The organism is Frankiales bacterium, from assembly GCA_016125335.1.
Classification (GTDB): domain Bacteria; phylum Actinomycetota; class Actinomycetes; order S36-B12; family CAIYMF01; genus Longivirga.
In genome coordinates this window covers 57,672-114,626 of record WGLY01000006.1, presented here as the reverse complement: position 1 = coordinate 114,626, position 56,955 = coordinate 57,672, and the positions used below count along the sequence as shown (strand labels likewise).

Annotated in this window: 52 protein-coding genes, 1 tRNA gene and 1 pseudogene (2 of these 54 running past the window's edge); 41 read left to right on the top strand and 13 right to left on the bottom strand. The window is 71.7% G+C overall.

Annotated elements, in window-relative coordinates; all coding sequences use genetic code 11:
- The 8 genes from GC157_04050 to GC157_04015 all read left to right on the top strand — a co-directional run.
- Positions 1-134, top strand: partial view of an ATP-binding protein gene (locus GC157_04050; protein ID MBI1376641.1) — the 3' portion only. 244 nt of this gene lie to the left of the window's left edge; 134 of the gene's 378 nt are visible here — the last part of the coding sequence; its start codon lies off the left edge, out of view; it ends in the stop codon at positions 132-134.
- 268 nt (positions 135-402) lie between these two features.
- The gene (locus GC157_04045; GenBank protein MBI1376640.1) at positions 403-2,823 is read left to right on the top strand and encodes a sodium-translocating pyrophosphatase; all 2,421 of its coding nucleotides are present in this window, start codon (positions 403-405) and stop codon (positions 2,821-2,823) included.
- A 123-nt stretch (positions 2,824-2,946) separates the two neighbouring features.
- Positions 2,947-4,437 (top strand): methyltransferase, encoded by a 1,491-nt coding sequence (locus GC157_04040; protein ID MBI1376639.1) that lies wholly within the window; start codon positions 2,947-2,949, stop codon positions 4,435-4,437.
- 234 nt (positions 4,438-4,671) lie between these two features.
- On the top strand, positions 4,672-7,455 hold the full coding sequence (gene topA, locus GC157_04035; protein MBI1376638.1) for a type I DNA topoisomerase: 2,784 nt from the start codon (positions 4,672-4,674) through the stop codon (positions 7,453-7,455).
- Positions 7,456-7,507: 52 nt separating this feature from the next.
- A complete protein-coding gene (locus tag GC157_04030; protein ID MBI1376637.1) occupies positions 7,508-8,143 on the top strand; it encodes a hypothetical protein in 636 nt (211 codons plus the stop codon).
- A gap of 79 nt (positions 8,144-8,222) precedes the next feature.
- On the top strand, positions 8,223-8,861 hold the full coding sequence (locus GC157_04025; GenBank protein ID MBI1376636.1) for a dTMP kinase: 639 nt from the start codon (positions 8,223-8,225) through the stop codon (positions 8,859-8,861).
- A complete protein-coding gene (locus tag GC157_04020) occupies positions 8,858-10,045 on the top strand; it encodes a DNA polymerase III subunit delta' (GenBank protein MBI1376635.1) in 1,188 nt (395 codons plus the stop codon). Before GC157_04025 ends, GC157_04020 begins: the two co-directional genes overlap by 4 nt.
- Positions 10,042-10,719: a hypothetical protein gene (locus GC157_04015; protein ID MBI1376634.1), complete on the top strand. Its 678-nt coding sequence runs from the start codon at positions 10,042-10,044 to the stop codon at positions 10,717-10,719. Before GC157_04020 ends, GC157_04015 begins: the two co-directional genes overlap by 4 nt.
- Positions 10,720-10,818: 99 nt before the next feature.
- Here GC157_04015 and GC157_04010 read toward each other — a convergent pair whose 3' ends face one another.
- Together GC157_04010 and GC157_04005 are read right to left on the bottom strand one after the other, a co-directional pair.
- On the bottom strand, positions 10,819-11,124 hold the full coding sequence (locus GC157_04010) for a hypothetical protein (GenBank protein MBI1376633.1): 306 nt from the start codon (positions 11,122-11,124) through the stop codon (positions 10,819-10,821).
- Between the two features lie 51 nt (positions 11,125-11,175).
- Positions 11,176-14,400 (bottom strand): methylmalonyl-CoA mutase, encoded by a 3,225-nt coding sequence (locus tag GC157_04005; GenBank protein ID MBI1376632.1) that lies wholly within the window; start codon positions 14,398-14,400, stop codon positions 11,176-11,178.
- 247 nt (positions 14,401-14,647) lie between these two features.
- On the opposite strand from GC157_04005, the pseudogene GC157_04000 reads away from it, so the two are divergent.
- From GC157_04000 to GC157_03965, 8 genes and pseudogenes are all read left to right on the top strand, one after another.
- A pseudogene (locus GC157_04000) lies at positions 14,648-14,740 on the top strand (type II toxin-antitoxin system PemK/MazF family toxin).
- A gap of 644 nt (positions 14,741-15,384) precedes the next feature.
- Positions 15,385-16,239 carry an alpha/beta fold hydrolase gene (locus GC157_03995; protein ID MBI1376631.1) on the top strand — a complete coding sequence of 285 codons (855 nt, stop codon included), beginning with the start codon at positions 15,385-15,387 and terminating at the stop codon, positions 16,237-16,239.
- 3 nt (positions 16,240-16,242) lie between these two features.
- Positions 16,243-17,091, top strand: coding sequence for a hypothetical protein (locus tag GC157_03990; GenBank protein ID MBI1376630.1), 849 nt, complete (start codon positions 16,243-16,245; stop codon positions 17,089-17,091).
- Positions 17,092-17,197: 106 nt separating this feature from the next.
- A complete protein-coding gene (locus GC157_03985) occupies positions 17,198-18,829 on the top strand; it encodes an alpha/beta fold hydrolase (GenBank protein ID MBI1376629.1) in 1,632 nt (543 codons plus the stop codon).
- Between the two features lie 80 nt (positions 18,830-18,909).
- Positions 18,910-18,986 (top strand) — tRNA-Thr (locus GC157_03980).
- 127 nt (positions 18,987-19,113) lie between these two features.
- Positions 19,114-19,830: a hypothetical protein gene (locus GC157_03975; protein MBI1376628.1), complete on the top strand. Its 717-nt coding sequence runs from the start codon at positions 19,114-19,116 to the stop codon at positions 19,828-19,830.
- 16 nt (positions 19,831-19,846) lie between these two features.
- Positions 19,847-21,145, top strand: a complete 1,299-nt coding sequence (locus GC157_03970; GenBank protein MBI1376627.1) for a sensor histidine kinase — start codon at positions 19,847-19,849, stop codon at positions 21,143-21,145.
- On the top strand, positions 21,142-21,834 hold the full coding sequence (locus tag GC157_03965) for a response regulator (GenBank protein ID MBI1376626.1): 693 nt from the start codon (positions 21,142-21,144) through the stop codon (positions 21,832-21,834). The genes GC157_03970 and GC157_03965 overlap by 4 nt, the downstream gene beginning before the upstream one ends.
- 71 nt (positions 21,835-21,905) lie before the next feature.
- Here the strand turns inward: GC157_03965 and GC157_03960 are convergent, their stop codons facing one another.
- Positions 21,906-22,184 (bottom strand): hypothetical protein, encoded by a 279-nt coding sequence (locus GC157_03960; GenBank protein MBI1376625.1) that lies wholly within the window; start codon positions 22,182-22,184, stop codon positions 21,906-21,908.
- 319 nt (positions 22,185-22,503) lie between these two features.
- Between GC157_03960 and GC157_03955 the strand changes: the two genes are divergently transcribed.
- The 7 genes from GC157_03955 to GC157_03925 all read left to right on the top strand — a co-directional run bounded on the left by GC157_03955 (position 22,504) and on the right by GC157_03925 (position 29,825).
- Complete coding sequence (locus tag GC157_03955; GenBank protein MBI1376624.1) at positions 22,504-23,820, top strand: alkane 1-monooxygenase; 1,317 nt, start codon at positions 22,504-22,506, stop codon at positions 23,818-23,820.
- Entirely contained in the window at positions 23,736-24,374 is a 639-nt protein-coding gene (locus GC157_03950) for a TetR family transcriptional regulator (protein MBI1376623.1), read from the top strand. The genes GC157_03955 and GC157_03950 overlap by 85 nt, the downstream gene beginning before the upstream one ends.
- A 783-nt stretch (positions 24,375-25,157) precedes the next feature.
- Positions 25,158-26,360, top strand: coding sequence for an ABC transporter substrate-binding protein (locus GC157_03945; GenBank protein ID MBI1376622.1), 1,203 nt, complete (start codon positions 25,158-25,160; stop codon positions 26,358-26,360).
- 157 nt (positions 26,361-26,517) lie between these two features.
- The gene (locus tag GC157_03940) at positions 26,518-27,408 is read left to right on the top strand and encodes a branched-chain amino acid ABC transporter permease (protein ID MBI1376621.1); all 891 of its coding nucleotides are present in this window, start codon (positions 26,518-26,520) and stop codon (positions 27,406-27,408) included.
- The gene (locus tag GC157_03935) at positions 27,405-28,337 is read left to right on the top strand and encodes a branched-chain amino acid ABC transporter permease (protein ID MBI1376620.1); all 933 of its coding nucleotides are present in this window, start codon (positions 27,405-27,407) and stop codon (positions 28,335-28,337) included. Before GC157_03940 ends, GC157_03935 begins: the two co-directional genes overlap by 4 nt.
- 2 nt (positions 28,338-28,339) lie before the next feature.
- Complete coding sequence (locus tag GC157_03930) at positions 28,340-29,113, top strand: ATP-binding cassette domain-containing protein (protein MBI1376619.1); 774 nt, start codon at positions 28,340-28,342, stop codon at positions 29,111-29,113.
- Positions 29,106-29,825, top strand: coding sequence for an ATP-binding cassette domain-containing protein (locus tag GC157_03925; GenBank protein ID MBI1376618.1), 720 nt, complete (start codon positions 29,106-29,108; stop codon positions 29,823-29,825). Before GC157_03930 ends, GC157_03925 begins: the two co-directional genes overlap by 8 nt.
- Before the next feature lie 43 nt (positions 29,826-29,868).
- On the opposite strand, the gene GC157_03920 is transcribed toward GC157_03925, so the two are convergent.
- Both GC157_03920 and GC157_03915 read right to left on the bottom strand, forming a co-directional pair.
- Positions 29,869-30,609 (bottom strand): glucose 1-dehydrogenase, encoded by a 741-nt coding sequence (locus GC157_03920; GenBank protein ID MBI1376617.1) that lies wholly within the window; start codon positions 30,607-30,609, stop codon positions 29,869-29,871.
- A 147-nt stretch (positions 30,610-30,756) separates the two neighbouring features.
- Positions 30,757-31,461, bottom strand: a complete 705-nt coding sequence (locus tag GC157_03915; protein MBI1376616.1) for an FCD domain-containing protein — start codon at positions 31,459-31,461, stop codon at positions 30,757-30,759.
- 230 nt (positions 31,462-31,691) lie between these two features.
- Between GC157_03915 and GC157_03910 the strand changes: the two genes are divergently transcribed.
- Entirely contained in the window at positions 31,692-32,456 is a 765-nt protein-coding gene (locus tag GC157_03910; GenBank protein ID MBI1376615.1) for an enoyl-CoA hydratase/isomerase family protein, read from the top strand.
- 46 nt (positions 32,457-32,502) lie between these two features.
- Here GC157_03910 and GC157_03905 read toward each other — a convergent pair whose 3' ends face one another.
- Genes GC157_03905 through GC157_03895 form a run of 3 tightly spaced genes read right to left on the bottom strand, consistent with a single transcriptional unit; the run spans position 32,503 to position 35,223 of the window.
- Positions 32,503-33,267, bottom strand: a complete 765-nt coding sequence (locus tag GC157_03905; GenBank protein MBI1376614.1) for a crotonase/enoyl-CoA hydratase family protein — start codon at positions 33,265-33,267, stop codon at positions 32,503-32,505.
- Positions 33,264-34,028 carry an SDR family NAD(P)-dependent oxidoreductase gene (locus tag GC157_03900; protein MBI1376613.1) on the bottom strand — a complete coding sequence of 255 codons (765 nt, stop codon included), beginning with the start codon at positions 34,026-34,028 and terminating at the stop codon, positions 33,264-33,266. The genes GC157_03905 and GC157_03900 overlap by 4 nt, the downstream gene beginning before the upstream one ends.
- A gap of 10 nt (positions 34,029-34,038) precedes the next feature.
- A complete protein-coding gene (locus GC157_03895; protein ID MBI1376612.1) occupies positions 34,039-35,223 on the bottom strand; it encodes an acetyl-CoA C-acyltransferase in 1,185 nt (394 codons plus the stop codon).
- A gap of 119 nt (positions 35,224-35,342) precedes the next feature.
- Between GC157_03895 and GC157_03890 the strand changes: the two genes are divergently transcribed.
- Positions 35,343-35,852: a hypothetical protein gene (locus GC157_03890; GenBank protein MBI1376611.1), complete on the top strand. Its 510-nt coding sequence runs from the start codon at positions 35,343-35,345 to the stop codon at positions 35,850-35,852.
- Positions 35,853-35,912: 60 nt separating this feature from the next.
- Here GC157_03890 and GC157_03885 read toward each other — a convergent pair whose 3' ends face one another.
- Positions 35,913-36,491, bottom strand: coding sequence for a nuclear transport factor 2 family protein (locus tag GC157_03885; protein MBI1376610.1), 579 nt, complete (start codon positions 36,489-36,491; stop codon positions 35,913-35,915).
- Positions 36,492-36,641: 150 nt separating this feature from the next.
- Here GC157_03885 and GC157_03880 point away from each other — a divergent pair, with 150 nt between their 5' ends.
- The 7 genes from GC157_03880 to GC157_03850 all read left to right on the top strand — a co-directional run bounded on the left by GC157_03880 (position 36,642) and on the right by GC157_03850 (position 44,667).
- Positions 36,642-37,661, top strand: coding sequence for an LLM class flavin-dependent oxidoreductase (locus GC157_03880; GenBank protein MBI1376609.1), 1,020 nt, complete (start codon positions 36,642-36,644; stop codon positions 37,659-37,661).
- A gap of 83 nt (positions 37,662-37,744) precedes the next feature.
- Positions 37,745-39,388, top strand: coding sequence for an AMP-binding protein (locus GC157_03875; protein MBI1376608.1), 1,644 nt, complete (start codon positions 37,745-37,747; stop codon positions 39,386-39,388).
- Positions 39,389-39,423: 35 nt separating this feature from the next.
- Positions 39,424-40,590 carry an acyl-CoA dehydrogenase gene (locus GC157_03870; GenBank protein MBI1376607.1) on the top strand — a complete coding sequence of 389 codons (1,167 nt, stop codon included), beginning with the start codon at positions 39,424-39,426 and terminating at the stop codon, positions 40,588-40,590.
- Complete coding sequence (locus GC157_03865) at positions 40,590-41,480, top strand: CoA ester lyase (GenBank protein ID MBI1376606.1); 891 nt, start codon at positions 40,590-40,592, stop codon at positions 41,478-41,480. Before GC157_03870 ends, GC157_03865 begins: the two co-directional genes overlap by 1 nt.
- Entirely contained in the window at positions 41,477-41,950 is a 474-nt protein-coding gene (locus GC157_03860; GenBank protein MBI1376605.1) for a MaoC family dehydratase, read from the top strand. The genes GC157_03865 and GC157_03860 overlap by 4 nt, the downstream gene beginning before the upstream one ends.
- 1 nt (position 41,951) lies before the next feature.
- Positions 41,952-43,430, top strand: a complete 1,479-nt coding sequence (locus tag GC157_03855; protein ID MBI1376604.1) for an aldehyde dehydrogenase family protein — start codon at positions 41,952-41,954, stop codon at positions 43,428-43,430.
- A gap of 64 nt (positions 43,431-43,494) precedes the next feature.
- Entirely contained in the window at positions 43,495-44,667 is a 1,173-nt protein-coding gene (locus tag GC157_03850) for a CoA transferase (protein MBI1376603.1), read from the top strand.
- On the opposite strand, the gene GC157_03845 is transcribed toward GC157_03850, so the two are convergent.
- Positions 44,642-45,406, bottom strand: coding sequence for a glucose 1-dehydrogenase (locus GC157_03845; protein MBI1376602.1), 765 nt, complete (start codon positions 45,404-45,406; stop codon positions 44,642-44,644). The genes GC157_03850 and GC157_03845 overlap by 26 nt on opposite strands.
- A gap of 146 nt (positions 45,407-45,552) precedes the next feature.
- Between GC157_03845 and GC157_03840 the strand changes: the two genes are divergently transcribed.
- The 3 genes from GC157_03840 to GC157_03830 are packed head-to-tail and all read left to right on the top strand — an operon-like array spanning position 45,553 to position 48,675.
- Positions 45,553-46,707 carry an acyl-CoA dehydrogenase gene (locus GC157_03840; protein MBI1376601.1) on the top strand — a complete coding sequence of 385 codons (1,155 nt, stop codon included), beginning with the start codon at positions 45,553-45,555 and terminating at the stop codon, positions 46,705-46,707.
- 16 nt (positions 46,708-46,723) lie between these two features.
- Positions 46,724-47,893, top strand: coding sequence for an acyl-CoA dehydrogenase (locus GC157_03835; GenBank protein MBI1376600.1), 1,170 nt, complete (start codon positions 46,724-46,726; stop codon positions 47,891-47,893).
- Positions 47,890-48,675 (top strand): amidohydrolase family protein, encoded by a 786-nt coding sequence (locus GC157_03830; protein MBI1376599.1) that lies wholly within the window; start codon positions 47,890-47,892, stop codon positions 48,673-48,675. The genes GC157_03835 and GC157_03830 overlap by 4 nt, the downstream gene beginning before the upstream one ends.
- Before the next feature lie 106 nt (positions 48,676-48,781).
- Here the strand turns inward: GC157_03830 and GC157_03825 are convergent, their stop codons facing one another.
- Positions 48,782-48,979, bottom strand: a complete 198-nt coding sequence (locus GC157_03825; GenBank protein MBI1376598.1) for a ferredoxin — start codon at positions 48,977-48,979, stop codon at positions 48,782-48,784.
- Positions 48,980-49,131: 152 nt separating this feature from the next.
- On the opposite strand from GC157_03825, the gene GC157_03820 reads away from it, so the two are divergent.
- A complete protein-coding gene (locus GC157_03820) occupies positions 49,132-50,373 on the top strand; it encodes a cytochrome P450 (GenBank protein ID MBI1376597.1) in 1,242 nt (413 codons plus the stop codon).
- 12 nt (positions 50,374-50,385) lie between these two features.
- The gene (locus tag GC157_03815; GenBank protein ID MBI1376596.1) at positions 50,386-51,624 is read left to right on the top strand and encodes an NAD(P)/FAD-dependent oxidoreductase; all 1,239 of its coding nucleotides are present in this window, start codon (positions 50,386-50,388) and stop codon (positions 51,622-51,624) included.
- 62 nt (positions 51,625-51,686) lie between these two features.
- On the opposite strand, the gene GC157_03810 is transcribed toward GC157_03815, so the two are convergent.
- Complete coding sequence (locus GC157_03810) at positions 51,687-52,451, bottom strand: SDR family oxidoreductase (protein ID MBI1376595.1); 765 nt, start codon at positions 52,449-52,451, stop codon at positions 51,687-51,689.
- Between the two features lie 293 nt (positions 52,452-52,744).
- On the opposite strand from GC157_03810, the gene GC157_03805 reads away from it, so the two are divergent.
- A complete protein-coding gene (locus GC157_03805; protein ID MBI1376594.1) occupies positions 52,745-53,410 on the top strand; it encodes a fasciclin domain-containing protein in 666 nt (221 codons plus the stop codon).
- A gap of 79 nt (positions 53,411-53,489) precedes the next feature.
- Here the strand turns inward: GC157_03805 and GC157_03800 are convergent, their stop codons facing one another.
- Positions 53,490-54,284 carry an enoyl-CoA hydratase gene (locus GC157_03800; GenBank protein MBI1376593.1) on the bottom strand — a complete coding sequence of 265 codons (795 nt, stop codon included), beginning with the start codon at positions 54,282-54,284 and terminating at the stop codon, positions 53,490-53,492.
- Between the two features lie 322 nt (positions 54,285-54,606).
- On the opposite strand from GC157_03800, the gene GC157_03795 reads away from it, so the two are divergent.
- From GC157_03795 to GC157_03785, 3 genes are all read left to right on the top strand, one after another.
- Complete coding sequence (locus GC157_03795; protein ID MBI1376592.1) at positions 54,607-55,074, top strand: hypothetical protein; 468 nt, start codon at positions 54,607-54,609, stop codon at positions 55,072-55,074.
- Positions 55,075-55,144: 70 nt separating this feature from the next.
- Entirely contained in the window at positions 55,145-55,795 is a 651-nt protein-coding gene (locus GC157_03790; GenBank protein MBI1376591.1) for a cyclic nucleotide-binding domain-containing protein, read from the top strand.
- Positions 55,796-56,095: 300 nt separating this feature from the next.
- Positions 56,096-56,955: the 5' portion of a phospholipase gene (locus GC157_03785; GenBank protein ID MBI1376590.1), read on the top strand. 538 nt of this gene lie beyond the right edge of the window; only the first 860 of its 1,398 coding nucleotides appear in the window; its start codon is at positions 56,096-56,098; its stop codon lies beyond the right edge, outside the window.

Sequence of the window (56,955 nt, the reverse complement as noted above, 5' to 3'; positions counted from 1 at the left end):
TCCTGGGTGCGGCGGAGGCCGGCGAGGGCGACGACGACGACGTCGCGCTCGCGCTCGTGCGCGCTGTGGTGCCGGAGGTGGACCGCGGCGACGGCGGCACCGCCCTGCGCTGGCCCGTCCCCGACCCCGCCTGACCCGACCGACCCCGTCGTTACTGCCGCAATGCGCGGAAACCGGCGCCGGCTCCGGTCATCCGGGCAGTAACGACGACGGGGTCGGGCGCAGGGTTCGGATGACAGCGGTTGCACGGGCTCGCGGGCCGGCGGGTGTGACCGATCCCGCACCGGTCGCCGGGGGTGCGGCGGTGGTCCAGGTCACATCCCTGCGTAGACTCCGGCGCACTCGAGGGTCCGGATCCGTGTGTCGTCGCGGCGGACCCCCTTCCGTACGCAAGGAGCATGGATGTCCCGGTCGTTGAGCGCCGCCCTGGGCGAGGTCACCCTTGCGGGCGGCAACTACACCCTGGTCGCCATCGTGGGTGTGGTCGCCGTCGCCGCCCTCGCCGTCGCATGGGCACTCGCCCGCGAGGTCCTCGCGGCCAGCGAGGGCACCGACAACATGAGGTCGATCGCCGCCGCCGTGCAGGAGGGTGCGGCTGCCTATCTCTCGCGCCAGTTCCGCACCCTGGCCATCTTCGCCGCCGTCGTCTTCTTCCTGCTGTTCGCGCTGCCCGCGGACACCACGTCGGAGAAGATCGGCCGCTCGATCTTCTTCCTCGTCGGCGCCGTGTTCTCCGGCATCACCGGCTACATGGGCATGTGGCTCGCCGTGCGCGGCAACGTGCGCGTGGCCGCGGCCGCCAACGAGGACGGCGGCGAGCAGTCGGCGATGCGGATCGCGTTCCGCACCGGCGGCGTCGCGGGCATGTTCACCGTCGGCCTCGGCCTGCTCGGTGCCGTGCTCGTGGTGCTCATCTACAAGGCGGACGCGCCCACGGTGCTCGAGGGCTTCGGCTTCGGTGCCGCGCTGCTCGCGATGTTCATGCGTGTCGGCGGCGGCATCTTCACCAAGGCGGCCGACGTCGGCGCCGACCTCGTCGGCAAGGTCGAGCAGGGCATCCCCGAGGACGACCCGCGCAACGCCGCCACCATCGCCGACAACGTGGGCGACAACGTCGGCGACTGCGCCGGCATGGCGGCCGACCTGTTCGAGTCCTACGCCGTCACGCTCGTCGCGGCGCTCATCCTCGGCAAGGCCAGCTTCGGCAACCTCGGCCTCGTCTACCCGCTGCTCGTGCCGGCCATCGGCGTCATCACCGCGGTGATCGGCATCTTCGCGGTCTCGCCGCGCAGCGGCGACCGCTCGGGCATGTCGGCGATCAACCGCGGCTTCTTCATCTCCGCCGTCGTCTCGGCCGTGCTCGTCGCGGTGATGACCTTCCTGCTCCTGCCCGACCGCGTCGTCAAGCTCGACGGCGTCGTGGGCGACTCGCTCGGCCTGGTGCACATCGACACCTTCAACCCGCGGATCCTCGCCATCGGCTCGGTGCTCATCGGCATCGTGCTCGCGGCCGCGATCCAGCAGCTCACCGGCTACTTCACCGAGACCAACCGCAAGCCGGTCGACGACGTCGCCAAGAGCTCGCTCACCGGCCCGGCCACGGTGATCCTGTCCGGCATCTCGGTGGGTCTCGAGTCGGCGGTGTACTCCGCGCTGCTCATCGGCGCCGCGGTGTTCGCCGCCTCGCTGCTCGGCGGCGGCTCGGTGGTGATGGCGCTGTTCGCGATCGCGCTGGCCGGCACCGGCCTGCTCACCACGGTGGGCGTCATCGTCTCGATGGACACCTTCGGCCCGGTCTCGGACAACGCGCAGGGCATCGCGGAGATGTCCGGCGACATCAGCCCCGAGGGCGCGCGGGTGCTCACCAACCTCGACGCCGTCGGCAACACCACCAAGGCGATCACCAAGGGCATCGCGATCGCGACGGCGGTGCTCGCCGCCACCGCGCTGTTCGGCGCCTTCCGCGACACCGTGGTGTCGGCGACGAAGGCGGCCCTGCTCAACCCGGGCAGCGTCGTGGTGCCCGACCCGGTCGACCAGGCGCAGTACAGCGCCGTCCTCGACGTCGCGAACCCGCGCAACCTCGTCGGGCTCATGCTCGGCGCGGCCGTGGTGTTCATGTTCTCGGGCCTGGCCATCAACGCGGTCTCCCGCGCGGCGGGTGCGGTCATCTTCGAGGTGCGTCGCCAGTTCCGCGAGCACCCCGGGATCATGGACTTCACCGAGAAGCCCGAGTACGGCAAGGTCGTCGACATCGTCACCCGCGACTCGCTGCGCGAGCTCATCACGCCGGGTCTGCTGGCCGTGCTGATGCCCATCGCGGTCGGGTTCGGCCTCGGCGTCGGCGCCCTCGGCGCCTACCTCGCGGGCACCATCGCCACCGGTGTGCTCATGGCGGTCTACCTGGCCAACTCCGGCGGCGCCTGGGACAACGCGAAGAAGTTCGTCGAGGACGGGCACTTCGGCGGCAAGGGCTCCGAGGCGCACGCGGCCACGGTCATCGGCGACACCGTCGGCGACCCGTTCAAGGACACCGCAGGCCCGGCGATCAACCCGCTGCTCAAGGTGATGAACCTCGTCGCGCTGCTCATCGCCCCCGCGGTCGTGAGCATCTACCTCGCGGGCAACCAGTGGGTCGCGGTGCTCATCGCGCTCGCCGCGTTCCTCGTGGTCGCGGCGTCGGTCGTCATCGCCAAGGCCCGGCCGATCGCCGTCGGCGAGGACACCGCCGCGGAGATGGCGCTCGAGGAGGCCGAGGCGGAGGCCGGTGTCGCCCACCACGTGCCGGCCGACCCGGCGCCGGGCGAGCACGACGAGGCCTAGGCGCCACCGCGGGGACTCCCCGCACCAGCACGACACCCGATGCGGGCCCGGAGCACTCTCCGGGCCCGCATCGGCGTCCGGGCTCGGCGATGATCGGGTGACGGCCCGGATGGGGAGGCAGGCATGAGCGGGGACGGCGTCGACCGCGGCGCGGCCGCACGGGTGCGCGAGGTGCTCCTCGACGCCGGGTTCACCGCGGACGGCGTGCTGTCCGCGCTGGGCGCCTCGGCGTACGCCGCGCTGGGCCGGGGCGAGCCCGTGCCGGCCCGCCGGGCGCTGGCCGACCGGCACGACGCCACGGCCGCGCTGGTGCGGCTGTTCGTGCTCGGCGAGCTGCTGCCGCGCGACGAGGCCGTGCGCCGGCTGCCCGTGGACGACCTCGTCGCGCTCGGCCTCGTCGGCGGCGCCGGCGAGGTGCGCGCGCTGGTGGACGTGCGGCCCTACGGGGAGCCCGACACCGACTGGTACGTCGTGAGCGACCACGGCCCGGACTCCGCCGGCCGCGGAGAGAACGAGGTCGCGGCCGACCACGTGCTCGGCGTCGGCGGCGCGTCGCTGACCCTCGCGCGCATCACGCCCCGCGGGTCGGTGGGCCGTGCGCTCGACCTCGGCACCGGCTGCGGCGTGCAGGCGCTGCACCTCGGCCGGCACGCCGGCGAGGTGGTGGCCACCGACCGCAACCGCCGCGCCCTGCGGCTGGCCGCCGTGACCGCGGCGCTGTCGGGCCAGGAGTGGGACCTGCGCGAGGGCTCGCTGTTCGAGCCGGTCGGGTCCGAGACCTTCGACCTCGTGGTGAGCAACCCGCCCTTCGTCATCTCCCCGGGGCTGCGCTACACCTACCGCGACGGCGGGATGCACGCCGACGACCTCGGCCGCCTGCTGGTGCAGCAGGCGCCGGCGCGCCTGGCCGAGGGCGGCACCGCGGTGGTGCTGGCGAACTGGCTGCACGTGCGCGGCGAGGACTGGCGCGAGCGCGTGGCCGGGTGGGTGGCCGGCACCGGCTGCGACGCCTGGGTGGCCCAGCGCGAGGTGCAGGACCCGGCCGAGTACGTCGGCCTGTGGCTGCGCGACGCCGGCGGCGCCGCGGACGCCGAGCACGACCGCCGCTACGGCGAGTGGCTCGACGCGTTCCGCGACATGGACGCCGAGGGCGTGGGGTTCGGGTGGGTGGTGCTGCACCGCGGCGGCACCCACGGCGTCACCGGCCCGCGGGTGGAGGACGTGTCGTCGGCGCCGCGGCTGCCGCGGGGCGACGAGGTCGCCGCCCTCGTGGCCGCCCGGGCGGGCTGGTCGTCCTACGACGCCTTCGCCCTGCTGGACGCCTGCCCGCGCCGGGCCCCCGGGCTCGTGCTGCGCGAGGAGGACCGGGCCGACGCCGACGGCCGCCTGGTGCCGATGCCCACGGTGCTCGGCCGCGCCGACGGCTGGCGCCCCGACGCCCTGGCCGACCAGGTCACCGGCCACCTCGTGCGCTCCTTCGACGGGCGCACCCCGCTCACCGAGGCGGTCGACCTGGCCGCGGCGGCGCACGGCCTCGACCCCGACGACGTGCTGCCCGGGGCGCTCGCGACCGTCCGCGCCCTGGTCGAGGAGGGCCTGCTGCTGCTCGGGTGAGCGTCCGCAGCCCGGAGCCGGGCCCGGGCCGCCGGAGCCGGCGTCCTGACCTGCGGGGACACCGGTGACCGGACGCCGCGCGACACGCCGTACCGTGGGCCCGGGTTTGACAGGAGCCGGGGTGCGGTGGTGACACTCCGCCCGTCCGGCACCGTCCTCGCGGTGTCCCGGACGGCCGGGCGCCGCCCGGGCCGGCCGGACCGGACCGCCACGACGTACGACGACAGGAGAAGCGTGCCCGCGAAGGCCAAGGCCACCGCCGCCGACGGCGAGGGCGGCGCTGCCACGAACGGCAGCGCCGCGGGCGGTCGCACGCTCGTGATCGTCGAGTCGCCCGCGAAGGCGAAGACCATCCAGGGCTACCTCGGCCCCGGCTACGAGGTCGAGGCGTCGGTGGGCCACATCCGCGACCTGCCCAAGCGCGCGGCCGACATCCCGCCCAAGTACAAGGGCGCGTCCTGGTCGCGGCTCGGCGTCGACGTCGACAACGGCTACTCGGCGCTCTACGTCGTCGACGCCGACAAGAAGACCAAGGTCGCCGAGCTGAAGAAGAAGCTCGCGGAGTCCGACACCCTGCTGCTCGCCACGGACGAGGACCGCGAGGGCGAGGCCATCGCGTGGCACCTGCTCGAGGTGCTCTCGCCCAAGGTGCCCGTGCGGCGCATGGTGTTCCACGAGATCACCAAGGACGCGATCCAGCGCGCGGTCAACGAGACCCGCGACCTCGACCAGGACCTCGTCGACGCGCAGGAGACCCGGCGCATCCTCGACCGGCTCTACGGCTACGAGGTCTCGCCGGTGCTGTGGAAGAAGGTCATGACCGGCCTGTCCGCGGGCCGGGTGCAGTCGGTGGCCACGCGTCTGGTCGTCGACCGGGAGCGCGAGCGCATCGCGTTCCGCAGCGCGTCCTATTGGGACATCGAGGGCCTGTTCGACCCGGGTGCGTTCAACGCGCGGCTCGTCGCCGTCGACGGACGCCGCGTCGCCACCGGCAAGGACTTCGACGACCGCGGCACCCTCCAGAGGGCCGACGCCGCGCACCTCACGGAGGAGTCGGCCACCTCGCTCGCCGCGTCGCTGGCCGACATCCCGTTCACGGTCCGCTCGGTCGAGGACAAGCCCTACCGCCGCTCGCCGGCGGCGCCGTTCATGACCTCCACGCTCCAGCAGGAGGCCAGCCGCAAGCTGCGCTGGGGCGCGCAGCGCACGATGCGCGTGGCGCAGGGCCTCTACGAGCGCGGCTTCATCACCTACATGCGCACCGACTCCACCACGCTGTCGGAGTCGGCCGTCTCCGCCGCCCGGGCGCAGGCCGCGCAGCTCTACGGCAGCGACCACGTCGCCGAGGTGCCGCGCCGCTACGACCGCAAGGTGAAGAACGCGCAGGAGGCGCACGAGGCCGTGCGCCCCGCGGGCGATCGCTTCCGCACGCCGGCCGAGGTCGCCGGCGAGCTGCGCGGCGACGACTTCGCCCTCTACGACCTCATCTGGAAGCGCACGGTCGCCTCGCAGATGGCCGACGCCCGCGGCATGACGGCCACCATCCGGCTCGGTGCCGTGGCCCGCGACGGCCGCGACGCCGAGTTCTCCGTCAGCGGCACGGTCATCACCTTCCGCGGGTTCCTCGCGGCCTACGAGGAGTCCGTCGACGACGACGCCGACCGCGGCGACGACGCCGAGCGCCGGCTGCCGCCGCTCGCGGTGGGCGACACCGTCACCGCCGTGCGCCTCGACCCGGAGGGCCACGCCACCAACCCGCCGGCCCGCTACACCGAGGCCTCGCTGGTGAAGGCGCTGGAGGAGCGCGGCATCGGCCGGCCCTCCACCTACGCCTCGATCATGGGCACGATCGTCGACCGCGGCTACGTCGTGAAGCGCGGCAGCGCCCTGGTGCCCTCGTTCCTGGCGTTCGCGGTGGTGCGCCTCATGGAGGAGCACTTCAGCACGCTGGTCGACTACGACTTCACCGCGCGGCTCGAGGAGGTGCTCGACACCGTCGCGTCGGGGCAGCTCGACCGTGTCGGCGTGCTCGACCGCTTCTACCGCGGCGACCCCGAGCGCGACTTCGCCGGGCTGCACCCGCTGGTCAACGACCTCGGCGAGATCGACGCCCGGCAGATCTCCTCGTTCCCCATCGAGGGGTCGGACGCCGTGCTGCGCGTGGGCCGCTACGGCGCCTACGTCGAGCGCGGCGACCACCGCGCCAACGTGCCCGCCGACCTCGCGCCCGACGAGCTCACCGCCGAGAAGGCCGACGAGCTGCTCTCCGCGCCGTCGGGCGACCACCCGCTCGGCGTCGACCCGGACACCGGCCTCGAGGTGGTGGCGAAGACCGGCCGCTACGGCCCCTACGTCACCGAGGTGCTGCCCGAGGGTGCGCCGAAGTCGGCGAAGCCGCGCACCGCGTCGCTGTTCTCGGACATGGCGATCGACACCATCGACCTCGCCACGGCGCTGCGGCTGCTGTCGCTGCCGCGCGAGGTCGGCGTCGACCCGGCCGACGGCGTGGTGATCACGGCGCAGAACGGCCGCTACGGCCCGTACCTGACCAAGGACAAGGACTCCCGCTCGCTGCCGAGCGAGGACGCGATCTTCACCGTGACGCTCGACGAGGCGCTGGCCCTGTTCGCCCAGCCCAAGCAGCGCCGCGGGCAGGCCGCGCCCAAGCCCGGCGTGGTGGTCGGCGTCGACCCGTCCACCGGCCGTGAGGTGCAGCTCAAGGAGGGCCGGTTCGGGCCTTACGTGACCGACGGCGAGACCAACGCCTCGCTGCGCCGGGCCGACGACCCCGAGACCATCTCCATCGAGCGGGCGTCGGACCTGCTGGCCGAGCGCCGGGCCAAGGAGCCGGCGCCGAAGAAGCGCGCGGCGGGCAAGACCGCCGCGAAGCGGACCACGAAGAAGGCCCCCGCGAAGAAGGCCGCGAAGAAGGCGCCGGCGAAGAAGGCGGCGAGCAAGCCCACGGGCGCCGCCACCATGACCGCCGAGTCCGGCGACCCGTCCTCGTCCGGGTCCTAGCGGCCGCGGCACACGGGGGAGCGAGATGGCGATGCCACGGACGACCGGAGCCGTGCTGTCGGCTGCCCTCCTGCTGACGCTGCTCACCGGCTGCGCCTCGTCGTCGCCGGCACCGGTCGTCGCCACCGGGAGCGGGCAGCCGGCCGCGGCCAGCTCGTCCGCCGCCGCCTCGACGTCCTCCGCGTCGCCGGTCTCTTCCGCCCCGGCGTCGCCGGCCTCCGCCTCGGCCCCGACCTTCCCGCCGCCGGTGGTCCTGCCGCAGTCCGTCCTCGCGCGGATCCCCGGCGTGGTCTACCGCCGCGAGGGCGGCTCGGACGCCGAGACGCTGGCGAAGTTCCTCGCGGCAGCCGGTCCCGGCAGCGAGCCGGACAAGTACCTCGAGGGGCTGATCCTGCGGTCGGTCGAGTACCAGGGCCGGGTGGTCGGCGGCGTCGAGTTCATCCGGTTCCGCCAGGTGCCGGACCGGACCGGGTCCGACGCCGTGGTGCACCAGGTGATGGCGGACTTCGCGCAGGCGGAGCCCACCGCCGCCACCGTCGGCTCGCAGCACGTGTGGCAGGTCGACCGGGCCCGGGGCAGCTCTGTGGGCGCCGTGGCGTGGATGCGCGGCACCGATCTCGTGCTGGTGTTCGCGGGCAGCCTCAGCGACGCCCGCTGGCTCGCCGCCGCCTACCTCAAGGCCGCGTGACCCGGGTCGGCGGGCGGGTCGCGTCCGTCCCGCGCGCGACGACGCCGCCCCCGTGGGCGCGGCGTCGTAGGGTCGTCGCGTGAACGCCCACCCCGGAGTCCTCGTCGCGTTCGAGGGCGGCGACGGCGCGGGCAAGTCCACCCAGGCACGGCTGCTCGCCGACGCCCTCAGGGCCGCCGGCCACGAGGTGGTGCTCACCCGTGAGCCGGGCGGGACCCCGGCCGCCGAGGCGATGCGCCACGTCGTCCTCACGCCCGAGCACGAGGGCCTCGATTCGCGCGCGGAGGCGCTGCTCTACGCCGCGTCGCGGGCCGAGCACGTCGCTCGGCTCGTGCGGCCGGCGCTCGAGCGCGGCGCCGTCGTGGTGACCGACCGCTACCTCGACTCCTCCGTCGCCTACCAGGGGGTGGCCCGGGGCCTCGGGCGCGACGTCGTGGCCGAGCTCAACCTCTGGGCCACCGGCGGACTGCTGCCGGACCTCACCGTCGTCCTCGACGTCGAGGCCGGCGCCGGGCTCGCCCGCGTGGCCGACCCCAACCGCCTCGAGGGCGAGCCGGAGTCGTTCCACGCCGTCGCGGTCCAGGCCTTCCGCGACCTCGCGGCCGCCGACCCGGGTCGCTACCTCGTCGTGCCGGCCTCGGGCGGGCGCGAGGAGATCGCCGCCGCAGTGCTCGCGCGCGTCGAGAAGCTGCTCGCCGACCGCGGGACGGCGCCGTGAGCGACGACGTCTTCGCCGACCTCGTCGGCCAGGAGCACGCGGTCGCGCAGCTGCGTGCCGCCGCGGCCGAGGCTCCGCAGGCGCGTGCGGGGCTCCAGTCGAGCGCGATGACCCACGCCTGGTTGATCACCGGGCCGCCCGGCAGCGGCCGCAGCACGGCGGCGCTGGCCTTCGCGGCGGCGCTGGTGTGCCCCGAGGGCGGCTGCGGGCACTGCGACGAGTGCAGCGCCGTCCGCCACTCCGCGCATGCCGACGTCGAGCACGTCGTCCCCGAGTCGGTCACCTACACGGTGCAGGAGACCCGCGAGCTGGTGCGCCGCTCGGCGCTCTCGCCCACGCGCGCCCCCTGGCACGTGTTCGTGCTCGAGGACGCCGACCGGCTCAACGCCGAGAGCGCCAACGCCCTGCTCAAGAGCATCGAGGAGCCCACGCCGGGCACGGTGTGGATCCTCTGCGCGCCGAGCACCGAGGACGTGCTGCCCACGATCCGCTCGCGCTGCCGCCACCTGGTGCTCGCGACCCCCACCACGGCGGAGGTCGCGCAGGTGCTCGTGCGCGCGCTCGGCGTCGAGCCGGCGATGGCCTCGTTCGCGGCCCGGGCGGCGCAGGGCCACATCGGGCGCGCGCGGGCGCTGGCCACCGACGAGGCCTCGCGCCTGCGGCGCCAGGACGTGCTGCGCATCCCCTCGCTCGTGCAGGACCTCGGGTCGTGCCTGGCGCTGGCAGCCGACCTGGTCGGCACCGTGAACGACGACGTCGCCGCATTGTGCGACCCGCTCGACGCGCGCGAGATGGCGGCGCTGCGGGCGGCGTACGGCGAAGGCGCCGAGGGGCGCGGCATCGGCACGGTGGAGCGGCGGGCCAAGGGGGCGGTGAAGGAGCTCGAGGACCGGCAGAAGCGGCGCCGGCGGCGGGTCACGCGCGACCAGCTCGACCGCGCCCTGGTCGACCTCCAGGCGTTCTACCGCGACGTGCTCGTGCTCCAGCTGGGCGCGGCGTCGGACCTCGTCAACGACGAGATGCGCCCGCAGCTGCAGCGCCTGGCCGCCGAGGGCTCCGCCGAGGACACGCTGCGCCGCGTCGACGCCCTCGAGCGCACCCGCCACCTGCTCGAGGCCAACGTCGCGCCGCTGCTGGCGTTCGAGGCGCTCACCGTGAGCCTCAAGGACCCGACCCTCGCATGAGCGCCGCGGGCACCACGCTCTACCTCGGCGGTGGCGGCAGCGCCGACGACGAGCGCGCGCTGTGGTCGGAGTTCGTCGAGCCCGGCGCCCGCATCGTCCTGTGGCCCTTCGCCGTGCCGAGGTCCGGCCACGACCGCGTGCGGCTCTGGCTCGCCCAGAGCCTCGAGCCCTGGGACGGCGTGCGCCTGTCGACCTGGACCGACCTCGCCGAGCGCCGTCCCGCCGAGCTGGCCGACGTCGACGTGCTCTTCGTCGCCGGCGGCAACACCTTCGACCTGCTCGACCACGTCCAGCGCACCGGCTGGCTGGCGCCGACCCGCGAGCACGTCCTCGCGGGCGGCGCGTACTACGGCGGCAGCGCCGGCGCCGTGCTGGCCGGCGCCGACATCGACGTCGCGTCCTTCGCCGACCCCAACGACGCCGGTGTCACCGACACCCGCGGGCTCGACCTGCTCGGCGGCGCGATCGTCCGGCCGCACGCCACCCCGCACGACATCGACGAGTGCGCCTCGTGGTCCGCGCGAACGGGACGCCCGGTGCTGGCGCTGCCCGAGCGCGGCGGCCTCGTCGTGCGCGACGGCGTCGGCCGCAGCGTCGGACCCGACGACGCCTACGCCGTCACCGGCGACGGCCTGCTCATGCTTCCGCCCGACGCCACCGTCGACCTCCGCTGATCGGCGCTCGGGGCAGCGCAGCGAAGCATGCGCGGTGGTCGCAGGCAGGTCAGCAGGTGAACGGGTGCCCCGCCGCCCCGGCAGGCGAGGTCCCCGTGACTAGCTGCCCTGCTCGACGTGGAGCTGGATCAGCCAGACGATCGTGACCAGCCAGGGGATCGACGCGAAGCCGAGCATCGCCCAGGCGAACCGACGCGGCCAGCGACCGGGCGTGGTCCGGGTCACCACGAGCACCGCGAGCACGCTCGACACGATCGCCGGCGGGATACCGACGGGCGTCAGGAGCCCCGACGACATCAGCATCCCGAACGGAGTGAGAAGCATGCAGAGGACCGCGAGCACGACGGTGATCCAGCCGCGTCGACGCACCGCGTCCGGGGTCCGGTCGACGACGGCCTGAGGCACGGCGACATGCTGCCGGGGACGCGGCCCGCCCGGCAATGCCTGAGGACGGTGTCAGACCGTACGGCGGAACTGGCCGCCGACGTCGAACAGGGCCTGGGTGATCTGGCCGAGCGAGCAGACGCGCACGGCCTCCAGCAGCGCGCCGAAGAGGTTCCCGCCGGAGACGGCCGCCTCCTGGAGCGCCGCGAGGGCGGCCGGGGCCTCGCCGCGGTGGCGCTCGTGGAAGGCGTGCAGCCGGTCGAGCTGCGACTGCTTCTCGTGCTCCGTCGCGCGGGCCAGCTCGAGCGGTCGCCCACCGCTGTCGTCGCGCTGGGGGGCGAGGAACGTGTTGACGCCGACGATCGGCAGCGAGCCGTCGTGCTTGCGGTGCTCGTAGAGCATCGACTCGTCCTGGATCTTGCCGCGCTGGTAGCCGGTCTCCATGGCCCCGAGCACCCCGCCTCGGTCGGCGATGCGGTCGAACTCGGCGAGCACGGCCTCCTCGACGAGGTCGGTCAGCTGGTCGACGATGTAGGACCCCTGGAGCGGGTTCTCGTTCTGCGAGAGCCCCCACTCCTTGTCGATGATCATCTGGATCGCGAGTGCTCGGCGGACCGACGCCGCCGACGGCGTCGTCACCGCCTCGTCGTAGGCGTTGGTGTGCAGGGAGTTCGCGTTGTCGTAGAGCGCGCACAGCGCCTGGAGCGTCGTGCGGATGTCGTTGAAGTCCATCTCCTGGGCGTGCAGCGACCGGCCCGAGGTCTGCACGTGGTACTTGAGCTTCTGCGCGCGCTCCGAGGCGCCGTACCGCTCGCGCATGGCGACGGCCCAGATCCTGCGGGCCACGCGACCCAGCACCGTGTACTCGGCGTCCATCCCGTTGGAGAAGAAGAACGACAGGTTCGGGGCGAAGTCGTCCACGTCCATGCCGCGGGCGAGGTAGGACTCGACGTAGGTGAAGCCGTTGGCCAGCGTGAACGCGAGCTGGCTGATGGGGTTCGCCCCGGCCTCGGCGATGTGGTAGCCGGAGATGCTCACCGAGTAGAAGTTGCGGACGTCGTGGTCGATGAACCACTGCTGGATGTCGGCCATCGCGCGCAGCGAGAACTCGGTGGAGAAGATGCAGGTGTTCTGGCCCTGGTCCTCCTTGAGGATGTCGGCCTGCACCGTGCCGCGCACGGTCGACACCGTGCGCGCCGCGATCGCCTCGCGCTCCGCGTCGTCGGGCTCGCGGCCCTCCTCCTCGCGGAGCCGGTCCAGCTGCTGGTCGATCGCGGCGTTGAAGAACATCGCGAGGATCGTGGGCGCAGGGCCGTTGATCGTCATCGACACCGAGGTGGTGGGGGCGCACAGGTCGAAGCCGGCGTAGAGGTCGCGCATGTCGTCGAGCGTCGCGACCGACACACCGGAGGTGCCGACCTTGCCGTAGACGTCGGGCTGCGGCGAGGGGTCGCGGCCGTAGAGGGTCACCGAGTCGAACGCCGTCGAGAGCCGCGTGGCCGGCTGGCCCTCGGCCAGCAGGTGGAAGCGCCGGTTGGTGCGCGCCGGGTCCCCCTCGCCGGCGAACATGCGCGCCGGCGCCTCGCCCTCGCGCTTGAACGGGAACACGCCCGCGGTGAACGGGAAGTAGCCGGGCAGGTTCTCCGAGCGCAGGAAGCGCAGCAGCGTCGCGTCGTCGTCGTCCGGGGGCAGCGCCACGCGCGGCACGTGGGTGCCGGACAGGGTCACGCGGGTGAGCGGCGTGGTGATCTCCCGGCCGCGCACGACGTACACCTGGTGGTCGCCGGTGTACGACGCCTTCACCGAGGGCCAGGACGCGAGGGCGTCGCGCGACTCCCGCGGCAGGTCCTGCTGCGCCTGGTCGAGCAGCCGCTCGACGGCCGCGGCCGCCGCCGGCTCGCCCTCGTCGGCGAGCAGCCCGCGCGTGGCCGAGAGCTGCTGCACCTTGCGGGCCGACGACGCGAGACGAGCCGTGTCGGCGTGGTAGTCGCGCACGGTGCGGGCGATCTCGGCGAGGTACTGCTCTCGGCCGCGCGGCAGGATGCGCGCCAGGTTGGTCGACACGCGGGTCGCGACCGGTGCCAGCGTGCCGTCGAAGGGCCGCAGGCCGCGGTCGGTGAGCAGCGACCTGAGGTGCTGGTAGAGCGCCGTCACGCCGTCGTCGTCGAACCGGGCCGCGGACGTGCCGAACACCGGCATGTCCTCCCACGCGATGCCGAACGCCTCGCGGTTGCGCACCATCTGGCGGGCGACGTCGCGGCGCGCGTCCTCGGCCCCGCGGCGCTCGAACTTGTTCACCGCGACGACGTCCGCGTAGTCGAGCATGTCGATCTTCTCGAGCTGCGACGCGGCGCCGTACTCGGGCGTCATCACGTAGAGGCTGACGTCGGCGTGGGCGGTGATCGCGGCGTCGCCCTGGCCGATGCCCGGCGTCTCGATGATCACCAGGTCGTAGCCGGCGGCCCGGCAGGCGGCCACGCAGTCGTCGAGCGAGGGCGGCACGACGGTGGTGGCGTCGCGCGTCGCGAACGAGCGGAAGAACACGACGTCCGGGTCGATGCTGTTCATGCGGATGCGGTCGCCGAGCAGCGCCCCGCCGCCGCGACGGCGCGTGGGGTCCACCGCCAGCACGGCCACCCGCACCTTGTCCTGGCTGTCGCGACGCAGCCGGCGCACCAGCTCGTCGGTGAGCGACGACTTGCCGGAGCCGCCCGTGCCGGTGATGCCGAGGACCGGCGCGGGGTGCGGCTCTGCTGCGCTGCGCAGCTGCGCGGCCAGCTCCGGGTCGCGGCCGGACTCGAGCACGGTCAGCGCGCGGGCCAGGGCCGTGGTGGACCCTGCGCGCAGCGCGGTGACGTCGACCTCGCCGGCGGCCAGGTCGACGTCGCACTCGCGGATCAGCTCGTTGACCATGCCCGGCAGCCCCAGCCGCTGCCCGTCGCCGGGGGAGAAGATGCGCACGCCCACCTCGGCGAGCGCGGCGATCTCCTCAGGGACGATCACGCCGCCCCCGCCCCCGAACACCCGGATGTGCGGCGCACCCCGCTGGCGCAGCCGCTCGACGAGGTAGGTGAAGTACTCGACGTGACCGCCCTGGTAGGACGAGACGGCGACACCCTGCACGTCCTCCTGGAGAGCGGCGGTGACGACGTCCTCGACGCTGCGGTCGTGGCCGAGGTGCACGACCTCCGCGCCCTGGGCCTGGAGCAGCCTCCGCATGATGTTGATCGCGGCGTCGTGGCCGTCGAAGAGGCTCGCGGCGGTGACCAGGCGGACCGGGTTCGTGGGGACGTGCAGGGGGGTGTCGCTCACCGGGTCCTCCTCGGGGTGCTCCGACCCCGAAATAGTAGGACATCCAACTATCGGAGGACAGAGCGCTGTCCGGAGAGCGCCACTCGGCGTGGCCCTCGCGGAGGTCAGGAGGAGGCGGCGCGCAGGCCGGCGGCGTAGGCAGTGAGGGCGTCGGCCGCAGGCCCGAGCACCTCGAGGCTGGGGCGGGCGAGGTCCGGGGAGGCGAGCATGGTGGAGGCCGCCGCGAGCAGCCGGTCGTAGACGGCGACCCCCTCGGCCAGGCGGGCGCGCACGGTCTCCGCGGCGTCCGTGGCCGCCCGCGCGGCGGCGGACCCGGGCAGCTCGCGGCGCACCTGGTCGAGCACGGCGAGCCGGGTGACCTGGGCGGCCAGGGCCGGTGCGGCCTCGTCGTCGGCTGCCTTGAGGTCGCGGCCGGCGTCGGGGTGCAGGCCGCTCACGGCCGGGATCATCGCGGTGAGCTGGCGACGGACCGCGGCCAGGCCCTGGGCCTCGGCCCACCCGATGGCGTCGCGGCGCACGTCGGCCGGCGCCACGGACGTGCCCAGCACCGGCGGCTCGGGCGGCACGGCGTGGGTGGCGAGGTAGCGGGCCCGCACCGCGCGCACCGCCGCGAAGGCGGAGCCGACCAGCCACATCCACGCCGGCAGCGGGATGACGGCGTCGGCCGTCGCGATGTCGATCACGCCGAGCACGGCGGTGGCGCCGGACACCGCGGTCATGGTCACGGCGGCCTGCCGCCGGCCGCGGGTGAGCTCCTGGTGGCGGCGCACGGCCTTGGCGTGCTTGTCCATCGCCTTGGCGTACTCGCGGGTCGCCTTCGTGCCCGTCCCCTGGGCGGCGGCGTACGCCTCGGCGACATCGAGGCCCTGCTCGACGAGGGCCGCGACGCGCTCGCCGAGCCGGGCGACGTCGGAGGACTTCGGGCTCACCGGGCCACGGTATGCCGAGAGCACGCCTACGCTCGACCCCATGCCCACCGAGACCGCCCAGCTGCACGTGGACGACCCCGACGCCGGCGACCTGGTGTTCGACGCCGTCGTGGCGGGAGCGGACGACGGCGAGCCGGTGCTGCTGCTCCACGGCTGGCCGCAGACGACGCTGTCGTGGTCCCGCGTGATCCCGGCCCTGGCCTCCAGCGGGCTGCGGGTGGCCGCCGTCGACCAGCGGGGCTACTCCGCGGGCGCGCGCCCCTCCGACATCGGGTCGTACTCCGCCGCCCACCTCGTGGAAGACGTCAGCGGGATCCTCGACGCGCTCGGGTTCGGCACGGCGCACCTCGTCGGGCACGACTGGGGGGCCGCGGTCGCCTGGCACGTCGCGGGCCGGCGTCCCGGCCTGGTGCGCTCGCTCACCGCGCTGTCCGTGCCGCACCCCAGCGCGATGGCGGAGGCGCTGCGCACCGACGCCGAGCAGCGCGAGAAGTCGGCGTACATGCAGCTGTTCCGCGCCGATCCCGCCAAGGCCGCCGCGGTGCTCCTGCGCGACGACGCGAAGGCGCTGCGCGGGGTCTACGCGCCCGGCGTGCACGCCTCGGACATCGACGCCTACGCCGAGTTCTTCGCCGAGGACGACACCCTCGAGGCCGCACTGCGCTGGTACGCCGCGATGGACGCCGACGCCGGCCGCACCCCGGACGTCGACGACGTGCCGGTCACGTTCGTGTGGGGCGACGAGGACATCGCCATCGGGGCGGCCGCCGCGCACGCCTGCGCCGCACGGTGCCACGGCCCGTACGAGTTCCGCCCGCTGCACGGCCGCGGGCACTGGCTGCCCGACGAGGACCCGGACGCCGTGGTCGACGCCATCCTCGCGAGGGTGGGCTGAGCGGTGCCCCGCATGATGGCGGTGACGTTCACCAGGGCGGGGCGGCTCTACTACCTCGACGCCGGCGACCTCGCGCCGCGGGTGGGCGACCTCGTGCTGTTCCCGACGTCGACCTCGCCCGAGGTGTGCCAGGTGGTGTGGGGGCCGGAGCAGGTCGACGACGAGATCGGCGGCCTGCCGGTGTGCGCGGGCCTGGCGACCGACGACGACGTGGCGCGCGACGAGGCGAACAAGCGCCGGCGGGCCGAGATCCAGGTGGCGGCCCAGCGGCTGGTGCGCGAGCACCGGCTGCCCATGAAGGTCAGCGCCGTCGACTGGGCCGACCGCGGGCACGAGTCCGGCCGGCCCACGGCCACCGTGTACTTCCGCGCGCCCACGCGGGTGGACTTCCGGCAGCTCGTGCGCGACCTGTCGCTCACGCTGGACTGCAAGGTGGTGCTCACCCAGCTCTCCGCGCGGGACGACGCCCGGGTGCAGGGCAGCATCGGCTCGTGCGGGCGCGACACGTGCTGCTCGACGTTCCTCGTGGACTTCGACGCGGTGTCCGTGCGGATGGCCCGCGACCAGGACCTGCCGGCGAACCCGATGCGGATCTCCGGGGCGTGCGGGCGCCTCATGTGCTGCCTGAAGTACGAGCACCCGCTCTACCAGGAGGCGATCGACACCTGGCCGCAGGTGGGCGAGCAGGTCGACACGCCGGACGGGCCGGGGAAGGTCACGTCGGTGAGCGTCCCCGGCGAGCGGGTCGTGGTGCGGCTGGCCGCCGACGGGCGCACCACGGTGTGCCCGGTGGCCGACACCTGCGGCTCGCGGAAGGCCTACGACTCCCGCGGGTCCGGGCCGGAGTCCTAGGACGCCGCGACCATGTGCCCGGCCGCCCCGTGACCTCGGTCGCAGCACGTCGTCCTGGGGAACTACCGACCGCCCGAGGGCGTCCCAACCCAGGGACTGGCAGGCTGTGCCTGCGGCCGTCCGCAGGGCGCGGGCGGGGGACCGAGCCTCGGCAGGAGCACCTGTGACCCGCATCCCGTCGTCGCGCCGGCGAGCCGCCATCGCGGCCGCAGCCGTCGTCGCGGGCCTCTCGCTGGTGCTCTCCTCGTGCTCGGGCACGGTCGGATCGGTCACGCAGGAGTCGCCGACCTCCGGCGGCTCGTCCAGCGGCTCACCGGCGTCCCCCTCCGACCCGGCCCTCGCCACCTTCTACTCCCAGCGGCTGGCCTGGACCCCGTGCGGCGGGTCGTTCGTCTGCGCCCGGCTCACCGTGCCGCTGGACTACTCCGCGCCCTCGGGCGGCACGATCACGCTCGCGCTCATCAAGCTGCCCGCGAGCGACCCCGCGCAGCGGATCGGCTCGCTGGTGACCAACCCCGGCGGCCCGGGCGCCTCCGGGGTCGACTTCGTGCGCAGCGCGCGCGCCGTGTTCGACGCCTCCCTGCGAGCGCGCTACGACATCGTCGGCTTCGACCCCCGCGGGGTGGCCGGGTCGGACCCGGTCGAGTGCCTCACCGACAAGCAGACCGACGCGTTCCTCGCCGTCGACGGGACGCCGACGACGCCCGCGCAGGTGACCGCGATCGACACGCTGGCCCGCCAGCTCGCCGTCGGCTGCCGCACGCGGTCGCCGAAGATCTACGCCCACATCGGCACGCTCGACGCCGCGCGGGACGTCGACGTGCTGCGGGCCGCTCTCGGCGACCAGAAGCTCACCTGGTTCGGCTTCTCCTACGGCACCGAGCTGGGCGCGACGTACGCCGACCTGTTCCCCACCCACGTCGGCCGCATGGTGCTCGACGGCGCCATCGACCCGTCGCTCACGAACGTCGAGATGAGCCACGGCCAGGCCAAGGGGTTCGAGGTGGCGCTGCACCACTTCGTGCTGTGGTGCGACCAGCAGGCCGACTGCCCGCTCCCGCAGGGCGAGCAGCAGGGGGTCGACCGCATCGCCGCGTTCTTCGACGGGCTCGACACCACGCCGCTCGCTACGCACGACGCGAAGCGCCCGCTCACCCAGGCCCTCGCGATGAACGCCGTGCTGAGCTACCTCTACTTCCCCGCGTACGGCGACTACGACCAGCTGCTCATCGGGCTCCAGGACGCCTTCGACGGCGACGGCCAGACGCTTCTGTCGATGCTCGACCAGCGCAACGAGCGCAACAGCCGCGGCCACTACGCCGACAACTTCATCTCCGCGCTCTACGCCGTCAACGCGCTCGACCGCCCGGACCGCCCGACGGCCGCGCAGTCCGCCGTCCTGGCCGAGCAGTGGTCGAAGGAGGCGCCGGTCTTCGGCGCCTTCACGGCCTGGGGGATCCTGCCGTTCCAGTACTGGGACGTGCCGGCCACCGACCCGCCGCACGAGATCCACGCGCCGGGCTCGCCGAAGATCCTCGTGGTGGGCACGACGTACGACCCGGCGACGCCGTACCCCTGGGCCCAGGCCCTGGCCAAGCAGCTCTCGCAGGGGGTCCTGCTGACCCGCGTGGGCGACGGCCACACCGGCTACGGCAAGGGCTCCGCCTGCACCGACTCGGCGGTGGACCGCTACCTGCTCAGCGGCGAGACGCCCCCCACCGGGACCGTCTGCCACTGACCCCGCGCCGGTTCGGGACCGCCGATCCGCTGGGGTATCCTCGTGCACCGTGCCGCCGCCCCTGACCGGGTGGGCAGTACGCCGCCTTAGCTCAGTCGGTCAGAGCGACGCACTCGTAATGCGTAGGTCATCGGTTCGATTCCGATAGGCGGCTCCACTCGTCGGCGGCCCGCCTGCCGGGCGCTCGACGGCGATCGGCGTGCGACGAAAGGTGGAGGCCGCCGACGGCAGGACCGTCCCCTGGTCCGATGCCAGACGCTGTCCGCGCTTCGTAGCGTCGCGGCATGGACGACAACCTCCAGGCGACGCTCCGCGACCTGCTGCGCCGCGGCGCCGAGCCCAACGCCGTGCTCGACCTGCTCGTCCGCGACTACCAGCGTTTCCACCTCGTGCTGGTGCTCGTGAGCGGCCTGTTCCTGGCCCTGCTCCTCGCCGTCGGCGTCGCGCTCTGCCGCAGCTGGGGGCGTGCGAGGCACGGGGGAGACCCGTCACGACGCTTCGAGCGGCGCGCGCTCGCCGTCGGCGCGGTCCTGGCGTGCAGCGTGCCACTGCTGCTCGCGGTCGTCGTGGCGGCCAACGTGAGCACGGTGCTGAGCCCGCGTCAGGGCTTCACGGGCTCGGTGCGGCTGCTCGGGGCCCCGGCCGAGGGCACCAGGGCCGCTGCGGTGCAGGAGTCCGTGACGACGTGGCTGGCCGGTGCTCGGGCGGGACAGGTGCCCGCCCCGCTCGAGAGGGCCATCGACGACCGCCTCTCGTGGCAGCGACCGAAGGCGGTGACGACCACCGTGCTGCTCGTCGTCGTCTCGGGGCTCGGGGTCCTCGCATGGCGGCGACTGGTCCGGCGCACGCGGAGATCGGGCGGGCGCACGACCGCCCGCGACCTGCCGCTGCTGCTCGGGGGCTGTGCCGCGGTACCGGTGGCGTTCGTGCTCATGCTCATGGTGATGGGCAACACCCAGGGCGCGCTCGCGCCGCTGTCGCTCACGCTCTTCCTGGGCTAGAGGCGATGCTGTGCCCATGCATCCTCAGGCAGGTCGCCTCCTCGGCCGCTGGTACGCCTGGTCATCCGACCCCGTGCCCTCGGTCGACGGCTCCGCGGCGGTCCCGGCGTACCAGCGGGTCGGCGAGCGCCTCCGTGCGCACCCGGTGGTGGTCGACGCCCTCGTCGCCGTCGCGGTCGGGCTGTGCGCCGTGCCGCAGCTGTTGTTCTGGGCCCGCCAGCCGTCGGGCGGTCTCGGCGTGCGCATCGTGCTCACCGTCCTGCTCGTCGCACCGCTGGCGTGGCGCCGGCGCCTCCCGCTGACGACGTTCGCTCTTGCTGCGGGCGTCGCGCTCGTGCAGTGGACCCTCGGTATCACGCTCGCCGCCGACGTCGCCCTGCTCGTCTACCTCGGCACCGTCGCGAGCGCCTACAGGCTGCGGGTCGCCGTGCCGGCCGCGCTCGTGATCGAGCTGGGCGTCGTGCTCGCGGTGGCGCGCTGGGACTTCCCGACCGCCCTCGCCCTCCCGCTGCTGCCGACCCTGTTGCTGCTCTCCGCGCCGGTGGTCGCCGCCCTGGTCCTGGGGGTGAGCGTGCGCTCGCGCCGGCAGGCCCTGACGGCGCTGCGCGAGCGCGCCGCTCAGCTCGAGCTCAACCAGGAGCAGCAGGCGACCATGGCCGTGGCCGCCGAGCGCGTGCGCATCGCCCGCGAGATGCACGACGTGGTGGCACACAGCCTCGCGGTGGTGGTGACGCTCTCGGACGCCGCGGCCGCCAAGGTCGCCCGCGACCCCGACCGCGCGGCCGCGGCCATGCGCCAGGTCTCGGCGACGGGGCACGAGGCTCTCGACGAGATGCGCGGGGTGCTCGGCGTACTGCGCGGAGGGGCGCGCCCGGCCGACCGCCAGCCGCAGCCGGGACTCGACCAGCTCGAGGCGCTCGTGGCGCAGGTGCGCGCGACGGGCCTCGACGCGAGCCTCGAGCTCTCCGGCGCTCCGGCAGACCTCCCGCCCGGCCTCGCGCTCACGGTGCACCGCATCGCGCAGGAGGCGACCACCAACACGCTCAATCACGCGGGCTCGGCCACACGGGTCGACGTCCGCGTCGAGGTCGCGGAGGATCTGGTGCGCGTCGACGTCCGCGACAACGGCCGCGGACCCGGCGCCACCTCGCCCGGCGGCCTCGGGCTCCTGGGGATGCGTGAGCGCGCGGCGGTGCACGGCGGCACGCTGCAGGCCGGTCCTGACCCCTCGGGCGGATGGTCGGTGCGGGCCGTCATCCCCGTGTCGGCACCGCGCGCGGGTGCGACAGAAGCTCCTCTGGGAGCGGCGCGATGAGCATCCGGGTCCTCGTCGCCGACGACCAGCAGCTCATGCGTGCCGGGTTCCGGATGATCCTCGAGGAGGTCGACGGCCTCGACGTGGTCGGCGAGGCGATCGACGGGGCCGACGCGGTGCGGCAGTTCGCGGAGCACCGTCCGGACGTCGCGCTCATGGATGTCCGGATGCCCGGCGTCGACGGCATCGAGGCGACGCGACAGATACTGGAGCTCGACCCAGCGGCACGGATCCTGGCGCTCACGACGTTCGACCTCGACGAGCATGCGTTCGCCGTCCTGCGCGCCGGCGCGAGCGGCTTCCTGCTCAAGGACGTCCCGGTCGAGGAGCTCGTGCGCGCGATCCGCTCGGTCGCCGAGGGCGACGCGGTCGTCTCGCCGCGCATCACGCGGCGCCTGCTCGAGCTGCACGCGCATGACCTCGGCGAGCCGTCCAGCCGGCCGACGGACGCCGTCGCCGCACTCGACGTCCTGACGCCGCGCGAGCGTGACGTCCTGCTCGAGGTGGCACGCGGACGTTCGAACGCCGAGATCGCCGACGAGCTCCTGGTGACCGAGGCGACCGTGAAGACCCACGTCGGCAGCATCCTCGCCAAACTCGGCCTGCGCAGCCGCGTGCAGCTGGTCATCCACGCCTACGACGCGGGCCTCGTGGAGCCTGGTCGCGGCGACGACGAGGCAGACCGTTAGTGCCCCTGGGTGCCGGTCGCCGGCCCGCCTGCTAGGACCCGGGCTCCCGTTCCCGCCGAGACGTGGTGCGTCTACAACCTCTGGATGATCGAGTCGATCACCTTGCGACTCGCGACGCCCCACACGTCCTGACCGCGGCCGCCGAACTCGATGACCGACGAGTCTCCAGTGGCGGACGACAGCACAGAGATCCGCACCCGGACCGGGTTCAGACCGTAGCGAGCCTTGCAGACCACGTACCGGGCCGCATCGCTCGACTCCTCGACCTTGCCGGTCCCAGCAGCAGCCTTCAGCAGCCGCTGATATGCCTCGTCGGGCCCCACCGGCAACTCCACGCGGCGCTCGGTCACAGTGACTCCAGTCTCGATCGGTGCTTCATGGGCGCGTGGATGCTACTGATGCTCGATCCGGAGATCACGGCGACGGGCCGTCTGTCATGGGCCCGCCCTGCGCCTCGGCGCGCGCGGCCCTCCTGAGGTCGGGCGTGCGGCTCCGCCTCGGCCGTCCGCCGTCGAGCCTCTTGCCGCGGTGCTTTACAGAGATGTACCTTCTGTCAACTCGGCGGGAGGAGCCGCGGCGGTGTCGGACGACGGTGCGGGACGTCGGACCGATGCCTCGGCCGGGCCCTGGCGCGACCGCAAGCGGTGGCTGTGGCTGGTCGCCCTGGTGATGCCGCTGCTGCCGTTCGTCGCCGTGCTCGCCCACCGCGCGACCGGTGGTGCCGTCTGGCTGTGGCTGGGGCCGCTCGTGATCCTCGGCGTCGTCCCCGTGCTGGACCTGCTCACGGGGCTCGACCGGTCCAACCCGCCGGACGACGTCATGGACGCCCTCGAGCGCGACCCCTACTACCGGTGGCTCACGTTCCTGTTCCTCCCGCTGCAGTACGCCGGGTTCGCGTTCGCGTTCTGGTACCTCGCGAGCGCCGGTCTCTCGACGGCGGAGCGCGTCGGCCTCGCGGTCACCGTCGGCTTCATCGGGGGTCTGGGCATCAACACCGCCCACGAGCTCGGGCACAAGCGGGAGAGCCACGAGCGGTGGCTCGCGAAGATCGCGCTGGCGCAGAGCTTCTACGGGCACTTCTACATCGAGCACAACCGCGGCCACCACGTGCGCGTCGCCACGCCGGAGGACCCGGCGAGCAGCCGGGTGGGCGAGACCTTCTACCGCTTCTGGCCCCGCACCGTGCTCGGCTCGCTGCGCAACGCGTGGCGGCTGGAGCACAACCGGCTGGCGAGGAGGTCGCAGGGGCCGTGGCGGCTCGGCAACGACGTCGTCAACGCCTGGCTGATGTCGGTCGTGCTCTGGGCCGCGATGGTCGCCTGGCTGGGGCCGTCGGTGCTGCCGTTCCTCGTCGTCCAGGCGCTGGTGGCGCTCACGCTCCTCGAGGCGGTCAACTACCTCGAGCACTACGGCAGGCTCCGGCAGCGCGTCGGCGCCCCGGGTCATGAGCGCTACGAGCGGGTGTCGCCGGCACACAGCTGGAACTCCAACAACCTCGCCACCAACGTGCTGCTCTACCACCTCCAGCGGCACAGCGACCACCACGCGAACCCGACCAGCCGCTACCAGGTGCTGCGCGACTTCGAGGAGTCGCCGGTGCTGCCCACCGGGTACGCCGGGATGATCCTGCTCGCGCTGGTGCCGCCCGCGTGGCGGCGCGTGATGGACCCGCGGGTGCTCGCGCACGTCGGCGGCGACATCACGCGGGCGAACATCGAGCCGTCGAGGCGCTCGCGGGTGCTGGCGCGCCACCCGGGGACGGCGGTCGCAGCGCCGGCGCCGGCTGGGGTGGTGGGCCGACCGGCCGCCGTCGACGCCCGGGTGCTGCGCTGCCCGTGCTGCGGCTACACCTACGACGAGTCCGTGGGCGACGCGCGCGAGGGGTTCCCCTCCGGGACGCGATGGGCGGCGGTGCCGGACTCCTGGGTGTGCCCCGACTGCGGCGTGCGCGACAAGTCCGACTTCGTCGCCGTGGCCGCGTCGTGACCACCGTTGCGACCGTCCGGCAGCGCGTCGTCTCCGGGGCGATCGAGCTCACGACCGAGCGCGGCTGGCAGGTCGTGACGATGTCCGACGTCGCCGCCCGGGCCGAGGTCAGCCGTCAGACGGTCTACAACGAGTTCGGCAGCCGCACGGCGCTGGCCGAGGCGATGGTGCTCGACGAGCTCGGTCGGTTCCTCGCCGTGGTCGACTCCTCCTTCGCCCGCCACGACGGCGACCTGCGCGCGGCCGTGCGCTCCGCTGTCCTGGGCGTCCTCAGGCTCGCCCAGGACAGCGCGCTGCTGCGCGAGGTCGTCTCGCCCGGCGCGGGAGAGCTGCTGCCGCCGCTCACCACCGATGCCGGCGCGGTGCTCGAGACGGCGACCCGGGCCGTCGACGGGCACCTGCGTGCGCTCGCACCAGGGGTCGCGGCGCCCCGACGCTCCGCCGTCACCGACGTCCTCGTGCGCACCGTGCTGAGCCACGTGATGCTGCCCTCGGCGCCGCCGCGGCGCACCGCCGACAGGCTCGCCGACGTCGCCGCAGACCTGTTGCGGTGACTGACGTTGCGCGCCTCGCCCGTGACTCGGGTGCGGAGCGAGGTGCTGGGACCATGGGCGCACGGACGGAACGCTCGACGCGCCTCTCGCGCCGTCATCGGCACGGAGGCCGAGGTCGTGCAGCCGCTGGAGCAGCAACGGCGAGGGGCTCACCGGCTGTAGGGCGTCGCGAGTCTCTCGCCGCGGCTTCTCGTCAGAGCCTGCGGGCAGCGGCTGAAGGAGGGAACCGTGTCAGGGCCCTGGTGGGGGCGGAAGACGAGGCAGCAGGGCCTTGTCGCTCCTAGTCAACGCCCTCGCCGCGGAGGAAGGCCCACACGTCGGACGGGAGTCCCAGGGCGAGGGTGTGCGCATGGTGCGACACGCGAACGCCCCTGGGATCCATCTGCACCCCCCAGCCGTGAAGCTCGACTCCGCGCGAGGGTCTCCATCAGCGCGACGGATCGCGCGGAGACGTCCGACGTGTCGCGGTTCGACGAGAACGCGATGCGGGACTCGAGGTCTTCCGCGCTGAGGAGCGCGAGCTCCGTGATGCGGCGATCGAGTTCGAGCGCGACAGGCGCGAGCGCGAGGTCCGTCCTGTCGTGCGGTCTGCCGCTCACGCGCCCTCCCCTGCGTTCACCGCCCGTGCGCCCGATGGCCGAGCGCAGGACCCACCCCGGGCACACATGATAATCATACGTAGAGATATTGCGTCGCAACTCGGCCACGACTCTGGACACGGGATCAATCCCTGCCTAGCATCCCAAAGGCATCCATGCGGATGATTACCCTATTGGAGGTTCCATGATCACCATCTCCAGCCGCCGGGTGGGCGGGGCGGCGTTGGGGCTGTCCGCAGTCCTCGCCCTGGCGGCTTGCGGCAGCAGCAACGACTCGACGAGCTCGACGGCAAGCTCGGCCGCGAGCTCCGCCGCGCCGGCCGACTGCACGCTGCCGCCCGGTGACATCAAGATCGTCTCCGTGGACTCCATGACCGGTCCGGCAGCGTTCGCCGGAGTCCTGGCCGAGCAGGGGGCCAGCCTTGCTGTGAAGGAGATCAACAGCTCCTCGTTGCTCGGGTCCGGTGTCACGATGTCCATCGACGTGCAGGACGACGCCACCAGCCCCGACGGCTCGGCGTCAGCCTTCACCAAGGCAGCGGCCGACCCCAGCGTGCCGGCGATCCTCGGGCCGATCCTCAGCGCGGGTGGCGTTGCCACGGCTCCGATCGCTGAGAAGGAGAAGGTGCCGGTCGTCTACACCCAGGCCGGCAGCCCAGGTGTGGTGATCGGGGACTGGACCTTCCGCTACACGCCGCCGATGGACTCCTACTGGGCAGACGTCAAGCCCTACGTGCAACAGCAGGGCGTGAAGTCGATCAGCGTCCTCTACGCCAACGACAACCCGACGCTCATCTCGGTCGCCGAGAAGGCGCTGCCGGCCATGGCTCAAGAGCTGGGCATCAAGGTGCTGAGCAGCACCGGCCTGCCGAACTCGACGCAGGACTTCAAGGCGCCGATCAGCAAGATCCTCAGCGAGAACCCTGATGCGGTCGCCGTGCTCATGGTGGGTGCGCAGAACGCGACGGTCGTCCAGCAGCTGCGCCAGCAGGGCTGGAACCCCCCGAAGGTCCTTCTCGGCTTCGCCGGGATCGAGAACAACTTCAAGGACCTCGGGAAGACGGCCAACGGTGTGACGTGGGCGACGGTGTGGAGCCCGGACAGCACTGAGAAGTCGGTGCAGGACTTCGTCAAGGCATTCACGGCGGAGTACGGCAACGCGCCGACCAGCTACTCGGCGGAGCGCTACGACGCCACCTATCTGATCGCGAACGCGCTCAAGAAGGCGTGCTCGACCGACCGTCAGAAGGTCCGCGACGCCATGGCGGAGATCACCTCCCAGCCTGTCGTCGGTGCCATGGGCACCGTCACGTTCGACAAGCAGGACGCGCGCATCCCCGGCCTCCTCGCTGAGTGGAAGGACACTCAGCTCGTGCTGATCAAGTAGCACGCGACGACCGACGGTCCTGGCAGGATTGACTCCCCTGCTCAGGACGCCCGCTCCCGGGCAGTTCGTGACGCGAAGCGTCAAGCACTCGAACTGCCCGGGAGCGTCTCCACCTGACAGATGCTGTCGTCGATGGGTTCGGGAACGGAGCGGCGGAATGGTCCAGGACGTGCTCAACGCCACGACCCTGGCGTCGATCTACGTGCTCTTCGCGCTCGGCATGTCGTTGGTATGGGGCACCATCGGCATCCTGAACTTCGCCCACGGCTCCATCTTCATGTTCTCCGCGTTCGTCGCGTACCTCGTCACGGAGCGGATTCCCCTCGGGATGCCGGGGGTCGTGGCCATCTCCGTCGTCACGGGGGCTGTCGTCGCCGTCGCCATGCAGTACCTGGCCTTCCAGCCGATCATGCGGCGGGCCAAGAATCAGCACGCCGGCGAGCTGCAACTCGTGATCGGCGGCATCGGTCTGTCGGCGATCCCCATCTCGATCGCCCAGCGTGTGACCCTCAGCAGCCCGTTCGGCTTCTCCGCCGGGTCGTTCGAGACCCAGGTCTACGACATCGGCGGGGTCTCGGTCACCAACGTGATGATCGTCATCCTTGTGTGCGGCCTGGGCCTCGGAGTCGGTACCGCGTTGTGGATCCGCAAGTCCAAGCGTGGCTTGGCGCTGCGGGCGTTGGGCGTGGATCCCGAGGTCTCGTCGCTGATGGGCATCGACCGTCCGCGCCTGGCGCTCGCGACGATGGCCTATGCGGGCGGCCTCGCCGGTCTGGCGGGAGCCCTGCTGACGTACTACTTCACCTCGATCACGCCCGAGTCCGGGGACTCCCTCCTGCTGAAGGCGTTCGCCGCCATCATCCTCGGCGGCGTGGGAAGCATGTTCGGCGTGATCCTGGGCTCGTTCATCCTCGCCTTCGCCGAGTTCGCCGTCCTCCTCTACACGGACGGCACCTGGGTCACCGCCGTCTCCTTCGGCCTCCTGTTCCTGATCCTGCTGGTCAGACCCCAGGGGATCTTGGGCAGGAGGGAGGTGCGCCGGACATGATCGGGTGGCTCTCGCAGAACGAGGTGCTGATCGACAGCACTCTGTCGATCTTCCTGTTGGCCGTCAGCATCCAGATCCCGTTGCGCCTCGGCGTCATCTCCTTCGCGTCCATCGGCTACTACGCGATCGGCGGCTATGGCACGGCCATTCTGATGACGCAGCACGACGTCGCGAGCTGGACCGCCGTCGCGGCCTCCACCGTGGTGGCGACCGCGGTGGCGTGGCTCCTCGGCCTGGTCATCGCGCGGCTGGCAGGTCTGTACCTGGCGATGGCGACCGTCTCGTTCTCGCTGCTGATATCTGCGGTCGCGCTGAACGGAGGATCGATCACGGGTGGTGCCGTGGGCCTCTACGGTGTCCTCGGTGACATCACCACCTGGCAGGTGGCGATCGTCGCGATCGTGGTCGCAGTGATCGTCTCGTTCACCGAGCGCGGACGATTGTCGCGTCGGTTCGACGCCATCCGCGAGGACCCGCAGCTGGCCTCCGCCATGGGTATCGCGGTAGCCCGGTACCGCCGGCTGTCGTTCCCGGTCAGCGGTTTGCTCGGCGGCCTGGCGGGCGCGCTCGCCGTCAACCTCAAGACCACGATCAGCCCGGAGAGCGTGAGTTTCAGTCTGGTCGTGCTGGCCCTCACGGTGATCATCGTGGGAGGTCAGGCGTCGTGGGTGGGTGCGCTCATCGGCTCCGTGTTCTTCGTGTGGCTCCCCGAGGTGCTGCAGTCGGTCGGGGACTGGGAAGCCGTCATCTATGGCGTCGTGGTGGTCACCGCGGCCGTGCTCATCCCGGGAGGTGTCGTCGGCGTGGTCAACGACTGGCGCCATCGACGGGAGTGGGCGAGGGAGCGCGAAGGGATCGAGCGCCTCGAGGCCGCGTCCGAGGGACCTGTCGTGGAGCACGCGGCATCCGGCGCAGGGGAGGACGGGTAGCCGTGGGTGCGGTGGACTCCAGCAGAGCGCCGAAGTACGACTACGTACCCGTCCTGGAAGCCAGGGACGTCACCGTCCGCTACGGCGGGATCAGGGCGGTCGAGGGGGTGTCCTTCGGCCTGCGCCCAGGGGAGGTCTCCGGGATCCTCGGCCCCAACGGGTCGGGCAAGACGACCCTCCTCGGCGCGCTGACGAGGATGGTGCAACTGACCCGGGGAGAGATCCGGTGCGGGGGGACCGACTACTCGAAGGTCAAGCCTGAGCGGGTCATCGGTCTCGGGATCTCTCGCACGTTCCAGACGGTGCGGCTGCTTCCCGAGCGGACCGTCTGGGACAACATCGTGCTGTCCACCGACGTCGTGCTCAGCAGCCGCAGCGCCGACATCGAGGGGCTTGTCAGGCAGGCAATCGCACGCACGGGGCTCGAGGGCTTCGAGAAGGCCCGGCCGGACGAGCTGTCCTACGGGGTGCAGAGGCGGGTCGAGATCGCGCGCGCCATCGCGGTCCAGCCCCGCGTGCTGCTGCTGGACGAGCCGACCGCCGGCATGACCAAGACGGAGCGAGCGGACATCAGCAGGCTGATCGGCAGCCTGCGATCCGAGGGGCTGACCCAGCTTCTCGTCGAGCACGACGTCGCGATGATGGTGGACACCTGCGACTACTTGTATGCCATGAACTTCGGCTCGCTCATCGCCGAGGGTTCGCCCCAGGACGTCGTCCGCAACGCAGCGGTCCAGGAGGCCTATCTGGGCAAGCACGGGAGGCAGCATGCTTGAGGTCTCGGACCTCGTCGTCCGTTACGGGCCCGTCCAGGCGGTCAACGGGATGCGCCTGTCGACCGGGCCGGGTCGGATCACCCTCGTGCTCGGGGCGAACGGCGCCGGGAAGACGACCACGCTCCGTGCCATCTGCGGGCTGCAACGTGCCGAGCGGGGGTCGGTCACCCTCGACGGCAGGGAGCTGTTGGGGATGCCCCCGAGCCGGATCGTGAAGCTGGGCGTGGCCATGGTCCCGGAGGGCCGGCGCGTGTTCGCGCCGCTGACCGTGCTCGAGAACCTCAAGCTCGGCGGGTACACCGCCTCCAAGGCCGAGGCGGCGGCCACGCTGCAGGAGGTCTTCGAGCAGTTCCCGATCCTGGCCGATCGTCGCAACGGGCCCGCGGGCCTGCTGAGCGGCGGTGAGCAGCAGATGCTGGCTTTCGGCCGCGCACTGATGAGTCAGGCCAGCGTGATCCTCATGGACGAGCCCTCGATGGGGCTCGCGCCCGCCGTGGTGGACAGCGTGCTCGTCAGTGCGCGCGGCATCGCCGACTCGGGCAAGTCCGTGCTCATGGTGGAGCAGAACGCGGAGGCGGGACTCGAGGTCGCCGACACCGTCGTCGTCGTCTCGAGGGGCGAGGTCGTATACGAGGGCACCGTCGCTGAGGCGCGCAAGAACCCCTCCCTCGTCCGGGCGTTCCTGGGAGACGCCGCGCTCGTCGAGGGCTGAGGGCCGAGGCCACCGCCGACGGTGCCCTCAGGAGGCGCGGAACTCACAGGCGTGCGACGAGCCCGCCGTCGATCGCCTGCTCGGTCCCGGTGACCCAGGCGGACTCGTCGCTGGCCAGGTACACCGCGTAGGAGGCGACGTCGGACGGCGCCCCGAGACGCCCGAGGGGGTAGTCGGCGCCTCGGCGGGCGATCGCCTCGGCCGCGCCGCCGTCACCGAAGCGCTGGCGGTAGGCCTCCTCCACCAAGGGAGTGGCGATGGTGCCGGGGCAGATCGCGTTGCAGCGGATCCCGTAGGGCGCGTACTCCACCGCGAGCTGGCGCATCAGCCCGAGGACCCCTGCCTTGGCCGCCGAGTAGGACGCCAGATTCGCCATCCCCTTCAGGCCGGCAGCACTCGACTGAAGGATCAGCGAGCCGGACCTGCGCTCCATCATCCCGGGGAGCACGGCCCTGACGGAGAAGAAGACGCCGTCCAGATTCGTCGAGATGACACGGCGCCACTGCTCGAGGGGCATGTCGTGGGCTGCTCCCTCGCCGCTCACACCGGCATTCGCGAAGAGCACGTCGATGTCGCCGACCGCGGCTCTGGCGGACTCCACGGCCCGCACCATGGCGGCCGGTTCGCAGACGTCGGCCCCGACGCCCACCGCCTGTCCTGGTAGCCGGTCGGCGACCTCCTGCGCGGCCTCCTCGGAGAGGTCGACGCACACGACCGTGGCCCCTTCGGCGGCGAACCGCTCGCAGGCCGCGAGGCCCAAGCCGGATGCCCCACCCGTGATCATGGCCACCTTGCCGCTCAGCCTCGACCCCGTCACGTGAACCTCCACACCCGAGCGCCACGAAAGTTCCAGCGCACATCCATCCCTATGATTGTCAGTGATCGTACGGGATGTTGCGATCGAACGTGGCGGGACCCGAGTGTGGACCGGTCAGGTGAGCGGCGACCAGGGGACGACCTCGTTGAGGACCTCGGGGAACTTCTTGCGCACGTAGCGCTCGTAGGCGCTGATGTGCTCGGTCATCCGGGCCTGGGCGGCCTCGGGGTCGCCGTCGCGGAAGGCGAAGAAGATCTCCTCGTGCGCCGTGAGGATCGCCTTGCGGCGGTGGCTGGGGTAGTCGATCCCCACGACCGTGCCGTCCATGATCTCCAGCAGCGAGTCGACGAGGTACCCGAACAGGACGTTGCCCGACGCCCAGGCGATCACGTCGTGGAACCGCTTGTTGGCCTCGAGGAATGTCGGCTGGTGGTCGAGGTGGTCCCTCATCTGCACGATCGTCTCCTCGAGGTCGGCCAGGTCCTCCGGGGAGATGCTCGTCGCGGCCATGTTGCTGATCATCGGCTCGAGGGCTGTTCGAACCTGCACGATCTCGCGGAACGGCGCGTGATTGAGCTGCATCAGCAGTACCACCGTGCTCGCGAGGTGGCTCGCGTCCGGGTTGAGCAGCACGGGGCCGCCGCGAGGTCCTGGCTTGAGTGCGATGACGCCCTGGAACTCCAGGTAGCGCAGCGCTTCGCGCAACGTCCCCCTGCCTGTCTGGTACTGCTCGAGCATCGTCCGCTCGGGTGGCAGGACGTCTCCCTGTCGCAGCCCCCCGTTGGTGATGTCGCGGACGATGCGCTGGGCGATGAGCATGGCCGCCTTGGGGGCGCGTGGAACCGCGCCGTTCCCGGGCCGGGTCGAACCGCTCACGTCGCGCACGACTACCTCCTGCGATGGATGCCGACGTAGTGTCCCGTACTCGGCCGACGGATTCCTAGTCCTCATGAGTATGTTCACCATTACCATGATTGTCTGCCGCAGAGGCCGTAGAGCCCTCCGGCTCCAGAAGGCGCGGGTGCTCCCGGCGCCGCAGAAGGGGTGGCATGAACGACGTCAACGTCGAGCATCGGGGCGACGCGACCTGGATCCGTCTCAACCGCCCCGAGCGCCGCAACGCCTTCGACCCCGGCATGTCCCGGGCCATGGTCGAGGCGCTCGACGGCGCCACGGCGTCCCGGGCGGTCGTGATCACCGGGAGCGCCGGGAGCTTCTGCGCCGGTGGCGCGCTCACCTCGCTCGCTCACCCGACCGAACCCGAGATGCGTGCGATGTACGAGAACTCGCTGCGCCTGTTCGACGCGATCCGACGCTGTCCCCGACCCGTGATCGCGGCGGTGAACGGTGCTGCCGCCGGCGGCGGAAACGAGCTGGTGGTGGCCTGCGACCTCGCCATCGCCGCCCGGTCTGCCACGTTCGGCCAGACCGGTCCGCGTGTGGGCAGCGCACCCGTGACAGGCGCCACGAACGTGATGGGGTTGCAGGTCGGGGAGAAGCGCGCAAAGGAGATCAGCATGCTCTGCCGTCGGTACTCCGCCGACCAGGCGCTGCAGCTGGGCCTGGTCAACGCCGTCGTCGACGACGACCGGCTCGAGGACGAGGTCGACTCGTGGGTCGCCGAGCTGTCGCTGCTGAGCGCTCGCTACCTGGAGATCACCAAGGTCAGCTCCAACGTGTGGTGGAACGCCGCCCGCGACTCGTTCAGCACCGGGCTGGGGATGCTGATCCAGGCGGTCGGCAGCCAGGACATGGTGGAGGGTGCCAACGCCTTCCTGGAGAAGCGACGTCCGTCGTTCCCCCCACCGCAGTAGAAGCGCACCTGCGGCGACGCCCGGAACGTCGCTGAAGGCGAAGAGGTCAGCGGCCCCGCCACTGGGGGGCGCGCTTCTCTGCGAACGCCCGTGCCCCCTCCTGGGCATCCTCGGAAGCGCGCACCGGCTCGGTGACCAGGCGCTGGCGTTCGAAGCGCTCCGTGCGCGGCCACGCCGGCGACTCGACGAGCACCTGCTTGGTGGCACGGACCGCGAGCGGACCGTTTCCCGCGATCCTGCGGGCGAGGGCGACTGCCGTGTCGAGCGCCTCGCCCGCCTCGGTGAGGTGGTTCACCAGCGCGGCACGGTGCGCGGTCTCGGCATCCACGAGCTCGCCGGTCAGCGCCCACTCCATGGCCAGGTGGTAGGGCACCCGCTCCGGCAGGCGGAGCAGCCCGCCGCCGGCAGCCACCAGACCTCGCCTCACCTCGGGTAGGCCGAAGCGGGCATCCCTGGACGCCACGATCAAGTCGCACGCCAGGGCGATCTCGAAGCCACCAGCAAGGGCGTAGCCCTCGACGGCGGCGATCATCGGCTTCCCGGGAGGCGCCTCGACGATCCCGGCGAAACCACGTCCGGGTACGGAAGGCCGCTCCCCGGCGAGGAACGCCTTCAGGTCCATGCCCGCGCAGAAGGTTCCACCGGAACCGGTGATGATCCCGATGGTGAGGTCGTCACGACGGTCCAGCTCGTCGATCGCTCGGCCGATCGACGTCGCGGCCGCGGTGTTGATGGCGTTGCGCGCCTCCGGACGGTTGATGGTGATGATGCGGACCCCGTCACGGTCGTCGACCAGAACCTCGTCGCTCATCGAGGGGCCATCCGGATCGCTCCGTCCAGCCGGATGGTCTCCCCGTTCAGCATCGCGTTGTCGATGATCTGCAGGGCGAGCATCGCGAACTCGTCCGGCCGGCCCAGGCGCGCGGGATGGGGGACCTGCGCGGCCAGGCCCGCCCGGACCTCGTCGGAGAACCTGGACAGGATGGGGGTGTCGAAGATGCCCGGGGCGATGCTGCACACACGGATTCCCCGCTGGGCCAGGTCCCGTGCGGCCACCAGGGTCATGCCGACAACGCCTGCCTTGGCGGAGGCGTAGGGGATCTGCCCGATCTGCCCCTCCCAGGCCGCCACCGACGCCGTCATGATGCAGACGCCGCGCTCGTCGGCCACCGGGTCGTGCGCCGCCATCCGGGCGGCCGCCAGGCGCAGCATGTTGAACGAGCCCACCAGGTTCAGCCGCACGAGGCTCTCGTAGGTCTCGACGTCGCCCGGATTGCCGTCGCGATCGACAACCCGCAGCGTGCCGCCCTTGCCGGCGCAGTGCACGAGGGCTCTCAGCGGAGCCCGCTCCTCGGCCAGGTCCAAGGCGCTCTCGACCGCCGCGGTGTCCATCACGTCGGCCGGAGCGAACACGGCCGTCGGACCCAGCTGCCGGGCGATGTCCGAACCGTCGGAGGACGGCAGGTCGATGATGACCACCGGGACCCCCCGCGCCGTCAGAGCCTGCGCCGTCGCACGACCGAGCCCGGAGGCCCCGCCCGTGACGACGGCGGAAGCGCCCTTGAGGTCCATGCGTGTCCCCTCAGTCCAGTCGCTCGATGATGGTGGCGTTGGCCATCCCGCCGGCCTCGCACATGGTCTGCAGGCCGTACCGTCCACCGGTCCGCTCGAGGTGGTGGATCAGCGTTGTCATGATCCGCACTCCTGAGGCGCCCAAAGGGTGCCCGAGTGCGATCGCGCCACCGCAGGGGTTGAGGATCTCGTCGGGCACGCCGAACTCGGCCTGCCATGCCAGCGGGACGGACGCGAACGCCTCGTTGACCTCCACCGCGTCGATGTCGCGCAGACTCATGCCCGCGGCCGCGAGCACCTTGTGGGTGGCGGGTATCGGGCCGGTGAGCATGAGCAGTGGGTCGTCGCCGACCACGGCTGAGGCGACGATGCGGGCGCGTGGCCGCAGCCCCGCCGCTCGGGCCGCGGACTCGCTCATGATGAGCAGTGCCCCTGCGCCATCGGTGATCTGGGACGCGTTGCCGGCGGTGATCCTCCATTCGTCGATCTCGGGGAGCAGCGCGCGGTTGGCCTCGGTGTCGAAGGCCGGGGCGAGCTCAGCGAGCCGTTCCGGGGTGGTGCCTCGCCTGATCGACTCGTCCCGGGCGAGCACATCACCACCCGCGACGGCGACGGGGACGATCTCAGCGTCGAAGCCACCGCTGTCCGCGACGGCGGCGGCGCGCGCGTGCGAGGCGGCGGCGTACTCGTCCAGCTGCACCCGGTCCAGCTTCCACCGCAGCGCCACCAGCTCCGCGGACAGCCCCTGCGGGACCAAGCGGGGGTAGCGTGCGCGCACCGTCGGGCCGTGGGGGTCCGCACCCATGCGTGCCGATCCCATGGGCACCCTGCTCATGGACTCGAGCCCCGCGGCGATGACCACCTCGTAGGCGCCGGCGACGATCCCCTGGACGGCGAAGTCGACGGCCTGCTGGCCGCTGCCGCACTTGCGCTCGATCGTCACGGAAGGGACATGTTCCGGGAAGCCGGCAGCCAGGAGCGCCTGGCGGCCGGGGGTTGCCGACTGCTCACCCGCCTGCGACACGCACCCCACCAGAACGTCCTCGACGTCCCCGGGGTCGACTCCCGTGCGTGCGGTGAGAGCGGCCAACGTACCGGCGAGCAGGTCCACCGCGTGCACGCCGCTCAGGGCCCCGCCGGGCTTCCCTCTGCCCATCGGGGTCCGGACGGCATCGACGATCACCGCGTGCGGCATCCGCGCGTCCCTTCCTCGGAGACCTGTCGAGGGCATGGTTCGCCTGATCCCTCTATCCATCACAACTAATATCATGGATTACGCACGAGGTCGCACCAGGCACGTCAGGAGGAGGGCTCATGCAACGGTTCGGAGTCGACGACGTGGAGGATCTCTCTGCGGTGACCCTGCTGGATGACGACCGTCGAGTCCTGCTGGACATGCAGACGGAGTGCACCTTCGTGTTCAACCGGCCGGGGGGATGGCCCTCGGGTGTCGTCATGAGCTTCCTGGCTCACGAGGGCGATCTCTGGTTCACCTCCGTGGCCGACAGGGCGCAGGTCGCCTCGCTCGCCAGTGACCCGCGGGTCACGCTGGTCATCAGCAACGCCGGGACGTCGAGCCCCGGCCGTCAGATGCTCGCGATCAGAGGCGTGGCGACGGTGCACCGCGACCGCGAGATCCTGGACACCATGCTGCTGGCCATCGCCGGCCGACTGCAGCCAGCCGATCCCAGGGCCTTCGTGAGGCTGCTGGACAGCCCGCAACGGGTGGTGATCCAGGTGCGCCCCGTCGCCGTGTCGGCGAGCCACGACTCGCGCCGCATGCCGGGTGACGGGCGCGGCCTGCCGCGGCGTGACGAGACGTAGAGCCGGGGCCGTCCGCTCGCCGATCGGCCGGGAGGCCCCAGGTCGGCAGGAGCGGTTCGGCTAGGCCAGGTGATCCGACCAGGTGGGCAGCGACTCCGGCAGATCGGCCTCCTGGAAGGGGGTCTGCGGCCACCGGATCCTGCGGGTGTCACCGAAGCCTGTCGCCATGGACTCGAACGGCAGCACGTACGTGTAGCGCAGCCGACGGCGGGAGAAGCGCCACCGGCCCGCTTCCACGGCGTACTCGTCGTCATAGCGGTACGCGGCCAGCATGAGCGTGCCCTCGAGCACGAGCTCCGCGTGCCCGGTGGCCACGCCCGAGGCCGTGCGGGGGTCGCCCTGCTCGACCGTGATCACGTGCATCTCGGGCGTGTGCAGCGTGGTGCTGTACCGCGACATCATCGTCGTGAAGAAGGAGTGCAGCGCGTCCTGCCCGGCTGTCGTGACCCCGGCGCGCTCGAACGCACCGTGCTCGGTGAAGCACGCCAGGGTGGTGGCGAGGTCGTGGCCGTCCACCGCCATGGAGTAGACGGCCGAGAGGTTCCTGATGGCCTGCTGGTCGGCGAGCTCCCGCACGGTCGCGGCGATCTCTTCGGTGGTGCCCGGCGAGATCGCGGCGGCGGCCGCCAGTCGGTCCATGTCTGCTCCCTGATGGCGATGGGGACGACTCCGTCCCCTATTCTAGGATTATCATTGTAAGAGTTGCACCGTGCGGGCCCGATGCGCCCGTCTCGACCGTGCGCCCGCCGCTCAGGAGGCGCTCCGGTGCCCGGAGGAGAGGTGGTTGTCATGGTCGCCATGGGCCTGCTGCTCAGCGACGTGCCGACGTCCGTCCCACCCAGCCAGCAGTTCCGCGACGTGGTCAGGATCGCGCACGAGGCGCAGGACGCCGGCTTCACCTACATCGTCATCGGGCAGCACTTCCTGTACGGGGACCTGCGCTGGCTGCAGCCGGTCCCGCTGCTGGCCCGCCTGGCCGCGGAGGTGAACCCCGACGTCCGCCTCGCCACCCAGATCATGATCGCCCCCCTGTACCACCCGGTCATGCTCGCCGAGGAGCTGGCGACGCTGGACGTCGTGACCGAGGGGCGCCTCATCTTCGGCGCGGGGCTGGGATACCGGGCCGAGGAGTTCGACTACCTCGGCATCCCGTTCAAGGAGCGCGCCGGACGGATGAACGAGATCCTCGAGCTCCTCCGGATGCTCTGGACCCAGGACGAGGTCACCTTCCACGGCACCTACTTCACCCTCGAGGGGGTTCGGCCCCACCTTCGCCCCGTCCAGGATCCGCTGCCCATCTGGATCGGTGCCCATTCCCTCGCCGGCGCCAAGCGGGTCGGCCGGTACGGCGACGGCTACGCGTGCCCGCCCGAGACGCCGGTGGAGGAGGTGCGAGAGCGCTACCGGGTGGTCGCTGAGGGCTTCGCCGAGCGCGGGAAGCCCTTCTCCCCCCAGCCGTTGCGTCGCAATGTGCTGGTGGCGGACTCCAAGCAGGAAGCCCTGGCGGAGTACGCACGGGTGGCCCAGGGGCGGTACATCACCTACCTGAACCGAGGCCTGGACGTCATGGCCGGGACGGACCTGGACAACGACTTCGCCAAGGCGGTGGAGTCCCACGCCGTGGTCGGCACGCCGGACGAGGTGACAGCCGCCCTGGTGGACCTCGTCACGCAGCTTCCCGTGGACCCCCTGCTCGTACGCCCCCAGTGGCCCACCATGGATGCCGACGAGACCGTCGCAGCGATCCGGCGGCTCGGCCGCGATGTCGTCCCCACCATCAGGGCGATCCCGCCTCGCACTATTCTCTAAATCATGGTCATGGTTATACTGGATTCACAGGCCCATCGCACGTCCCGGCTCGGGGCAGGGCGACTGGGCGGGGAGGTCAGGGAGTGACGCGCACGTACACCGACCTGATTCCGACGTTCCCGGACCGCCGGGACTGGAGCCTGGCGGCGGTCCTGCGGCGGTGGGTCGCCGAGCGGCCCGACGCCGAGTTCCTTGTCGCGCCTGAGGAGGGGAAGCGGTGGACCTACGGGCAGATCTCGTCGTCGGCCCACGCGGTGGCGGGCGGGCTGCTCGACGCCGGGGCCGTGGCGGGAGACCGGGTCCTGATCATGGCGATCAACTCCTCCGAGTTCGTGCGCACCTGGCTCGCGACAGCGGTGTCCGGCATGGTCGAGGTGCCGATCAACACGGCCTATGAGGGCGAGTTCCTCCGGCACCAGGCGACGGTGACCTCGCCGCGGTGGGCGGTGATCGACGACGAGTACGCCGAGCGCTTCGTCAGCCTGCGCGACCGACTGCCGTGGCTGGAGGGCTTCTGGGTCATCGACCGGGGCGGTGCCACCCAGGCGATCGCCGGCCTGAGGGCCGCAGGGTGGAAGGCCGAGCGTTGGGACGTGCTGGAGGAGGCCGCCCCTCGTGACCTGCCGGCACCGGCCCCGCGCGACCTGGCCTCGATCTTCTTCACCTCCGGCACGACGGGTCCTTCCAAGGGCGTGGCGATGCCGCACGCCCAGATGTACTTCTTCGCCGACGAGGTGGTGTCGCTGACCCGGTTGACCGGTGACGACACCTACATGACCGTCACCCCGCTGTTCCACGGGAACGCACAGTTCATGGCCGCCTACCCGGCGCTGGTGGCGGGCGCCCGGCTGGTCATCCGATCGCGGTTCAGCGCCAGCCGCTGGGTCGACCAGGTCCGCGAGGAGGGGGTGACCGTCACCAACTTCATCGGCGTGATGATGGACTTCCTCTGGAAGCAGCCCGTCCGTCCCGACGACGCGGACAACCAGGTCCGGTGCGTCTTCTCGGCCCCTACGGCGAGCTCCATCCTGAGCGAGTTCCGCGAGCGGTTCGGCATCGAGGCGTTCGTCGAGGTGTTCGGCCTGACCGAGACCTCGGCGCCGATCCTCTCCCCGTACGGCGAGGAGAGGCCGGCAGGTGCGGCGGGGCTCGTGGCGTCGGACTGGTTCGACGTCCGCCTGGTCGACCCGGACACCGACGAGGAGGTCCCGGTGGGCGAGGTGGGGGAGCTCGTCGTTCGGCCGAAGCACCCGTGGACGTGCAGCCTGGGCTACTACGGGATGCCCGAGAAGACGTCGGAAGCGTGGCGGAACCTCTGGTTCCACACCGGTGACGCGCTGCGACGCGACGACGAGGGCTGGTACTACTTCGTCGACCGCTACAAGGACGCTCTCCGGCGGCGCGGCGAGAACATCAGCTCCTACGAGGTGGAGCAGGCCATCCTCGGACACGAGGCAGTCGCCGAGTGCGCCGTGGTGGCCGTGGCGGCCGACGTCGAGGCGGGCGAGGACGAGGTGATGGCGGTCGTGGTCCCGTCCGGACCGGTCACCGCTCCGGAGCTGTGGTCGTTCTGCGAAGGTCGAATCCCCGCGTTCGCCATCCCGCGGTACGTACGGTTCGTCGAGGCGCTCCCGCGCACCCCGTCGGAGAAGATCCGCAAGTCCGTGCTCCGCGAGGAGGGCGTGACGGCGGACACCTCCGACCGCGCCCGCGACCAGCGGGCCTAGCCGCGCGCCCTGACGGCATCCCACGAGAGGCAGCCATGGACTTCAGCGTCGACCCCCTCCACGAGGAGATCCGGCAGGCCGTTCGTCAGATGTGCTCGACGTTCGACGACGAGTACTGGATGAAGCACGACGAGTCCAAGGAGTTCCCCTGGGACTTCTACAACGCAGTCGCCGAGGGCGGTTGGCTCGGACTCACCATCCCGGAGGCGTACGGGGGCGGCGGTCTCGGGGTCCAGGAGGTCTGCATCGTCGAGCAGGAGATCGCCGCGTCGGGGGCGGGCATGGGCGGCTGCAGCGCCGTCCACATCGGCATGTTCGGCTTCGAGTCGATGATCCGCTACGGGTCGGAGGCGATGAAGGCGCGGCATCTCCCCCGCGTGGTGACCGGTGAGCTGCACGTGTCCTTCGCGGTCACCGAGCCGGACGCCGGGACCGACACGACGGCGATCACCACGTTCGCGACGAAGGTGGACGGCGGGTACGTCATCAGCGGCAAGAAGGTCTGGATCACCAAGGCCCAGGAGGCGGAGCGCATGTTCCTCCTGGCCCGAACCACGCCGCGCGACCAGGTGGCGAAGCGGACCGACGGGCTGACGGTGTTCTTCGCCCCGATGGACCGCGACCACGTCGAGGTGCGCCCCATCCCCAAGATGGGACGCAACGCCGTCGACACCAACGAGCTCTTCATCGACGAGCTCTTCGTGGCAGACGAGGACGTCATCGGAGAGGTCGACAAGGGGTTCAAGGTCATCCTGGTGGGGCTCAACGCCGAACGGGTGATAGCCGCGAACGCCGCGATCGGCATCGGCAGGGCGGCGGTCCGCCTGGCCACGGACTACGCGAACCAGCGTGTCGTCTTCGGGCGTCCGATCGGGCAGAACCAGGCGATCGCGCACCAGATCGCCCTCGCGAAGATCCGGCTCGACGCCGCAGAGGCGGTCTGCCAGAAGTGCGCGTGGATGGTGGACCACGACGTCCCTTGCGGTACGGAGGCCAACGAAGCGAAGTACCTCGCGTCCGAGGCGGGGTTCAACGCGGCCGACATGGCCATCAACGTGCTCGGGGGCTACGGCTACGCGAAGGAGTACCACGCCGAGCGCTACTTCCGTGAGTCGCGACTGAACCGGATCGCACCCATCAGCCAGGAGATGGTGCTCAACTACGTGTCCGAGCACGCGCTCGGGCTTCCCCGGAGCTACTGATGCAGCCGTACCGCTCCATCCTCTTCGTCCCGGGCCACAAACCCTCCTGGGCGCGCAAGGCCGTCGCGTCCGGTGCCGATGCCGTGGTCCTCGATCTCGAGGACTCGGTGCCGGAGGGGGAGAAGGAGGCGGCCCGGTTGGTCGTGGCCGGGACGATCACCTCGCTGCGGGAGGAGAACGCCGACGTCGGGATCCTCGTGCGCCCCAACGGTCTGGCCACCCGCGCCACAGGTCGTGACCTCGAGGCGGTCATGGTGCCGGGGCTGACGGGCCTGTTCGTCCCCAAGGTGGAGACCGCTGTCGACGTCGCCCGCTACGACGCGCTCGTCGACCACTTCGAGGACCGCAACGGCGTCGACGGCGTGGAGTACATCGTCCCCGTCGAGACGGTGCCGGCGATCGTCAACTGCCGCGAGGTAGCCCAGGCGTCCCCCCGCGTGGCAGCCATGATCGGGCCGACCGCCGAGCACGCGGACATCGCACGTGAGGTGGGCTTCGAGTGGACCGAGGCCGGTCTGGAGACCCTCTACCTGCGCAGTCGGGTCCTGCTGGCCGCGCGGGAGGCGGGGATCCTCCCCCTGACGGGCCTGTGGGAGAACCTCGACGACCTGGACGGGCTGCGCTCCTTCGCCGTGCGTGGTCGTCAGCTCGGGTTCCGCGGGATGATCGCGATCCACCCGAGTCACGTCCCGGTCATCAATGACGTCTTCACACCCTCGGACGACGAGGTCGCCTTCTACCGCGGCATGGTCGCCGCCTACGAGGCGGCCGAGGCGGCGGGTCAGGGCGCCCTTCGCTACCAGGGGGTGCACATCGATCGAGCGCACTACGACAAGGCGGTGCAGTGGCTCCAGCGGGTCGTGGCGCGCACGGAAGGGAGGGGCCAGTGAGAGGGCTCTACTTCGAGGAGTTCGAGGTCGGGCGGGTCTACCGGCACCCCTTCACCCGCACCATCACCGAGATGGACAACGTGCTCTTCACCTCGCTCACCATGAACCTGCAGCCGCTGCACCTCGATGAGGAGTTCTCCCGCGGCACGATCCACGGTCAGCGGGTTCTCAACAGCCTCTTCACGGTGGCCTTGATCGGTGCCTTCCACGTGCCCGAGCTCACTATGGGTACGACGTTGGGCAACCTCGGGTACGAGAAGATCGAGTTCCCTCACCCCGTCTTCCACGGCGACACCCTTCGCGGTGAGACGACCATTCTCAACAAGCGAGAGTCCAAGTCGCGCAACGACTCCGGGATCGTCTGGTTCGAGCACCGCGGGTACAACCAGCACGACGTGCTCGTCGTCCGGATGGAGCGCGTCGGGCTGATGATGACCAAGCCGCACGACCTCGACCAGCAGGAGGCATGAGATGACGACGACGACCCCCGTGGCAGGTGCCGGGAGGGACTACGTGCCCTCGGTCAGGACGCTCCTCATCGACGGCCGGATGGTGTCCGGTGAGGGTGAGTCCCTCGAGGTCGTCAATCCCGCCACCGAGGAGGTCATGGCCGGCGTCAGGGCAGCCACGGTCGACCAGGTGGACCTCGCCGTCGAGGCGGCCGCCCGTGCCTTCGACGGCTGGGCCCGCACCTCTCCCGAGGTCCGCTCCGCCACGCTGCACCGACTGTGCGACCTCATGGAGTCACGGATCCCCGAGCTGCTCGCCTCTGTCGTCAACGAGGTCGGGACCCCGGTCAGCCTCGCGGAGGTGATGCAGGTCAGGCTCGGCCTGTCGCACCTGAGGTGGCAGGCCGATGCCGCGCTGGTGGACCGCACGGTCGACCTCGGACCGTGGGGCGACCCGGTGCCGACGCACAGCGAGGTGCGCTACCTGCCTGTGGGCGTGGTCGCCTGCATCACCGGCTACAACTACCCGCTCAACCTGGCGATCTTCAAGTTCGGGGCGGCGCTGGCCGCCGGGTGCTCGGTCGTGCTCCTGCCCTCGCCAAGGACGCCGCTGACCACGCTGCTCCTCGGCGAGATCGTCGAGCAGGCCGGCTTCCCTCCCGGCGTCTTCAACGTCATCGTCGGCGGGCCGGACGTGGGCTACCGGCTCACCACGCACCCCCGGGTCGACAAGGTCTCGTTCACCGGGTCAGACATGGTCGGCGAGAAGATCATGCAGCAGGCAGCCACGGGGCTGAAGGGCGTCACGCTCGAGCTCGGTGGCAAGTCGCCCAACATCGTGCTGCCCGGTTGCGACGTGGAGTCGTTCGCTGTGGAGATGCACCTGAGGTGGTCGCGCAACGGCGGTCAGGGCTGCGCCGCCCTCGCGCGCCTCATGGTTCACGAGAGCCTCATGGACCGGTTCCTCGGCGCCGGCGCGGAGGCCTTCTCGAAGATGAAGGTCGGCGACCCCTGGGACCCGGCGACCAACATCGGGCCCATGATCCGCCCGGACCACAGAGCCCGCGTGAGGTCCTTCATCGATGGCGCGCCGGCCGACGGCGGCCGGGTCCTGCTCACCGTCGACACGCCCGTCCCCGACAAGGGCTACTTCGTGAACCCCGTGCTGCTCGGGGATCTCCCCTGGGACGCGCGCGCCTGCCAGAGCGAGATCTTCGGTCCGGTGGCCGTCCTCCTGCCGTTCTCCGACGAGGAGGAGGCCGTGCGGCTGGCGAACGCGACCGAGTACGGCCTGGCGGCCAACATCTACTCGCCCGACGTCGAGCATGCGAAGGAGCTCGCGAGCCGGATCCGTTCAGGGACCGTGTGGATCAACGGCGGTGGCCAGATGCGTCCTGACGCGCCGTTCGGCGGCTTCCGCCGGTCGGGTGTCGGCCGCGAGATCGGTGAGTGGGGCATCCGGGAGTACCTGGAGCCCCAGCACGTCCAGTGGCGGACCTGAGAGGCCTGACGTGAGCGACACGACTGCCCCGCTGGCCGGGGTCCGCGTCCTCGAGCTCAGCTCGATGTACGCGGCGCCGACCTGCGGCCGCATGCTCCGCGACTTCGGCGCCGACGTGGTGAAGGTCGAGGACCCTGTCGCCGGCGACTTCGCGCGCCAGTGGTCCCCGTTCAAGAACGGGCTCTCCCTGGGGTTCTCGCGGCTCAACTCGGGCAAGCGCTCGGTCGGGATCGACCTGCGCGATCCTGAAGGGCGGCAGGTGGTGCTGCGACTTGTCGAGACGGCCGATGTCGTCCTGGAGTCCTTCCGTCCTGGCCGGCTCGAGGAGTGGGGCCTGGGTTTCGACGCGCTCAGCGCAGCGAACCCCGGCGTCGTGCTCACCCGGGTGTCCGGGTTCGGCCAGACGGGGCCGTACAGCCCGCGGCCAGGCTTCGGCACCGTGGCCGAGACCGCGAGCGGCTACGCCTACGTGAACGGCTGGCCGGACACCCCGCCCACGTCCCCGCCCTTCGGCTTCGCCGACTCCATCGCGGGGATCTCCGCGGCGTTCGGCACGGCGATGGCCCTCTACCGGCGCGAGCGCACGGGCCGTGGGGATGTCGTGGACGTCGCGCTCTACGAGCCGTTGATGTTCATCCTGGGTGACATCGTGCTGAACTGGACCGGCAACGGGCAGATCCAGCAGCGGGTCGGGAACGGTACGGGATCCGCCTCGCCCCGAGGCATCTTCCGGACCCGGGACGGCAGGTGGGTCTCCATCGCCGCATCGGCGCAGAACATCGCGGTGCGGCTGTTCGAGGCGATGGGACTGCCGGACCTCGTCAAGGACCCGCGGTTCGCGACGAACGCCGCCCGCATGGAGAACAACGACGAGATGCAGCGCATCGTGTCGGAGTGGGTGGCCCGGCACGACAGGGACGACGTCCTCGCCCTGCTGGAGAAGCACGAGGTCGTGTCAGCGGGCGTGAACGACGCCCGCGACATCGCCGAGGACCCGCACTTCCTCGAGCGGACGCTGGTGGAGCTCAAGGACGTGCCGCAACTGGGTCGGGTGCTCATGCCCGGCCCTATCCTCCACGTCGACAGCTATGCCGGACCGGAGTACGTGGGTGTGCCGAGCGTGGGGGAGCACACCGCCGAGGTGCTGTCGGAGCGGGCGGGCCTCAGCGCGGAGGACATCAGCGCGCTGGCCGGGCGCGGGGTCGTGTCGGCTACGGCTGACCGCCGTCCACAGTGACGATCGACCCCGTCGTGTAGCTCGACGCGTCGCTCGCGAGGTAGAGCGCAGTGCCGAGAATCTCCTCGGGACGTCCTCCCCGCCGCAGGGCGAACCCCTCGGCCCGGCGGGCGAATGCGTCCGGGTCCCAGGAGGTGCTGACGTCGGTCATGAACGTGCCGACCATGATCGCGTTGACGCGCACCGTCGGGCCGAAGGCGTGGGCCAGGCCGACGGTGACCGCGTTCAGCCCCGCCTTCGCGGCCGCGTACGGGAGGATCCCAGGCCGAGGGTGGACCGCGCCGGCGCTGGAGATGTTGATGATGCTGCCCCCGGCTCCGGACGCCATGCGGGTACCGATGACGGCGGCGAGCCGGAACGGGCCCTTGAGGTTGACGTCGACGACCTTGTCGAAGAGTGCCTCGGTGACGTCCTCCAGCGAGTCGTAGAGCGGGGACATGCCGGCGTTGTTGACCAGGACGTCGACCCGGCCGAACTCGGAGTAGACCCGCGCGGCCAGAGCGTCGAGGTCCTCCCACCTCCCGACGTGGCAACCGACGCCCAGGGCGCGTCGGCCGGTGGTGGCACTGATCTCGCGGGCCACCACCTCGCAGGCCTCCGCCTTGCGGCTGGCGACGACGACCTCGGCCCCGGCGAGGGCGAATCCCTCGGCCATGACGCGTCCGAGCCCTCGGCTCCCTCCGGTCACCAGCGCCACCTTGCCGCTGAGGTCGAACAGGTCGCTCGGCGTGCTGGTCATGGCGGTCCTCCATGCTTCTCGGCGCCCTGCCGTCGCTGCGGGAGTCTGCCCTCACTGTGGCCATCCCTGCTATTGCTTGCTATGGTAATCATGAATTAGTAGAGGGAGGGCATGTGACCGCGTGCTTCCAGTTGACCTCGGAGCAGATGGCGCTCCGCGATCTCGCCCGAGAGGTCGCGGTCGAGGTGTTCGCCCCGCAGGCAGCCGAGTGGGACCTCAACCGGACCCTCCTGCCTGAATCCGAGGTCAAGCGCTTGGCGGACCTGGGATTCCTCGGGATCACGCTCCCGCAGGAGTACGGCGGCTCGGCCGCGCCGCTCATGGACGCTCTCATCGTGATCGAGGAGCTGGCCAAGGAGTGCAGGCCTGCGGCGTTCCAGGTCTTCGAGGCGAACGTGGGGCCGGCCCGTGTGATCGAGTTCTTCGGTACCGACCAGCAGCGCAAGGACGTCCTCCCCGGGGTCGTTCGCGGAGAGGTGAACGTGGCTGTCGGGATCTCCGAGCCCGATGCGGGCTCGGGAGCCACCGACATGCGCACGAGCGCGGTGCTGGAGGGCGACGAGCTCGTCATCAACGGCACCAAGCGATGGATCTCGGGAGGTGGCCACTCCAGCCACTACCTGCTGTACGCCCGCCTGAGCGGCGATGCCGGGGCCAGGGGGATCGGAGCGGTCCTCGTCCCGGCGGACACGCCCGGCCTGAGCTTCGGTGCCCAGGAGAAGCTCATGGGCTTTCGCGGGATCGCCTCGGCCGATCTCGTCTTCCAGGACGCACGCGTGCCCGCCGCGAACCTCGTGATCCAGGCGGGCGGGTTCCGCGACCTGTTCCAGGTGTTCTCGATCGAGCGCATGGGCAACGCGACGATGAGCCTCGCCCTCGGCCAGGCGGCGCTGGAACGGACGATCGCCTACACGGCAGAGCGAGAGCAGTTCGGTCGACCGATCATGGAGTTCCAGCAGGTTCACCAGACGGTGGCGGAGATGACGATGCAGGTGGAGGCGGCGCGGCTGCTCATCACCCGCGCCGCGGTCAACGCCGGCACGGGCCTGCCCAACACCTTGGAGGTCTCGCTCGCCAAGTGCTATGCCAACGAGATGGCCAAGCGCGTGACCGACCTGGCGATGCAGTTGCACGGGGGCAACGGCTACACCGAGGAGTACGGCATCGAGCGCATGCATCGTGACGCTCACGGCTGGGCGATCGCAGGCGGGACGCCGGCCATGCAGCGCACCCGGATCGCCACCGAGATCTACGGGCGGCCCTTCCCGCAGCGTCCAGCCGAGTCGGTGGCAGCGCCGTGACCGCGATGATGGCGGCATGAGCGACACGACGACCGCACCCTCCCTCTTCGAACTCCCGGCCTACGCCGACGCGCTCGTGGTCGAGGCGCGGAACCTGGCGTCGGCCGCGTCCCCTCTCGCGGCGCGGGCGGACGAGGCATCCCATTTCGATCCGGACGTGCGGCGCCTTCTGGCCGAGTCCGGGCTGGCGGGGCTCGCCGTGCCCAGCACGTTCGGCGGTCGGCTGGAGTCGGTCGACTCGCTGGCCGTGACGGTCGTGCGCGAGCAGCTGGCGGCCGAGTGCGCACATCTGGACTCCATGTTCGCCATGCAGGGGATCGGCTCCTTCGCTCTGGTGCGCGGTGGCTCCCCGGAGCTCCAGCAGCACTGGCTCCCGGCAGTCGCGCGGCTGGACGCCGTGGCTGCACTCGGACTCACCGAGCCTTCCGTCGGGTCGGACCTGCGGTCCATCACCACGACCGTCCGGGAGGAGGGCGACCGGCTGCGGATCAGCGGTCGGAAGTCGTTCATCACCAACGCGGGCGATGCCGACTTCTACAGCATCCTCGCGGTCGAGGAGATCGGGGGCCAGCGCGCCTACTCCATGGTGCTGGTGCCCGCTGCCACGCGCGGGCTCACCGTCGAGCACCCGCACCAGATCCTGGCCCCGCACGTGCTCGGGGACGTGGTCCTGGACGACGTGGTCCTGCCGGTCGCCCACCGTCTCGGGGAGCCGGGCAAGGGGTTCGGCCTCGTCCTTGCCACGCTGTCGACCTTCCGGGTGTCCGTCGCCGGAGCGGCCGTGGGGCTGGCGCAGGCGGCGCTGGAGGAGGCGGTCAGGCATGCCGCGTCGCGCACCCAGTTCGGTGTGACCCTCGATCGGCTCGGTGGCATCCCCGCCGACCTCGCCTCCTCCTGGTCGGAGATCGAGATGGCCCGCGCGCTGACCTATCGTGCCGCGGCAGCAGCCTCCCGCGACCCCCGGGCCAACCTGCACCTGTCCTCCCTCGCCAAGGTGGGTGCGACCGAGATGGCCGGGCGCGTGGTGGACCGAGCCGTGCAGGTGATGGGCAGGTTCGGCCTCGTCCGTGGAAGCAAGATCGAGCGGCTGTACCGCGAGGCCCGACCGATGCGGATCTACGAGGGGGCCACGGAGGTCATCTACGACTCGCTCGCCAAGGAGCTCGTGGGCCGGGTGACTCGATGATCCTCGACAGCCACTGCCATGTGTGGCCCGACCACATCGCGCCCCAGATCCTCGCCACCCGGCCGGCCGGCCTGGACCCGATGTTCGATGGGACCGTGTCCGGCCTGCTCCGGACCATGGACGACGCGGGCATCGACCGTGTGTCCGCGCTGGGCGTCGCGGGTGTGGCCAGGAATGTCCACCGGACCAACGCGTTCATCGGGTCGCTGGACAGGTCACGGTTCTTCCCGTTCGGGACGGTGCATCCCGATCTTCCGGTCGAGGAGAACATCGCCTCCCTCGTCGACCACGGAATCGTGGGCGTGAAGCTGCATCCGTTGTTCCAGGAGCTCGACCTCGGGTCTGCGCAGATCGTCGAGATCGCCCACGGCCTCGCTGAGCACGGGATCCCCGTGATCACCCATGCCGGGGCGGGTGGCACTCCTGAGCAGACCGAGCGCGGGCATCCCCGCAAGGTGCGGGCGCTCTCGGAGGCTGTCCCCGGGCTGGTGATCATGGCCTGCCACTACGGCGGCTACCACCTCCTCGACGAGGCGGAGGACACGCTGGTGGGCACCGGCGTGATCCTCGAGACGTCTTGGCCGCCGACGATGGCGGATCTCGACAAGGACCGGATCCGCCAGATCGTGGACAGGCACGGCGCTGACCGCTTCGTCTTCGGGTCGGACTGGCCGATGGCGGACCCAGGGCGTGAGATCGCGGCTGTCCGGGCCCTCGGCCTGACGCCAGAGCAGGAGGCCGAGGTGCTGGGCGGGACTCTCGCCCGCGTGCTCGGCGTCTGATCGGCGTCGGGAGCCATCGGGCCGACTGGCATCCGGCCCTGCCCAGGCGGTACCGACCGCAGATCCGACGGGCGCGAGCACCGACGGCCGGGGCGTTCCGCCCTCCTCAGTCGTCCCAGACGGTGATGGCCTGCTCGGGGCAGGAGTCGGCGCCGAGCCGCGCGGCCGCTTCCATGCCGGCCGGGACGTCTTCGGACAGGACATAGGCCTGCCCGTCCTCCTCGCGCAACCGGAAGATCTCCGGGGCGCTCATCCTGCACACGCCGTGTCCCTGGCAGACGTCCGCATCGACGCGCACCTTCATGATGGCTCCTCCTCCGGTCGTGGGCAGTTCCTTGTCAGCCGTGCCGACCCTGCTAAACTAGTATAACGATTATCAAGATGCTGCAGGTGACTGACACGATCGTCCCCCGGCGCGATCCTCAGCCCACGACGCACGCAGGAGGAGCAGGGAGCATGACCGAATCGCGCTGTCCGGTCGTCCACTTCGACCACAACTCGCAGGAGCACTCCCAGAACCCCCCGGCGTCCTACAAGGTCCTCCGCGAGTCCACGCCTGTCGCGTGGTCCGAGGCCCACGGGGGCTACTGGATCCTCTCCGACTACGCGAGCGTCTTCGACGCCGCGCGGGACGACGCGACCTTCACCTCACGGCGGACGACGTCCGGAGGCGAGGGGCTCTCCGTGGTCATCCCGAAGACGCCGATGCATCTGCACATCCCGATCGAGATGGACCCCCCGGAGTTCCGCAAGTACCGCAAGCTGATCAACCCGATCACCGCACCGGCTGCGACCGAGCGGCTCCTGGGGCTGGTCACGCAGTACACCACGTGGTTCATCGACCGGATCATCGAGACCGGCCAGTGCGACATGGCGTCGGTGATCGCGGTCCCTGCTGTCGTCACCGTGGACTGGCTGGGCCTGCCGGCGGAGGACTGGAAGAACTACGCCGAGGTGCACCACCAGGCGCTGACCGGTCTTCAGGGCACTCCCGAGTTCGAGGAGGCCATGACCGTCGGGCTCCCCGCGATCTCCGAGCAGATGCGCCAGGTGATCCACCAGCGGCGACTGGAGCCGCAGGACGACGCCATCAGCTTCCTCGTCCAGCAGGAGGTCGACGATCGACCGGTGACCGAGGAGGAGGTGTTCTCCATCGTCGAGCTGCTCATCGCCGGGGGAACGGGCACCACCGCCTCCCTCGTGAGCCAGACGGTGGTGTGGCTGTACGACCACCAGGACGTCCGGCAGGACCTGATCGAGCACCCTGAGAAGCTGGACAAGGCGATCGAGGAGTTCCTGCGCTACTTCTCGCCTACACAGGCGCTGGCCCGCACGGTCACCCACGACGTCGAGTTCCACGGCTGCGCCCTGCGCGAGGAGGATCGCGTCCTGCTGGCATGGAGCTCCGCCAACCGGGACGAGAGCATGTTCCCCGACGCCGACGAGGTCGACATCGAGCGGTGGCCCAACCGACACCTGGCCTTCGGCGTCGGCATCCACCGCTGCGCCGGTTCGCACCTCGGGCGCGCGATGGCGCGTGAGCTGCTGGGGCAGATCCTCGGGCGCATGGGCGACTACGTGATCGACAAGGACGGCCTGGCGCCCTACACCCAGCAGGGCACCAACACCGGGTGGAAGGCCATCCCGGCCACGTTCACCCCGGGTCGGCGGATCGGACCCGACCTCGGCATCGGCTGAGCCCCCTCAGACGTGATGCGCTCCGTCGTCGTCGGCGCTTCACTGGCGGGGCTGCGCGCCGCGGAGTCGTTGAGGCAGAGGGATCCTCACGGCCAGGTCGTGCTCGTGGGTGCCGAGGCCACCTTGCCGTACACCCGACCGCCCCTGTCCAAGCAGATCCTGAGCGGTGAGTGGGAGCCGGAGCGGAGCCTGCTGCGGTCGCAGCAGGACCTGGCGGCCATGTGCATCGATCTGCACCTCGGGAGCCGGGCCACCGGGGTGGACCTGCGCCGGCGGACGGTCGCCGTCCAGCGCGACGCCGGCGGGGCGTTCGAGCTGGAGTTCGACCGGCTGGTGATCGCCACAGGAGCGTCCGCCCGCCGTGTCGCCGGGCTGGAGGGCGCGGGGAGCAGGCTGTTCCACCTGCGCACCCTCGACGACGCCGTGGCCCTGAAGGCCGAGCTCGACCGGTCCCAGCGCGTGCTGGTGGTGGGTGGTGGCTTCATCGGCGCGGAGGTCGCCTCCACCGCTCGCGGTCGTGGCCTGGACGTGGTCCTCGTCGAGCCGCAGCCCGTCCTCCTGCTGCGCGGTCTGGGCCCGCGCCTCGGCCGGGTCTGCACCTCGTTGCACGAGTCGCGAGGGGTGCATGTGCGCTGCGGTGTCACGGTGGCATCGGCGACGCCGGCGCACGGAGGGCTGCGGGTCGGCCTCAGCGACGGCTCGGAGGTCGAGGTGGACTGCGTGGTGGCGGGGGTCGGAGCCGAGCCGTCCACGGACTGGCTCGTCGGCTCGGGGCTGGCGCTGGGCAACGGCGTCCGCTGCGACGAGGCGTGCCGGGTGCTCGACGAGCGGGGGCAGCCGGTCCCGGGGGTGGTCGCTGCGGGCGACGTCGCGCGGTGGCGTCACCCCGAGCGTGGCGAGATCCGGCTCGAGCACTGGACCAACGCCCAGGAGCAGGCGTCCGCTGCGGTCGCCACCCTGCTGGCGGACGAGGCAGGTGAGCCCGCGGCGCCGTTCGCCCCGGTGACCTACGTCTGGTCCGACCAGCACGGTCGCAAGATCCAGGTCGTGGGGGAGCCACCGAACGAGCACGGAATCCGCGTGGTGCGGGGCAGCGAGGAGGAGGGCGTGCTGCTGGCGCTCGTCGAGTCCGAGGTCGGGCGGCTCGTCGGCGCGGTCGGCATCGGGATGGCGGGCCCGCTGGTCAAGGCCCGGCAGCTGCTGGCCGGCGGAGCATCCGTCGAGCAGGCAGTGCGAGATTTGCGGGAGTGACCGGCCGAGGCACGGCATCCGGACCTGGGACTGGTCGACCCGGACCACGCCCGGCGGCGCGGCTACTTGGCCGTCAGCCCGCCGTCGACCGGGATGGTGACGCCGGTGACGTAGCTGGACATGTCGCTGGCCAGGAAGAGCGCCACCTGCGCGACCTCCTCCGGCTGGCACGCGCGGCCGAGAGGGATCTGCGCCTGGAACGCCTTCTTGCGCGCCTCGATCTCCTCCACGTCGTCCGTGCGGAAGAAGGCTGGCAGACCCGGAGTCTCCACCGACCCGGGGGCGATGGCGTTGACCCGCACCTTGTCGGCCGCCAGGGCGAGCGCCATCGACCGCACGAGTGCTATGACGCCGCCCTTCGTGAACGAGTACAAGGGGCTGAAGGGTGAGCCAACCAGGCCCGAGGTCGAACTGGTGAAGATCACCGAGGCTCCCTGGGCGTGCTTGAGCGCGTCGGTCAGGAAGCCGCTGAGGAAGAACGACGCGCGTGCGTTGATCTCGATCGCGGTGTCCCACTCCGCCGCGGTCAGCTGCATGCCCGCAGCGCCCGGGATCCCCACGTTGTTGTAGAGGATGTCGAGGCGACCGTGCTCGCCTTCCACCCGCGACGCGAGGTCGCGCAGCGCATCGAGGTCCCGGACGTCGACGACCTCCGCCGCGGCACTCCCCCCTGCTCCGTGGATGGCGTCCACGGTGGCCTGCGCGGCCGTCGGGTCGACATCGACGACGATCACGTGGGCTCCGTGGGCGGCGAAGACCTCCGCGCCGGCCCGGCCCATTCCGGAGGCTCCCGCCGTCACGAGGGCGACCTTGTCTGTCAGCAGCACGGCTTCTCCCGTCGCTTGAGGATCGGAGCTCCGTCTCGGCCCGCCGCCACCCGCTCATGGAACGACCGGCGGCACCGCGAGGACCGGTCGGGCGTTGCAGTTCGGCGCCACCGGCGGTTGAACAAGACTATACACATCATGATGATGGATAGCGGGTTCCGAGCTCATCGGCGGCGCTGCGCCCCGGGTCGAGGTCCGAGTGGATCGTGAGCAGCTGCATCCATCGGCGGGGTGCGGGGCGAAGGAGAGGGGAGAGCCCGGCGCCGGCCGGGCCCGACCACTGGAGCGACACCATGCGCCTTCGCACCCGCCTCGCCGCGATCGTCGCGGGCACGGCCCTGCTCGCGGGCTCCGCCCTCGCGGCCGCCCCGGCTGCCTCCGCGCTGCCGACGTCGGAGACCGACAGCTTCCTGACCCAGCTCACCGCGACCTACAACGACCCCACCGTCTCCAACGACGGCAACCCCTACGACTTCGACATCGTCACCAAGGCCGTGCTGGTCACCGGTGCGGACAAGATCCTCGCCGGGCTCGACTCGTTCACGCTGTTCGCGCCCAACGACCGCGCCTTCGAGCAGACCGCGCTGCGGCTCGGGCTGCTGCCCAAGGGGTACAAGGTGGGCCGCACCGTGGACGAGAAGGCCGTGTTCGACGCCATCGCCGGCCTGGGCATCCCGACCGTCACCCAGATCCTGCTGTACCACGTCCTGCCGGGTGCCAAGGTGACCGGTGGGGACGCGGTGAAGCTGCCCCTGTTCGGCACGCAGCTGACCATGGCGAACGGCCAGAAGCTGGGGGTCATCAACTTCTCGCGGATCCTGCGGACCCCGACGATCGTGCTGGTCGACCGTGACGGCCGGCTGCTCAACGACCTGGTCGTCAAGAGCAAGATCGACGTCGTGCAGACCCAGCACGCGGTGGTGCACGGCATCAGCGACGTGCTCCTGCCCAAGCCCTGATCGACCCTGTCGCGGCGGCGGGCGGCCCGGTGGGGCCGTCCGCCGCTCGCGTCGTGCGACGGGGTGGGGCTCCTCGCTGTCAGCCGCCGGGGTGGAACCGCGGCGGGCGCTTCTCGCGGAAGGCCGCGACGGCCTCGGCGAAGTCGGCGCCCTGCACGAGCACCGCCTGCTCGCGCAGCTCGCGCTCGAGGGCGTCGTCGAGGCCCTGCAGCGTGGCCGCGTTGACGGCCCGCTTCGTCGCGGCGAGGGCGGCTCCCGAGCCGTCGGCCAGCGCCTGGGCGAGGTCGAGCACGTGGCGGTCGAGCTCGTCGCCGGCGACCACCTCGTGCAGGAGGCCCATGCGCAGCGCCTCCTCTGCGGCCACCCGTCGGGGGCGCAGGGTGAGCGAGAGCGCCAGTGCCCGGCCCACCGACGCCGCGACCAGGGCCGTCGCCCCGCCGTCGGGCAGCAGGCCGATCCCGGTGAACGGGAGCAGCACGTAGGCGGAGTCGGCGGCGACGACGAGGTCGCACGCCAGGGCGACGGAGACGCCGATGCCGACCGTGGCGCCGTTGAGGGCGGCGACGACGGGCAGCGGGGTGTCGCGCAGCGCCCGCACGAGCCGGTTGCCGGCCACGACCGTGGCGACACCGGCCGACGACGTGCTGCCGTCGGGGTCGCTGCCGTCCGGCTGGAGGTCCGCGCCGGAGCAGAAGGCCCGGCCCTCGCCCGTGAGCACCAGGCAGCGGACGCCGTGGGGCGCCCGCTCCACGTGGTCGGCCAGCGAGTCGAGCATCGTGTCGGTCACCGCGTTGAGCCGTTCCGGGCGCGAGAGCCGCAGGACACGGACCGGGCCGTGGTCGGCCACCACGAACCCCACCGGGGCGCCGGTCATGAGGCGTCCTCGCCGGTCGGTCGCGACGCCACGCGTGCATCGCGGGGGTCGTGGGTCCTGTGCGCCATCGGTCTCTCCCTCGGGATCGGCGTGCGCCGGGGCGACCCGCGCGACGTGCGGAGTCGATCGCGTCGGGGCCCGGCGGCCAGTACACCATCCGCGTCTCCCCGCCGGGCCGCTCGCCCAGCCCGGCCCCCGGGGCCTCCCGTCCCATGTCGCCGCGGGCACGTCCGGACGTGCTCCCGCGCACCCCGTGCCGGGCCCGTGCGCGCGAGCCTGGAACCGTCCGGGACGGGCCCGGACGCGTGAAGGGAGGCGTGAGATGGTCACCACCAGGACGCCTCTGGACGAGAGCACCACGACGCGCACCACGGTGCCGATCGAGCACATGCCGCCGCTCGTCGAGGTCCCCGAGGGCCACCCGATCCCCGAGGCGGAGCGCACCACGCCCTCCGTCCCGGTCGAGACCCCGCGCGACCGCACGACGCTGTGGATGGGCCTGGGCATCCTCGGGCTGATGGTGCTGATGCTCGCCGCGGCCGTCGTCGTCTGGCTCGTGCCGGTGAGCACCGTGCACATGGGCCTGAGCGACACGGCCTGGAACGAGTACCGCACCGGCGAACGGGCGGTCGCGGCCGCCAGCAGCCTGCACATGGGCCTGAGCGACACCGCCTGGACCCAGTACCGGTCCGGTGAGCGCGGGGCCGCCGCCAGCACGGTGGCCGGCACCGCGGCCACCGGCACCACGCTGGCGTGGACCGACTACCGCGGCGGTGAGCGCACTCCCTGACCCGGCCTGATCGCCGGGCCGCGGGGCCGCTCGCGCGGACTCCCGCGCCACGCGGTGCTGTGATCGTGGTGTGGAGCGCCTGCTCGACACCACGCTCACCCCGCGGGCGCGGGACGCGCTGCTGCGGGCCGGGCACCCGCGCGACTTCGCCCCCGGCGAGGTCCTGTTCCACCAGGGCGACCCCAGCGACAGCCTGTACCTGCTGCGGCAGGGACGCGTCGTGGTCCGCAGCGCGACGGTCGACGGCGACGAGGTCGTGCTGGCCGTGATCGCGGCGCCGGACGAGCTCGGCGAGCTGGCCCTGCTGCGCCCGGACCACCACCACACGGCCACCGTGGTCGCGATCGACGACGTCCACCTGCTCTCGGTGCCCGCCGTGCGCTTCCGCGCGCTGCGCCAGGAGCGGCCCGAGCTCACCGAGTGGCTGCTCGAGACCCTCGCCCGCAGGCTCGAGCGTGCCGGTCGGCTGCTGGGCGACGCCCTCTACGAGGACGCGGCGCACCGCGTGGCGCGCCGGCTGCTCGACTGCGCCCGGGCCCTGGACCTCACCGGCCCCGGCACGCTCCCCGTGGGGCAGCAGGACGTCGCGGCCATGGCCGGGGTCAGCCGCCCGACCGCCAACCGCTGCCTGCGCCGGCTCGAGGACGGCGGTGTGGTGCGCCTGCGGCGAAGGCGGATCGACGTCGTCGACCTCGCCGGTCTCGAGCACGCGGCGCGCTGACGGCGGCGTGGTCCGACCGGCGCGCCGGAGCTCCTTGCTGAGAGATCGATGCGAACCGCGTGGCGGGTCTTCGGCGCCCGACTTCCGGATGCTTATCGTCCGCGCGTGCCTTCCCCCCGGTCGTTCGTCCTCGGCGCCTGCGCCGTCCTCCTCGCCGTCCCGTCGCTGGCCGCCTGCTCCGCCGGTCCCGGCTCCGCCCTGCCCCCCGGCGACCTCACGGGCGGTGCCGCGGCAGCCGCTCCGCCGGGCACCCTCCTGGTGCCGCAGGGGATCCACAAGATCCGCCACGTCATCGTGGTGATGCAGGAGAACCGGTCGTTCGACTCCTACTTCGGCACCTTCCCGGGCGCGGACGGCATCCCCATGCGCCACCACCGCCCGACGGTGTGCCTGCCGGCACCGACCGGCCGCTGCGTGCGGCCGTACCACGACACCGCGGACATCAACGGCGGCGGCCCGCACGGTCTGAAGGACGCCGTGGCCGACGTCGCGCACGGCAGCATGAACGGGTTCATCCTCGAGCGCGCCACGGCGCGCTCGGTGTGCGCGACCCCCACCGACCCGGGCTGCGCGCTGGGGCCGAGGACCGACGTCATGGGCTACCACACCGCTGCGGAGATCCCGAACTACTGGAGGTACGCGAAGGACTTCACCCTCGACGACCACATGTTCGAGCCGGTGAAGTCCTGGTCGCTGCCGGACCACCTCTACATGGTCTCCGGCTGGTCGGCCCGCTGCTCGTCGCCCGATCCGATGAGCTGCGTCGGCGACGCCAGCGGTCCCTACCCCGACGGCGTCTTCGGCCGTGCGGTGAACCAGGAGCTGCGCACGGGCTCGACGTCGGTCGACCTCGCCTGGACGGACCTCACCTGGCTGCTGCACGCGGCCGGCGTGAGCTGGTCGTACTACGTGCAGTCCGGCTCGCAGCCCGACTGCGCCAACGACAGCGCGATGACGTGCGCCGCCACGCCGCAGAACGCGAGGACCCCGGGCATCTGGAACCCCCTGCCGCTGTTCGGCGACGTGCACCAGGACGGCCAGCAGTCCAACGTGCGCGACCTGCGCCAGTACTTCACCGCGGCCCGCAACGGCACCCTGCCCGCCGTCAGCTGGATCACGCCGTCCGGCCCGGACAGCGAGCACCCGCCGGAGAGCGTGCA

Excerpts from the sequence above, each read along its gene's own strand:
- GC157_04045 (MBI1376640.1), top strand. The coding sequence starts at position 403 with ATGTCCCGGTCGTTGAGCGCCGCCCTGGGCGAGGTCACCCTTGCGGGC.
- GC157_04040 (MBI1376639.1), top strand. The coding sequence starts at position 2,947 with ATGAGCGGGGACGGCGTCGACCGCGGCGCGGCCGCACGGGTGCGCGAG.
- GC157_04015 (MBI1376634.1), top strand. The coding sequence starts at position 10,042 with ATGAGCGCCGCGGGCACCACGCTCTACCTCGGCGGTGGCGGCAGCGCC.
- GC157_03995 (MBI1376631.1), top strand. The coding sequence starts at position 15,385 with ATGCCCACCGAGACCGCCCAGCTGCACGTGGACGACCCCGACGCCGGC.
- GC157_03975 (MBI1376628.1), top strand. The coding sequence starts at position 19,114 with ATGGACGACAACCTCCAGGCGACGCTCCGCGACCTGCTGCGCCGCGGC.
- GC157_03970 (MBI1376627.1), top strand. The coding sequence starts at position 19,847 with ATGCATCCTCAGGCAGGTCGCCTCCTCGGCCGCTGGTACGCCTGGTCA.
- GC157_03965 (MBI1376626.1), top strand. The coding sequence starts at position 21,142 with ATGAGCATCCGGGTCCTCGTCGCCGACGACCAGCAGCTCATGCGTGCC.
- GC157_03955 (MBI1376624.1), top strand. The coding sequence starts at position 22,504 with ATGCCGCTGCTGCCGTTCGTCGCCGTGCTCGCCCACCGCGCGACCGGT.
- GC157_03950 (MBI1376623.1), top strand. The coding sequence starts at position 23,736 with ATGGGCGGCGGTGCCGGACTCCTGGGTGTGCCCCGACTGCGGCGTGCG.
- GC157_03945 (MBI1376622.1), top strand. The coding sequence starts at position 25,158 with ATGATCACCATCTCCAGCCGCCGGGTGGGCGGGGCGGCGTTGGGGCTG.
- GC157_03940 (MBI1376621.1), top strand. The coding sequence starts at position 26,518 with ATGGTCCAGGACGTGCTCAACGCCACGACCCTGGCGTCGATCTACGTG.
- GC157_03935 (MBI1376620.1), top strand. The coding sequence starts at position 27,405 with ATGATCGGGTGGCTCTCGCAGAACGAGGTGCTGATCGACAGCACTCTG.
- GC157_03925 (MBI1376618.1), top strand. The coding sequence starts at position 29,106 with ATGCTTGAGGTCTCGGACCTCGTCGTCCGTTACGGGCCCGTCCAGGCG.
- GC157_03920 (MBI1376617.1), bottom strand. The coding sequence starts at position 30,609 with ATGATCACGGGTGGGGCATCCGGCTTGGGCCTCGCGGCCTGCGAGCGG.
- GC157_03915 (MBI1376616.1), bottom strand. The coding sequence starts at position 31,461 with ATGCTCATCGCCCAGCGCATCGTCCGCGACATCACCAACGGGGGGCTG.
- GC157_03910 (MBI1376615.1), top strand. The coding sequence starts at position 31,692 with ATGAACGACGTCAACGTCGAGCATCGGGGCGACGCGACCTGGATCCGT.
- GC157_03905 (MBI1376614.1), bottom strand. The coding sequence starts at position 33,267 with ATGAGCGACGAGGTTCTGGTCGACGACCGTGACGGGGTCCGCATCATC.
- GC157_03900 (MBI1376613.1), bottom strand. The coding sequence starts at position 34,028 with ATGGACCTCAAGGGCGCTTCCGCCGTCGTCACGGGCGGGGCCTCCGGG.
- GC157_03895 (MBI1376612.1), bottom strand. The coding sequence starts at position 35,223 with ATGCCGCACGCGGTGATCGTCGATGCCGTCCGGACCCCGATGGGCAGA.
- GC157_03890 (MBI1376611.1), top strand. The coding sequence starts at position 35,343 with ATGCAACGGTTCGGAGTCGACGACGTGGAGGATCTCTCTGCGGTGACC.
- GC157_03885 (MBI1376610.1), bottom strand. The coding sequence starts at position 36,491 with ATGGACCGACTGGCGGCCGCCGCCGCGATCTCGCCGGGCACCACCGAA.
- GC157_03880 (MBI1376609.1), top strand. The coding sequence starts at position 36,642 with ATGGTCGCCATGGGCCTGCTGCTCAGCGACGTGCCGACGTCCGTCCCA.
- GC157_03870 (MBI1376607.1), top strand. The coding sequence starts at position 39,424 with ATGGACTTCAGCGTCGACCCCCTCCACGAGGAGATCCGGCAGGCCGTT.
- GC157_03865 (MBI1376606.1), top strand. The coding sequence starts at position 40,590 with ATGCAGCCGTACCGCTCCATCCTCTTCGTCCCGGGCCACAAACCCTCC.
- GC157_03855 (MBI1376604.1), top strand. The coding sequence starts at position 41,952 with ATGACGACGACGACCCCCGTGGCAGGTGCCGGGAGGGACTACGTGCCC.
- GC157_03850 (MBI1376603.1), top strand. The coding sequence starts at position 43,495 with ATGTACGCGGCGCCGACCTGCGGCCGCATGCTCCGCGACTTCGGCGCC.
- GC157_03845 (MBI1376602.1), bottom strand. The coding sequence starts at position 45,406 with ATGACCAGCACGCCGAGCGACCTGTTCGACCTCAGCGGCAAGGTGGCG.
- GC157_03840 (MBI1376601.1), top strand. The coding sequence starts at position 45,553 with ATGGCGCTCCGCGATCTCGCCCGAGAGGTCGCGGTCGAGGTGTTCGCC.
- GC157_03835 (MBI1376600.1), top strand. The coding sequence starts at position 46,724 with ATGAGCGACACGACGACCGCACCCTCCCTCTTCGAACTCCCGGCCTAC.
- GC157_03830 (MBI1376599.1), top strand. The coding sequence starts at position 47,890 with ATGATCCTCGACAGCCACTGCCATGTGTGGCCCGACCACATCGCGCCC.
- GC157_03825 (MBI1376598.1), bottom strand. The coding sequence starts at position 48,979 with ATGAAGGTGCGCGTCGATGCGGACGTCTGCCAGGGACACGGCGTGTGC.
- GC157_03820 (MBI1376597.1), top strand. The coding sequence starts at position 49,132 with ATGACCGAATCGCGCTGTCCGGTCGTCCACTTCGACCACAACTCGCAG.
- GC157_03805 (MBI1376594.1), top strand. The coding sequence starts at position 52,745 with ATGCGCCTTCGCACCCGCCTCGCCGCGATCGTCGCGGGCACGGCCCTG.
- GC157_03800 (MBI1376593.1), bottom strand. The coding sequence starts at position 54,284 with ATGACCGGCGCCCCGGTGGGGTTCGTGGTGGCCGACCACGGCCCGGTC.
- GC157_03795 (MBI1376592.1), top strand. The coding sequence starts at position 54,607 with ATGGTCACCACCAGGACGCCTCTGGACGAGAGCACCACGACGCGCACC.